The organism is Streptomyces sporangiiformans, assembly GCF_005768555.2.
Classification (GTDB): Bacteria; Actinomycetota; Actinomycetes; order Streptomycetales; family Streptomycetaceae; genus Streptomyces; species Streptomyces sporangiiformans.
The window spans coordinates 1-55,588 of the sequence record NZ_VCHX02000079.1; the positions used below are offsets into that span (position 1 = coordinate 1).

The 55,588-nt window shown below is 68.5% G+C and carries 51 protein-coding genes and 12 pseudogenes (1 of these 63 cut by a window edge); 26 read left to right on the plus strand and 37 right to left on the minus strand.

Translation table 11 applies throughout. The features are described from left to right. Positions 1-52 precede the first annotated feature (52 nt). Both FGD71_RS48545 and FGD71_RS48550 read left to right on the plus strand, forming a co-directional pair. The gene (locus tag FGD71_RS48545; protein WP_240436458.1) at positions 53-406 is read left to right on the plus strand and encodes an ATP-binding protein; all 354 of its coding nucleotides are present in this window, start codon (positions 53-55) and stop codon (positions 404-406) included. Beyond that, on the plus strand, positions 403-942 hold the full coding sequence (locus tag FGD71_RS48550; RefSeq protein WP_244951208.1) for an ATP-binding protein: 540 nt from the start codon (positions 403-405) through the stop codon (positions 940-942). Before FGD71_RS48545 ends, FGD71_RS48550 begins: the two co-directional genes overlap by 4 nt. Here the strand turns inward: FGD71_RS48550 and FGD71_RS08070 are convergent. Continuing rightward, entirely contained in the window at positions 908-1,174 is a 267-nt protein-coding gene (locus tag FGD71_RS08070) for a YunG family protein (protein ID WP_420878256.1), read from the minus strand. The two genes, FGD71_RS48550 and FGD71_RS08070, sit on opposite strands and share 35 nt — an antisense overlap. 738 nt (positions 1,175-1,912) lie before the next feature. Between FGD71_RS08070 and FGD71_RS08075 the strand changes: the two genes are divergently transcribed. The 4 genes from FGD71_RS08075 (at position 1,913) to FGD71_RS08095 (ending at position 6,247) form a co-directional block, all read left to right on the plus strand. Continuing rightward, positions 1,913-2,335 carry an Hsp20/alpha crystallin family protein gene (locus FGD71_RS08075; RefSeq protein WP_119099771.1) on the plus strand — a complete coding sequence of 141 codons (423 nt, stop codon included), beginning with the start codon at positions 1,913-1,915 and terminating at the stop codon, positions 2,333-2,335. Positions 2,336-2,428: 93 nt separating this feature from the next. Further along, positions 2,429-2,824, plus strand: a complete 396-nt coding sequence (locus tag FGD71_RS08080) for a DUF2267 domain-containing protein (protein ID WP_162931064.1) — start codon at positions 2,429-2,431, stop codon at positions 2,822-2,824. 1,369 nt (positions 2,825-4,193) lie between these two features. Beyond that, positions 4,194-4,907 (plus strand): response regulator transcription factor, encoded by a 714-nt coding sequence (locus FGD71_RS08090; protein WP_119099773.1) that lies wholly within the window; start codon positions 4,194-4,196, stop codon positions 4,905-4,907. Further along, positions 4,907-6,247, plus strand: a complete 1,341-nt coding sequence (locus tag FGD71_RS08095; RefSeq protein ID WP_119099713.1) for a sensor histidine kinase — start codon at positions 4,907-4,909, stop codon at positions 6,245-6,247. Before FGD71_RS08090 ends, FGD71_RS08095 begins: the two co-directional genes overlap by 1 nt. Positions 6,248-6,251: 4 nt before the next feature. Here FGD71_RS08095 and FGD71_RS08100 read toward each other — a convergent pair whose 3' ends face one another. The 13 genes and pseudogenes from FGD71_RS08100 to FGD71_RS08160 form a co-directional block, all read right to left on the minus strand. Beyond that, complete coding sequence (locus tag FGD71_RS08100) at positions 6,252-7,061, minus strand: VTC domain-containing protein (RefSeq protein WP_240436460.1); 810 nt, start codon at positions 7,059-7,061, stop codon at positions 6,252-6,254. Next, positions 7,055-7,975, minus strand: a complete 921-nt coding sequence (locus tag FGD71_RS08105) for a DUF4956 domain-containing protein (protein WP_342354705.1) — start codon at positions 7,973-7,975, stop codon at positions 7,055-7,057. The genes FGD71_RS08100 and FGD71_RS08105 overlap by 7 nt, the downstream gene beginning before the upstream one ends. Before the next feature lie 273 nt (positions 7,976-8,248). Further along, a complete protein-coding gene (locus FGD71_RS08115; protein ID WP_119099714.1) occupies positions 8,249-8,911 on the minus strand; it encodes a protein-L-isoaspartate(D-aspartate) O-methyltransferase in 663 nt (220 codons plus the stop codon). A 23-nt stretch (positions 8,912-8,934) separates the two neighbouring features. Then, on the minus strand, positions 8,935-9,069 hold the full coding sequence (locus FGD71_RS49625; RefSeq protein ID WP_276147123.1) for a hypothetical protein: 135 nt from the start codon (positions 9,067-9,069) through the stop codon (positions 8,935-8,937). Between the two features lie 74 nt (positions 9,070-9,143). Continuing rightward, on the minus strand, positions 9,144-9,716 hold the full coding sequence (locus FGD71_RS08120) for a YceI family protein (protein WP_119099715.1): 573 nt from the start codon (positions 9,714-9,716) through the stop codon (positions 9,144-9,146). Between the two features lie 208 nt (positions 9,717-9,924). Further along, positions 9,925-10,221: a hypothetical protein gene (locus FGD71_RS08125; RefSeq protein ID WP_119099716.1), complete on the minus strand. Its 297-nt coding sequence runs from the start codon at positions 10,219-10,221 to the stop codon at positions 9,925-9,927. 652 nt (positions 10,222-10,873) lie between these two features. Further along, positions 10,874-11,554 (minus strand): aldehyde dehydrogenase family protein, encoded by a 681-nt coding sequence (locus FGD71_RS08135; RefSeq protein ID WP_276147124.1) that lies wholly within the window; start codon positions 11,552-11,554, stop codon positions 10,874-10,876. Next, a pseudogene (locus FGD71_RS49630) lies at positions 11,532-11,830 on the minus strand (aldehyde dehydrogenase family protein); the annotation flags it as partial. The gene FGD71_RS08135 and the pseudogene FGD71_RS49630, both read right to left, overlap by 23 nt. Before the next feature lie 58 nt (positions 11,831-11,888). Further along, positions 11,889-12,236, minus strand: coding sequence for a DoxX family protein (locus FGD71_RS08140; protein ID WP_119099717.1), 348 nt, complete (start codon positions 12,234-12,236; stop codon positions 11,889-11,891). Positions 12,237-12,312: 76 nt separating this feature from the next. After that, a complete protein-coding gene (locus tag FGD71_RS08145) occupies positions 12,313-14,328 on the minus strand; it encodes an acetoacetate--CoA ligase (RefSeq protein WP_119099718.1) in 2,016 nt (671 codons plus the stop codon). A 13-nt stretch (positions 14,329-14,341) separates the two neighbouring features. Then, positions 14,342-15,970 (minus strand): bifunctional 3-(3-hydroxy-phenyl)propionate/3-hydroxycinnamic acid hydroxylase MhpA, encoded by a 1,629-nt coding sequence (mhpA, locus tag FGD71_RS08150; RefSeq protein WP_119099719.1) that lies wholly within the window; start codon positions 15,968-15,970, stop codon positions 14,342-14,344. Positions 15,971-15,989: 19 nt separating this feature from the next. Further along, positions 15,990-16,967 carry a fumarylacetoacetate hydrolase family protein gene (locus FGD71_RS08155; protein WP_119099720.1) on the minus strand — a complete coding sequence of 326 codons (978 nt, stop codon included), beginning with the start codon at positions 16,965-16,967 and terminating at the stop codon, positions 15,990-15,992. After that, positions 16,964-18,109, minus strand: coding sequence for a VOC family protein (locus FGD71_RS08160; RefSeq protein WP_119099776.1), 1,146 nt, complete (start codon positions 18,107-18,109; stop codon positions 16,964-16,966). Before FGD71_RS08160 ends, FGD71_RS08155 begins: the two co-directional genes overlap by 4 nt. Before the next feature lie 136 nt (positions 18,110-18,245). Here FGD71_RS08160 and FGD71_RS08165 point away from each other — a divergent pair, with 136 nt between their 5' ends. Next, on the plus strand, positions 18,246-18,881 hold the full coding sequence (locus FGD71_RS08165) for a TetR/AcrR family transcriptional regulator (protein WP_119099721.1): 636 nt from the start codon (positions 18,246-18,248) through the stop codon (positions 18,879-18,881). Here FGD71_RS08165 and FGD71_RS08170 read toward each other — a convergent pair. From FGD71_RS08170 to FGD71_RS08195, 6 genes are all read right to left on the minus strand, one after another. Next, a complete protein-coding gene (locus FGD71_RS08170) occupies positions 18,857-19,570 on the minus strand; it encodes a hypothetical protein (RefSeq protein WP_119099722.1) in 714 nt (237 codons plus the stop codon). The two genes, FGD71_RS08165 and FGD71_RS08170, sit on opposite strands and share 25 nt — an antisense overlap. 83 nt (positions 19,571-19,653) lie before the next feature. Continuing rightward, positions 19,654-20,364, minus strand: a complete 711-nt coding sequence (locus FGD71_RS08175; protein WP_162931065.1) for a TMEM175 family protein — start codon at positions 20,362-20,364, stop codon at positions 19,654-19,656. Next, the gene (locus FGD71_RS08180) at positions 20,348-21,943 is read right to left on the minus strand and encodes an FAD-dependent monooxygenase (RefSeq protein WP_119099724.1); all 1,596 of its coding nucleotides are present in this window, start codon (positions 21,941-21,943) and stop codon (positions 20,348-20,350) included. The genes FGD71_RS08175 and FGD71_RS08180 overlap by 17 nt, the downstream gene beginning before the upstream one ends. Positions 21,944-21,954: 11 nt before the next feature. Continuing rightward, complete coding sequence (locus tag FGD71_RS08185) at positions 21,955-22,845, minus strand: alpha/beta fold hydrolase (protein WP_240436461.1); 891 nt, start codon at positions 22,843-22,845, stop codon at positions 21,955-21,957. Next, a complete protein-coding gene (locus FGD71_RS08190; RefSeq protein ID WP_119099725.1) occupies positions 22,842-23,651 on the minus strand; it encodes an alpha/beta fold hydrolase in 810 nt (269 codons plus the stop codon). The genes FGD71_RS08185 and FGD71_RS08190 overlap by 4 nt, the downstream gene beginning before the upstream one ends. A gap of 327 nt (positions 23,652-23,978) precedes the next feature. Continuing rightward, positions 23,979-24,611, minus strand: coding sequence for a TetR/AcrR family transcriptional regulator (locus FGD71_RS08195; RefSeq protein ID WP_119099726.1), 633 nt, complete (start codon positions 24,609-24,611; stop codon positions 23,979-23,981). A 637-nt stretch (positions 24,612-25,248) separates the two neighbouring features. On the opposite strand from FGD71_RS08195, the gene FGD71_RS08200 reads away from it, so the two are divergent. Beyond that, complete coding sequence (locus FGD71_RS08200) at positions 25,249-25,860, plus strand: DUF4328 domain-containing protein (protein WP_162931066.1); 612 nt, start codon at positions 25,249-25,251, stop codon at positions 25,858-25,860. 695 nt (positions 25,861-26,555) lie between these two features. On the opposite strand, the pseudogene FGD71_RS08205 reads toward FGD71_RS08200, so the two are convergent. Both FGD71_RS08205 and FGD71_RS08210 read right to left on the minus strand, forming a co-directional pair. Next, positions 26,556-26,917 (minus strand): annotated as a pseudogene (locus FGD71_RS08205) (transposase); the annotation flags it as partial. A gap of 339 nt (positions 26,918-27,256) precedes the next feature. Further along, positions 27,257-28,741, minus strand: a complete 1,485-nt coding sequence (locus FGD71_RS08210; protein WP_420878257.1) for a LysR substrate-binding domain-containing protein — start codon at positions 28,739-28,741, stop codon at positions 27,257-27,259. Positions 28,742-29,231: 490 nt separating this feature from the next. On the opposite strand from FGD71_RS08210, the gene FGD71_RS08220 reads away from it, so the two are divergent. From FGD71_RS08220 to FGD71_RS50085, 7 genes and pseudogenes are all read left to right on the plus strand, one after another. Continuing rightward, positions 29,232-30,482 (plus strand): branched-chain amino acid ABC transporter permease, encoded by a 1,251-nt coding sequence (locus FGD71_RS08220; RefSeq protein ID WP_162931067.1) that lies wholly within the window; start codon positions 29,232-29,234, stop codon positions 30,480-30,482. Positions 30,483-30,486: 4 nt separating this feature from the next. Continuing rightward, positions 30,487-31,467, plus strand: coding sequence for a branched-chain amino acid ABC transporter permease (locus tag FGD71_RS08225; protein ID WP_119099730.1), 981 nt, complete (start codon positions 30,487-30,489; stop codon positions 31,465-31,467). Then, positions 31,457-32,488, plus strand: a complete 1,032-nt coding sequence (locus FGD71_RS08230) for an ABC transporter ATP-binding protein (protein ID WP_205571105.1) — start codon at positions 31,457-31,459, stop codon at positions 32,486-32,488. The genes FGD71_RS08225 and FGD71_RS08230 overlap by 11 nt, the downstream gene beginning before the upstream one ends. Further along, positions 32,485-33,369: an ABC transporter ATP-binding protein gene (locus FGD71_RS08235; protein ID WP_119099731.1), complete on the plus strand. Its 885-nt coding sequence runs from the start codon at positions 32,485-32,487 to the stop codon at positions 33,367-33,369. Before FGD71_RS08230 ends, FGD71_RS08235 begins: the two co-directional genes overlap by 4 nt. 122 nt (positions 33,370-33,491) lie before the next feature. Beyond that, positions 33,492-34,802 carry an ABC transporter substrate-binding protein gene (locus tag FGD71_RS47925; RefSeq protein WP_205571106.1) on the plus strand — a complete coding sequence of 437 codons (1,311 nt, stop codon included), beginning with the start codon at positions 33,492-33,494 and terminating at the stop codon, positions 34,800-34,802. A 95-nt stretch (positions 34,803-34,897) separates the two neighbouring features. Continuing rightward, positions 34,898-36,130: a MalY/PatB family protein gene (locus FGD71_RS08245; RefSeq protein WP_119099732.1), complete on the plus strand. Its 1,233-nt coding sequence runs from the start codon at positions 34,898-34,900 to the stop codon at positions 36,128-36,130. A gap of 65 nt (positions 36,131-36,195) precedes the next feature. Next, positions 36,196-36,326, plus strand: a pseudogene (locus FGD71_RS50085) (site-specific integrase); the annotation flags it as partial. Between the two features lie 33 nt (positions 36,327-36,359). Here the strand turns inward: FGD71_RS50085 and FGD71_RS08250 are convergent. Further along, entirely contained in the window at positions 36,360-37,049 is a 690-nt protein-coding gene (locus FGD71_RS08250) for a cysteine hydrolase family protein (RefSeq protein WP_119099733.1), read from the minus strand. Between the two features lie 55 nt (positions 37,050-37,104). On the opposite strand from FGD71_RS08250, the gene FGD71_RS08255 reads away from it, so the two are divergent. Together FGD71_RS08255 and FGD71_RS08260 are read left to right on the plus strand one after the other, a co-directional pair. Next, positions 37,105-37,617 (plus strand): PadR family transcriptional regulator, encoded by a 513-nt coding sequence (locus FGD71_RS08255; RefSeq protein ID WP_162931068.1) that lies wholly within the window; start codon positions 37,105-37,107, stop codon positions 37,615-37,617. Between the two features lie 67 nt (positions 37,618-37,684). Then, positions 37,685-37,870, plus strand: a pseudogene (locus FGD71_RS08260) (IS630 family transposase); the annotation flags it as partial. Positions 37,871-37,966: 96 nt separating this feature from the next. Here the strand turns inward: FGD71_RS08260 and FGD71_RS08265 are convergent. The 3 genes and pseudogenes from FGD71_RS08265 to FGD71_RS08275 all read right to left on the minus strand — a co-directional run bounded on the left by FGD71_RS08265 (position 37,967) and on the right by FGD71_RS08275 (position 40,759). Further along, positions 37,967-39,145: a DSD1 family PLP-dependent enzyme gene (locus tag FGD71_RS08265; RefSeq protein WP_119099735.1), complete on the minus strand. Its 1,179-nt coding sequence runs from the start codon at positions 39,143-39,145 to the stop codon at positions 37,967-37,969. Continuing rightward, positions 39,142-40,224, minus strand: a pseudogene (locus FGD71_RS08270) (ornithine cyclodeaminase family protein). Before FGD71_RS08270 ends, FGD71_RS08265 begins: the two are co-directional and overlap by 4 nt. Continuing rightward, positions 40,157-40,759, minus strand: a complete 603-nt coding sequence (locus tag FGD71_RS08275; protein WP_119099781.1) for a helix-turn-helix transcriptional regulator — start codon at positions 40,757-40,759, stop codon at positions 40,157-40,159. Before FGD71_RS08275 ends, FGD71_RS08270 begins: the two are co-directional and overlap by 68 nt. A gap of 744 nt (positions 40,760-41,503) precedes the next feature. Between FGD71_RS08275 and FGD71_RS48555 the strand changes: the two are divergent. Continuing rightward, positions 41,504-41,637, plus strand: a pseudogene (locus FGD71_RS48555) (IS5/IS1182 family transposase); the annotation flags it as partial. 13 nt (positions 41,638-41,650) lie between these two features. Here FGD71_RS48555 and FGD71_RS08285 read toward each other — a convergent pair. From FGD71_RS08285 to FGD71_RS08300, 3 genes and pseudogenes are all read right to left on the minus strand, one after another. After that, positions 41,651-42,150: pseudogene (locus FGD71_RS08285) on the minus strand (GNAT family N-acetyltransferase). Positions 42,151-42,543: 393 nt separating this feature from the next. Further along, positions 42,544-42,933, minus strand: coding sequence for a hypothetical protein (locus tag FGD71_RS08290; RefSeq protein WP_119099736.1), 390 nt, complete (start codon positions 42,931-42,933; stop codon positions 42,544-42,546). A 435-nt stretch (positions 42,934-43,368) separates the two neighbouring features. Further along, complete coding sequence (locus FGD71_RS08300) at positions 43,369-44,172, minus strand: EamA family transporter (protein ID WP_420878260.1); 804 nt, start codon at positions 44,170-44,172, stop codon at positions 43,369-43,371. 182 nt (positions 44,173-44,354) lie between these two features. On the opposite strand from FGD71_RS08300, the gene FGD71_RS08305 reads away from it, so the two are divergent. Next, the gene (locus tag FGD71_RS08305) at positions 44,355-45,209 is read left to right on the plus strand and encodes a LysR family transcriptional regulator (protein ID WP_119099738.1); all 855 of its coding nucleotides are present in this window, start codon (positions 44,355-44,357) and stop codon (positions 45,207-45,209) included. 829 nt (positions 45,210-46,038) lie between these two features. Here the strand turns inward: FGD71_RS08305 and FGD71_RS08310 are convergent. The 6 genes and pseudogenes from FGD71_RS08310 to FGD71_RS50385 all read right to left on the minus strand — a co-directional run bounded on the left by FGD71_RS08310 (position 46,039) and on the right by FGD71_RS50385 (position 49,066). Next, complete coding sequence (locus FGD71_RS08310) at positions 46,039-46,362, minus strand: hypothetical protein (protein WP_119099739.1); 324 nt, start codon at positions 46,360-46,362, stop codon at positions 46,039-46,041. Between the two features lie 15 nt (positions 46,363-46,377). Next, positions 46,378-46,714 (minus strand): annotated as a pseudogene (locus FGD71_RS08315) (ATP-binding protein); the annotation flags it as partial. A 49-nt stretch (positions 46,715-46,763) separates the two neighbouring features. Next, positions 46,764-47,597: a MerR family transcriptional regulator gene (locus FGD71_RS08320; protein WP_119099740.1), complete on the minus strand. Its 834-nt coding sequence runs from the start codon at positions 47,595-47,597 to the stop codon at positions 46,764-46,766. Between the two features lie 313 nt (positions 47,598-47,910). Continuing rightward, a pseudogene (locus tag FGD71_RS48560) lies at positions 47,911-48,303 on the minus strand (alpha/beta fold hydrolase); the annotation flags it as partial. Between the two features lie 138 nt (positions 48,304-48,441). Further along, positions 48,442-48,643: pseudogene (locus FGD71_RS08330) on the minus strand (transposase); the annotation flags it as partial. A 222-nt stretch (positions 48,644-48,865) separates the two neighbouring features. Then, the gene (locus tag FGD71_RS50385) at positions 48,866-49,066 is read right to left on the minus strand and encodes a phage terminase small subunit (protein WP_478130114.1); all 201 of its coding nucleotides are present in this window, start codon (positions 49,064-49,066) and stop codon (positions 48,866-48,868) included. 126 nt (positions 49,067-49,192) lie between these two features. Between FGD71_RS50385 and FGD71_RS08335 the strand changes: the two genes are divergently transcribed. Continuing rightward, a complete protein-coding gene (locus FGD71_RS08335; protein WP_119099741.1) occupies positions 49,193-50,047 on the plus strand; it encodes an alpha/beta fold hydrolase in 855 nt (284 codons plus the stop codon). A gap of 171 nt (positions 50,048-50,218) precedes the next feature. Here the strand turns inward: FGD71_RS08335 and FGD71_RS50090 are convergent. Then, positions 50,219-50,380: pseudogene (locus FGD71_RS50090) on the minus strand (transposase); the annotation flags it as partial. Positions 50,381-50,573: 193 nt separating this feature from the next. Between FGD71_RS50090 and FGD71_RS08350 the strand changes: the two are divergent. Both FGD71_RS08350 and FGD71_RS08355 read left to right on the plus strand, forming a co-directional pair. Beyond that, positions 50,574-50,966 (plus strand): SgcJ/EcaC family oxidoreductase, encoded by a 393-nt coding sequence (locus tag FGD71_RS08350; protein WP_119099782.1) that lies wholly within the window; start codon positions 50,574-50,576, stop codon positions 50,964-50,966. 318 nt (positions 50,967-51,284) lie between these two features. Next, positions 51,285-51,953, plus strand: a complete 669-nt coding sequence (locus FGD71_RS08355) for a hypothetical protein (protein ID WP_140935845.1) — start codon at positions 51,285-51,287, stop codon at positions 51,951-51,953. Between the two features lie 291 nt (positions 51,954-52,244). Here the strand turns inward: FGD71_RS08355 and FGD71_RS08365 are convergent, their stop codons facing one another. Then, entirely contained in the window at positions 52,245-53,003 is a 759-nt protein-coding gene (locus tag FGD71_RS08365) for a VOC family protein (protein ID WP_119099743.1), read from the minus strand. Here FGD71_RS08365 and FGD71_RS48570 point away from each other — a divergent pair. The 4 genes and pseudogenes from FGD71_RS48570 to FGD71_RS08375 form a co-directional block, all read left to right on the plus strand. Continuing rightward, positions 53,002-53,190, plus strand: a pseudogene (locus FGD71_RS48570) (nucleotidyltransferase domain-containing protein); the annotation flags it as partial. The gene FGD71_RS08365 and the pseudogene FGD71_RS48570 overlap by 2 nt on opposite strands. 3 nt (positions 53,191-53,193) lie before the next feature. Continuing rightward, positions 53,194-53,403: a hypothetical protein gene (locus tag FGD71_RS48575; RefSeq protein ID WP_240436467.1), complete on the plus strand. Its 210-nt coding sequence runs from the start codon at positions 53,194-53,196 to the stop codon at positions 53,401-53,403. Between the two features lie 438 nt (positions 53,404-53,841). Then, the gene (locus tag FGD71_RS47305) at positions 53,842-54,015 is read left to right on the plus strand and encodes a hypothetical protein (protein WP_162931070.1); all 174 of its coding nucleotides are present in this window, start codon (positions 53,842-53,844) and stop codon (positions 54,013-54,015) included. 555 nt (positions 54,016-54,570) lie between these two features. After that, positions 54,571-55,588 carry the 5' portion of a serine/threonine-protein kinase gene (locus FGD71_RS08375; protein WP_240436462.1) on the plus strand. The gene runs 278 nt beyond the window's last position, so only the first 1,018 of its 1,296 coding nucleotides appear in the window; the start codon lies at positions 54,571-54,573; its stop codon lies off the right edge, out of view.

Genomic DNA, 55,588 nt, shown 5'->3' on the forward strand with positions numbered 1-55,588 from the left:
GCGAAGCGGCCCGGGACCGGAGCCTCACCCACCCGCACAGAGAAGGAAGTTGATGACGACCGCACCCGTGATGGACCCCGCCGAAGTCGTTCTCGCACCCGCTCCGAGCCCGCTTCCTCCACCGCCGCTGGCTCCGCCGATCCCCGCCGAACTCGATGCCGTCCTGCGGCGGATGCGGTTCCCCTATCTCCGGGCCGTCGCCCCCGACGTCCTCGCGACCGCCAGGTCACAACGCTGGGACTCGGCCGAGGTGGTCAGGATCCTGCTGGAAGCGGAGATCAAGGGCCGCGACGAGGCGACCCGCCGCAACCACCGCAAGATGGCCCAGCTGCCGTCCGGGAAGACTTTCGAGTCGTGGCGGGAGGCCGACTCCTCGATCCCCGCGCCGACCCAGCAGGCCTGGTGACGCTGGAGTGGATCTCCCGGGCGGAGAACTTGGCGGTCGCGGGACCAAGCGGTACTGGAAAAAGTCACCTGGCGGAAGCGTTGGCGAACAAGGCGATCGACCAGGGCATGAAGGTCGCCTGGTTCACCCTGGAATCGCTGACCGCCCACCTCGGGCGGGCCACCGTCGACAACACGGTCTCCAAGGCCGTCGCGAAGATCACCAGGTGCGACCTCATCGTCGTCGACGACAACGGCATGCTGCCCAGCGGGCAAGCCGCCGCAGAGGCGTTCTACCGCGTCATCGACGCCGCCTACGAACGCCGGTCCGTGATCGTGACCTCGAACCTCCATCCGTCAGGATTCGATTCGATCATGCGTAAGACACTGGCCACCGCCGCCGTCGACCGGCTCCTGCACCACGCTCACATCGTCCTGACCGAAGGGTCCTCGCTGCGGCTGACCCAGGTCACCAGCGGTCAGGGCGTCGTTCCCTCGCCCCGGCCGGCTGACCCCTGGCTCCTCAGACGGGCTCCGGAAGCGGACCAAGGTGTTTGATCACACGCTCACGCAGCAGGAGGTACTCCTCCCAGCGGCGGGGCAGCGGGCCCGGCGGCCGCGTGGCGACACGAGCAGCCGTGACGGTCTGCCCGCGCTGGAACTGTTCGAGTGTCTGGTCGAGTTCCACACCGCTGGGCAGCCGGTTCCACCAGTGGAAACCGTGCTGGGTCCCGTCAAGGTGCACCTCGCCGACCATGAGGTCACCGCCGAAGACGTCGTTGACGATCAAGGCGGTGATGTCGCAGTGCCCCCAGGCCGGGTTGTCCGGCTGCCAGCCGGCTGGTCATCAGGCGAGCAGGTGTCGGCGGCCCAGCCGGCACGCAGGGCCTTGTCGAGATCAAGAAGGTTCCAAGGGGTCATGCCGCCAGCATCGCAGCCACCACTGACATCACAGACGGCCCAGGCGCACGGCCCAGGCGCACGGCCCGGCCGTCCCGGCCATGCACGGATACAGCCGAACGGAGGACGAATAGTCATACCGGACAGGGAGATTAACTGTCCGTCGGCAGGGACCTGGAATGACCGCTCACTCGGACGGGCTGATGTCCGTGGACAACGAGTCCGATCGGATCTTCGCCTTCATCACTCCGCGCATGGGTCAACGGGAGCACTGCCGTACCCGACGCTGGTGCAGATCACCACATCTGCTCGTTACTCAGCGCGACGTGATCGCTTGCAGCGAGAACTCGCCAACTCTGATGAACAACCGCCAAGAGGCTTGAACGGTCACAACGAGCACCAGTCACCTCAACCCCAGGATAATGGCCCGGTTAGCACTGTTGTTCGATTACGCCTCGCTGTGCGACCGGGCGGGCGGTCTGATCCCCGGCAGCGGCCGCCCGGCCATCCCGCTCCGTGCAGGCCAACCCTTGAATTGAGTCGGGTCTTGTCAATTTTGATGATGGCGAGGTATATAGGTGTTGTCGTCTCATGCGCATCCTGTCTTCGGGAGAGGAGCTGACCGATGATGCTCATGCGAACCGACCCCTTCCGGGAGCTGGACCGGCTCACCCAGCAGCTGCTGGGGACCGCTGCGAGGCCGACGGCCATGCCGTTGGACGCCTTCCGTACTGGTGACACCTTCGTCGTCGAGCTGGACCTGCCGGGCGTGGAACCCGAGAGCATCGACCTGGACGTCGAACGCAACGTGCTGACCGTCAAGGCCGAACGCCGCCCGAGCGCCGACGAGAACGCCGAGGTCGTGATCGCGGAACGGCCCACCGGGTTCTTCAGCCGCCAGCTCTTCCTCGGGGAGACCCTGGACACCGAACGTATCGATGCCTCCTACGAGGCCGGTGTGCTGCGGCTGCGCATCCCGGTCGCCGAGCAGGCCAAGCCCCGCAAGATCGCCATCAGCGGCGGCGACTCGCGCAAGCAGATCAGCGGCTGAGCCCGCGACATGAGGCGGGCGGGAGCCCGGGCCGGCGGCTCCCGCCCCGTACCCGTCCCCGCTGGGCGGCGGCCGTCCACTCGGGAGGACGTCATGCGTATGCACTGGGGCGCGTTCATCGCCGCGGTCCAAGAACGTGGCGAATACCCCTCACAGGAAGAGGCGGAACGATCCTCTCGCATCGTTCTCGCCTTGCTGGGCGCTCATCTGGTGGGCGAGGTGCGCGCCGAACTGGCAGCCCGGCTCCCCGAAACGCTGGCGCTGGTTCTCCTCAATCCCCTCCAGGCGCACGAACCTCTCCCGCCGGAGCGGTTCATCCGGGCGACCGCGGCCTGGATCGAAGGCGCCACGGAGAAGACCGCGACGTGGGACGTCAGCGCCGTGCTCAGCGTCGTGGCCGACGTCGCGGGCGAGGACCTGACCGATCGGCTCCTGCTCCAGCTCCCGCCCGGCTATGACCTGCTCTTCGGCCGCCCGCAGCCGAGCTGAACACTGACCGGCGGGGTTGGACACGGCACCTGCAGGACACCCTCCAAGTCGTAGTGCATCCGACCGGGCCCGGCAGCGGCCGGATGACCGTGGCCGGAGACATCGATGTGGTCTGCGCCCCGGACGTGCGCGAATCCCTGCGGACCGCCCTGTCGACTTCGCCTCGCGCCACACTCTTGCCCCAGAGAACTCCTGCCCTCGGCAGGACCGCCGTGCCGTGGTGGCGGGCTCCGGTTGCTCGGCACTCGGACGGACACGAGCAGGCAGTACTCCCGGATTCCTGCGCTATTGGGGGCGGTTGTGGCAGGTGAGCGCGGCGGGATCACCACTTGGTGCGTCACCACCGGCCACCTTCAATGGGTCAATGCCGGCTGTGAAACGGGAACGCGGGGGCGCACCAGCGATGAGGCCACAGTCCTCCTGATCGAGTGGCGCGGGGGCGCCGCCGATTACCTCACCGCCCTGGAATGAGGGCCCCGGGCCCCTATCCACCGTCTCGCCCAGGGCGGCAAGCGCTCCTGCGTCCAGTTGCGCATCTTCGCCTGGGATGGGCTCGATGCCGCCACGCGCGTGATGACACCGCGCGGCTCCACGGTCTCTTTTCGCGACGGCGAGCACGGGGGCACACCGTACGGTTCAGTCGTCCCCGTCGGCCATCCGCTGGGCCCGGGCCCCGGCGGGAGTGCAGGTGATGTCGTACGCCAGGTCGTCCGCGTCGTCGGCGCCGGGCTCCGCCTCCAGCCGGGCCACCGGGGCGGGGCCGCGTTCCACGTCCTCGTCGAAGGCATATCCGTCGGCGGGGCTCCAGGAGACGAGGTACACGCTCCCGTCGGGACGGCACTCGACGGTGGCGGTACCGCCGGTGAAGCGGACGGTCTCCCGGTCGAGGGCCGGGGACGGGCGCGGCGAGGACGGGCGGCTCGGTGTGGGGGTGGGGGCAGGGCTCGAGGGGGACGGGGGATGCGGTGTGGTCGTCCCGTAGCGTGAGNGTGGTCGTCCCGTAGCGTGAGGGCGCGCTCCCCGCCAGTGCGCGCCGTACCGCCGCGTCGTCCAGGGCGCGGCCGTGCTCGGGCGTGCCCGCGTCGGCGCTCGCGAGCTGCCACGCGCCCAGTCCGCCCGCGCCCGTGCCGACGGCGACCCAGGCCGCGGTCACCAGGGCGCTGCGCCACTTCACGGGACGACCACCTCTCCTCGACGACGTCAGGGGCTCGTACGCGTCTGTCCCGCACCGACGTGCGGAAGACACCGCAGGACCCTGCCGCACCTTTCCCTAAAGCCGGGTTAAGACACCTGCAAGGATGCCCTCCTGAGGTCCCGTCTGTTCACCTGGATTACATCCCGGGTCCACCATCTGGCTACCGTGTCCGTCATGGCCCACCTACTGGTCGTCGAGGACGATCCCGCGCTGCGCGGCGCCCTGGTGCGCGCTCTGCGGGACAAGGGACACGCGGTCGCGACGGCGCCCAGCGGGATGGCGGGACTCGACGCGGCCGTGAACAGTCCGCCGCACCTGGTCGTCCTGGACCTGGCACTGCCGGACGTGGACGGCGGGCAGGTGCTGCGGATGCTGCGGGCGGTCAGTGACGTCCCGGTGATCGTGGCGACCGCACGGGACGAGGAGCCGGAGATGGTCGCGCTGCTGGAGGGCGGCGCCGACGACTACATCGTGAAGCCGTTCGGGGCGGCCCAGCTCGACGCGCGGATCAAGGCGGTGCTGCGGCGGCTGGGCCCGGCCGAACCCGAGGAGCCGCTACGGGTGGGCGGGCTCGTCGTGGACCCGGCGGCCCGCGAGGTCGCCTTGGACGGCCGGGCCCTCGACCTCACCCCCCGGGAGTTCGACCTGCTCGCCCACCTGGCCCGCCGCGCCGGCCAGGTCGTCTCCCGTCGCGAGCTCCTCGCCGAGGTCTGGCAGCAGCCGCTGGGTGGCGCCGACAAGACCGTCGACGTCCATCTGTCGTGGCTGCGGCGGAAGTTGGGGGAGACAGCCCAGGCCCCGCGCTATCTGCACACGGTCCGCACCGTGGGGGTGAAGCTGATGGTGCCCATGCCCGACGGAGAGACCGGCGACGCGGGAGAGCCGTAGTGCGGCGCCGGCTGCTCCTGCTGACCGGGGCCACGACCGCCCTCGTCCTGGCCGCCCTGCTGGTGCCCCTCACACTGCTCACCCGGACACACGCCGCCGACCGGGCCACCGCGGAGGCGACCGCGCGGGCACAGTGGGTGGCGTCCGCTGTGGGCCCCGTACTGGCGGACGGTGCGCGTGGGGCGGCGGCAGCCGAACAAACCGTGCGGAGCGCCAACGGCGCCGGTCTTCCCCGGACCTCGCTGATCCTCGCCGGCGGCGCCGTCGTCGGCGCCCCCGCGCAGGTCACGGACGCGGTCCGGCTCGCGCGTACAGGGCGGGCGTTCACCTATGAGCTGTCCGACGGCGGACGGGTCGTGCTGGTCCCGGTACACGGCGCCCCGGACGGCACGGCGGTGGTGCAAGTGGCCCTGAGCTCCGGGCAGTTGCGCGACGGAGTCCTGGCGTCCTGGCTGGTACTGGCCGGGATAGGCGCGGGCCTCGTCCTCCTGGGACTCGTGCTCGCCGACCGGCTGGGCGCGCGGCTGGTAAGCGCGACGCGCTCCCTGGCCAAGACGGCGGACCGGCTGGCCGCAGGCGACCTGACCGCCCGCGCAGAACCGGCCGGACCACCGGAACTGCGCCTGATCGGGGACCAGCTGAACCGACTCGCCACCCGCATCGACGAACTCCTCGCGGCGGAACGCGAGAACGCCGCCGATCTCGCCCACCGCCTCCGCACCCCCGTCGCCGCACTCCGGCTGGACGCCGAAACCCTGCGTGACCCCGCCGAGGCCGAACGGATCACGACGGGCGTGGCCGCACTGGAGCAGGGCGTCGACGAGGTCATCCGCCGGGCCCGGCGCCCCCTGCGGGAGACCGAGCCCTCCTGCGACCTGTCGACCGTCGCTCGCGAACGGACCGCGTTCTGGCTGCCGTTGGCCGAGGACCAGGACCGTGCCGTCGAGATCGACACCCCGCCCGGCCCCCTTCATGTTCCCGTCCCGACCGACGAACTGGCCGCCGTACTGGATGCGTTGATCGGCAACGTGCTCGACCACACCCCCCAGGGCACGGGCTTCCGCGTCACGGTCCGGACGGCGGGTGGCCCCGCGGAGCTCCTGGTGGAGGACGAGGGCCCTGGCTTCACCCACGGCGGCGGCCCCCATCCCACCGTGCGCGGCACCAGCGGCGCGGGTTCCACCGGCCTCGGCCTGGACATCGCCCGCCGTACGGCGGAGGAGGCGGGCGGCACGTTCACGGCGGAGAGCGCACCGGGGGCAAGGGTGACGCTCGCGTTCCCGAAGGCCGCGGGCCGACCGCCCGCTCCTGCGTCCGACGGCCGTCGGACGACCACCTGACCGCTTACGGGAACACCGTCCGCACCGCCCGCGCCCACGCGTTCGCCCCCAGCTCCGGACGTACGGCCGCCAGTCCCGCGCTGTACTTGGTGAAGCCGGCCGGCCGCACCCCGTACCCGTGCAGCATCCGGTCCGCCTGCGTCAGGTGTCCCCGTGTCTTCGTCTCGACGAGCACGAGCCCACCGTCCGCGACGGCTCGCCCGCCCCGCGCCTCGTCCCGCACGACCAGCCCTGCGTCACACGTCACCCGCTGTCCCTCGGCGACGAACGTGACGCGCCGGTAGTCCGTGCGCAGGGAGGGCACGAGACCGTACGGGACGTCGAGCGTGCCGTACGACTCCCGCAGCACTCGGGCCAGGAACCGGAGCCGCGTCGCGTCGAGCGGCCGGTCGCCCCCGGCCATCCGCTGCCGGTGCTTCACCGTCTCGCCTCGCCCACTCTTGAGCTTGACCTCGAACTGCCGCTCCCCGCTGTCCTCGTACACCCGCTCCCTGATCCGGAACCGGCGCCGGCGCCCCTGCCGGTGGTCGTGAAAGGTGCGCAGCTCCGGGGTGTCGTAGTAGGTGGAGCGGTACCGGAAGCAGCGCAGACCGTCGATGGCGAGGACACGGAAGGCGGGGCGGCCGCCGGGCCGGCGTGGATCGGTCAGCCGGGCCGCGAAGTCCTCGAAGACGGATACCGGTACGACGTAGCTGTTGTCATGGCGTGCCAGTAACTCGGCACGGGAGTTCAGCTCGGCCAGCGACATCGGGTGCGCGGCGACCGCGGCCCGCTCGACGGCGCCCAGGGCCTCGGGAGGCATACCGCTCACCATGCGGCCGGCTCCTTCGGCGTGGTGCGCGGCGTGGGCGAGCCGGATGCGCCGCGGGGCCGGGACACCAGAGACGTACGGACTGTACGAGCCGCCTGCACCCCGTGGGCTGCCCGGTACCGTACCTCCACCACGGTCAGGTCCCGCACATAGTCCACCTCGCGCACCGTCCACCCGTACGGTTCCCCGAGCCGTCGGCGCAACTCCGCACGGAGGGCTTCTTCGTCCTCATGCACAACGTCCAGCGTGACGACCGTGCGCCGCTCACGCGCGTACAGGCGCGGGTGATCGGCCGCGTACAGAACGAGCAGGAGCACCCCCGCGAGAGATGTGGCGATGCCGAGGCCCAGCCCGGGGAGCCCGCACAGCAGCCCCAGGACCAGGGTCGTGAAGTAGTACGCCACCTCCTGGTGCCGCACCGAGTCCGAGCGCAGCCGGACGATCGACAGGACTCCGAACAGCCCGAACCCCAGCGCCAACCCACCGTCTTCGCCGACACGACCGAGCGCGGCAACGACCGCGAACAGCGCGACGTTGAGCGCGAGATAGGCGGGCACGAGCTCGCGCCTGTGATGCCGGCGGTGGAAGACACCGCACGTCAGCAAGGTCACCGCGACCAGATCGAGCCCGAGGTGGGCGGCCATCACTCCAAGATTTCCTGTGCTGTCCATGGCCACGACGTTAGGGAGCAAGAGGTTAAACGGACCGCTGCCGGGGGTTAAAGCAGCGGCGCCCCGGACAGCGAACAGCGCCTGCGCCGACAGGTACGGCGACTCAAGGAGCTCCGGGCCGCCGACGCGGAGGAGATCGCCCAGCTCAAGGCCGACATCGAAGCCCTCGTCCGCGCCCTGCACCAGGCGACAACAGAGAATCAGCTCCTGCGCCGGCAGTTGGTGGAGCGCACATCTGCGCTCCACGCACTGCCCATCCACCTTCGGCCGCCCGACACCGTGGCGCGCAGCGATGCCGGGCGTGACATCAACCCATGGGAGCGCCCGTCAGCGCGAGCTCGAATGTCCGCTGGGGCCACCCTGCACATGCCCCTGGAGGCGGTGGGGCGCTGGGCTGAAGAACACATCGCCGAAGTCCTCGCGGCGCGCGAGGCCTACGACGCCCGCCGCTGATTCCCCGCTCTTGTGCCTGTTTCTGTACGTCGTCCACGGCGGCTTGACGCGCTGTTGCGAGGCCCCTCAAGGAGGATTCTTATCGCCGTGCGGGAAGCCGTACCGTCCCTGCAACTGAACGAAGCGGGCCGCGGTGAGAACCCACCGCTGCTCCAGCCCCGATGCGGTACGAAGGAAGCAGACGACCTGTTCGTGTCCGCCCGGCCCGATCGGCTGTACCAGGCGGCCGGACGGCCGCACCTGCGCGATCAGCGGTGCGGGTACCTCCGGGAACGCGGCCGAGACGATGACCGCGTCGTACGGAGCGCGGTCCGGCACACCGCCGCTGCCGTCGCCGACTCGCAGTTCTACGTTTCGTACCCGCTGCCGTGCGAGATTGTCGCGCGCCTGCCGGGCGATGTCCGGCCTCATCTCGATGCTGACCACGTCGTCGGCCAGCCGAGCGAGCAGGGCGGTCTGGAAGCCCAGGCCGGTCCCGATCTCGAGGACGTGCTCGCGCCCTTCCAGGCCGAGGCTCTCGATCATCATGGCGGACAGCGACGGCTGCGTGGTGACCTGGCCCTGCCCGATCGCAACCGGCACGTCCCGGTAGGCCATGGCCGACTGACTGGCCGGGACGAATTCCGCCCGGGGCGTCGTCCGCACGGCCTCGAGCAGCCGCTCGTCCTTGATCCCGGCGGCTCTGAGGGCCTGCACGAGATCCGCGGGCTCCTTGGACACGGCGCTCATGGGCGGGTCACCACACCGCCAGGCTAGGCGGTCGCGTACGCCCGATACATGCCGGTCTGCTCCGACAGGCGGACCGCCGAACCGAAGACGCGAACCGCACCTGTCGCGCCGTTCAAGGCGTGAGGCGCGGAGAGCAGGTCGGCGGCGGCCTGCCGCACGATTGGGCCATCGAGTGGTTCACGATGCCCGGCGCCGGCTGCGGCGTTGCCCGAACCGGGCCCGCCCGCGGCGGCTACTCGGGCCGGTCTGCTCGTTCGAGCCTGGCCACCTCAAACTCCACCCGGACATCGTCGGCCAGCCGCAACGCGCCCAAGAACGCGGTGTAGGGCTTGATTCCCCAGGTGGTTTGCGTGACGGTCGCCCAGCCGCGCAGGAGACGGTCACCATTCCACTTCCCGTGCACCGTCACCGGGTGGGTCCGGCCTTTGATGGTGAGGTCCCCGGTGATCTCGAAGGACTGGGGCGTTCCCGTGATCTTGGTGGACCGGAAGGTGATCGTGGGGTGCTCTGCGGTGTGCAGCAGGGCTGTGTCTCCCAGTGTCCGCTTGATCTCCGCCCGGTCGGCATCAGTGAGCGGCTTCAGTCCGCCCGTTCCTTCCCGGACCTCCAGCGAGCCTGTCTCGACCGTCACCCGCACCGACGACCTGTCCGGGTCGTCGGCGGCCACCACCGCCTCCCCGGACCATCGGGCGGCCTCGATCGTGAGGTCGTGCCCCGCCCTGCGGCCCAGCCCGGCACGGCCGGTCTTGATCAAGAGGCGGCCAGTCGACGGTCCGAGCCGGTATGTTCCGTCTGTGAGCGTCACGGCGCCGAGGGTACGGGGCGGACGCGCCCGCGTCGTCGAGGCAGGCCGTTCGGCGTGTCCCCTGGTAGGTGCAGAACCGCCCGGTCACTGGTCAGACGGCCGGAATTACCCGATGGCCGTGACCTCCATGTCGTGTCCGAGCGCCCCACCGTCACGCTGATGGGGGCGTGGGCTTTTTGATCCGACGGCATCCGCTTCTGCCTCTGTGCTACCGCTGTGGCACGGAGAGTTCGCGGCCGAAGTAAAAGCCTTCCCGCTCCTCGACCACGTACGGGGCCATGTGCGCGCGTCGCTGCGTTTCCGGCTCGGAGTTGCGCCAGGAGTCGCATGCCTCCTTGGAGTCCCAGAACGACACCCCGGTGATCTCCTGACCGTCCTCGGACCAGTACGCAAAGGCGCGGCGCAGTCCCTGGGGGTAGGGGTCCGGACGCCATTCCCTCTCGAACTCTTCCAAGGTGCCCGGCCGGAGGCGACGCGTCGTCACCCAGACGAAGTGCTCCTCCATCGCAGCCTCCTCCCAAAGCCGATGCGGCTTACCGACTACTTTCAGACCACCGTAGGCCCGAAGCACCGCTTCCGCCTGCGCGGCGATCGACGAACCGCGCCGAGCATCCCCGGCGCGGTTCCGGGCTGCGGCTCCCTGGTGCCCTGGTGTCATCGGTGTGTGCGGGGCGGGTTCTCGCCGGGCCGCGTTGAGCAAGACGTAGGCGTACCGTCGCTCGCAGCTCCACCAGGAGGGCCTCCAGCCAGGCCACCGCGGTCTCCAGGTCCCGCAGCACCCGTCGAGATCGGGAACGGGCCGGCATGCCGGGGGAGCGGTCGGCAATCGATAACGCCGGGCGCAGGGGCTGAATCTACGGAACCGTGCTCGTCGACATCGAGACACGGCGGCCTGTGGGCCTACTGCCGGACCGTGAGGCCGACACGCTGACGGCCTGACTGGCGAGGCGGTAGGAGCCGGTGCCGGTTTCGATGATCGTGCCGTTGAAGGTGAGTGAAGGTGAGGCGGTCGAGATGGCCACGTACAGTCTCAGATCTGTGTCCCGCACAGGCCATAACTGGAGTTAACGCAGGTTTCCCCAAACGCGCGGCGGCTGGTTCGGCGCAGGTGCGCATCCTGCGCGGGGCGATCCCACGAGGGCGCGAGATTTTCGCAATTACGGGCGGATTCCGCGAGCGGAACCAGGAACTTGCTCGTTCATGCGTGAATCCGGAAGGCGCTGCTCAGGCGATCCATCCCTCACCGTGTCGGTGACGGTCCAACCCCACAGCTGAGAACTCGTCCTCTCCGGCGCTCGCCACGACGCCCAGACGTCGAAGTGCCTGCGAGATGGCGCGTGGCCCACGGCCTGCGCCGTGACCCAGCGCGTGTCGGTGAAGGCCTCGGCGCCCGCCGCGATGGACTGGTCGTTGACGTGGACGATGCCGGTACGCAGACGGCTCGCGACCTTCAGGCCCTTCGCCAGATTCTCGGTGATGGCGCCCGCGGTCAGCCCGTAGTGAGTGTCGTTGGCGAGCGCGAGGGCCTGGTCGGCGCTGTCGATCACGTGGGCCACGGTCGCCGGACCGAAGATCTCGTCGTAGTAGACCTTCATCTCCTTGGTGACCCCGGTGAGGACGACCGGGCGGATCAGCGTGCCCGGCTCCTCGATGTCGCCGGTGCCCGCGGCCAGTTCGGCACCCTGGGAGACCGGGTCCGCGACGAGTGCCGAGGCCCGGCGGGCGGCGGCCGCGTTCACGACCGGGCCGACCCGCCGTGCCAGGGTCGCTCTGATCGCCGTACGGCAGTGCCTGGACGCGGGCGGCGAACTTGGCCGTGAATTCGTCGGCGACCGCACGGTGGACGATGACCCGGTCCACGCACCTGCAGATCTGCCCCGCGTTCATGAAGGAGCCGAAGACCGCGGCGTCCACCGCGTAGTCGACGTCCGCGTCCTTGCGGCGCGGCCGACCTCCGTGGAACCGGTGAAGTCGACCATCCGCACCCGGGGGTCGGCTGTCAGCGCGGAGACCACCTCGGCGGCGTCGGCGCGGTCTTTGGTGACGACGTTGAGCACGCCCGCGGGCAGTCCGGCCTCGTGCAGTACGTCCGAGATCAGCAGACCGCAGGCGATCGGTGCGTCCTCGCTGGATGGTCGTGCGGGTGGGCATCAGGAAGGCTTCCGGATGGGGTCACGCGGTGAGAAGGGCAACGAGATAGCCGGCGACCAGGAGGGCGCACACGACCGCAGGGGCGAATCCACGTGCCCTGTCCCCGTTGCGCAGGTGCGTGATCACGGCACCGGCCATCAGCAGCAGCAACCCGGCACCGGCCAGAGCGCCCAGCAGCGGCACGGCCAGGCCGAGGGCCACACCGGCGGCACCCGCCACCTCGAGAACTCCGATGACGCGATATGCCGAGACGGAGAAGCCCGACTGCGCGGCCAACTCCCGCATCGGTGCCACAGCGAGGATCTTGGGCACCCCGAAGGCCACGAAGAGCAACGCGACAAGACAGGCCAGGGCGACGGAAAGGGTCATGGGTTTCCTTGGGGTGAATCAGATGTCGAGGGCTCCGCCTGGTGGCGGGCGTACGGCGTTGGGGCCGGAGGGGACGTCATGCGCTGCTTCGCGCGTCCCGGCGTTCGGTGCCCAGGCGAGCGAAGTAGGCGATCAGGTCGGGTTCGTCGACGGCGGCAGGGTCGACGACCTGATCGGGACAGGCACCCTGGAGCAGGCGTTTGACCGGGACCTCGAGCTTCTTGCCCGTGAGGGTGTGGGGGATGGCAGGCACGTCGAGGATCTCGTCGGGGACGTGGCGGGGTGAGGCGCCGGTGCGGATGGCGTGGCGGATCTTGTCGCGCAGGGAGTCGTCCAGGGTGACTCCGGCCGCCGGGACGACGAACAGGGGCATCCAATAGCCGCCGCCCGGTTCCTCGGCGCCGATGACCAGGGCTTCGGTGATCTCTGGGAGGCGTTCGACGACGTCGTGGATGTCTGCGCTGCCCAGGCGTACACCGTTGCGGTTGAGGGTGGAGTCGGAGCGGCCGTGCACGATCAACGAGCCGTGTGAGGTGAGAGTGACCCAGTCGCCGTGCTGCCAAACGCCGGGATAGGTGGCGAAGTAGGCGTCACGGTAGCGGCTGCCGTCGGGGTCGTTCCAGAAGTACAGCGGCATGGAAGGCATGGGGCGGGTGACGACCAACTCGCCGACCTGGTCGACCACCGGGTAGCCCTCGGCGTCGTAAGCGGACAGGGCGACCCCCAGATGAGGAGCGGACAGCTCGCCCGCCCAAACGGGCGTGGTGGGGGCGCTGCCGGCGAAGCCGGAGACGACGTCCGTGCCGCCGGTGATGGAGGCCAACTGGACGTTGTCGCCCACGTGGTCGCGGACCCAGGGGTGGGCCGAGGCGGGCAGCGTGGAGCCGGTGCAGCCGATGACGCGGATCGACGACAGGTCGTGGACGGACGGGTCGATGCCGAACTTGGCCATACCGAGCAGGTATTGAGGGCTGGTGCCGAAGAGTGTGACGCGGTGGCGGGCAGCCAGTTCCCACATGACGTCCGGGCGCGCCAACGGGGCCGGGCTGCCGTCATAGGTACAGGTGGTGGCGCCTGTCAGGAGGGTGGAGGCGACCAGGTTCCACATCATCCAGTGGGTGGTGGTGTACCAGAGGAGGCGGTCGCCGGGGCCCAGTTCGGAGTGGAGGCCTAGGGTCTTCAAGTGCTCCAGCAGCACGCCCCCGTGGCCGTGGACGATGCCCTTGGGCAGGCCGGTGGTGCCGGAGGAGAAGACGACCCACAGGGGATGGTCGAACGGCACGGGCGTGCAAGCGAGTTGCTCGGTGCGTGTGACCGCGTCCTCCCAAGCAAGCGTCAGACCCGGGTACTCGCCCTGAGGCCAGGACAGGCCCACGTTGTCCACCAGCACGGTGGCCTCGAGGGTGGGCAGCGACCGTGCGAGATTCAGCGCGGCGTCGCGGCGATCGTGGGTCGTGCCGTTGAAGAGGTAGCCGTCCCCGGCGATCAGCACCGTGGGCTCCAACTGGCCGAAGCGGTCCGCGGCGGCCTGCGGAGCGTAGTCCTGGCCACACACCGACCAGACGGCGCCGAGGCTCGCGGCGGCGAGGAAGGCGACGATCGCGTGAGGGGTGTTGGGCAGGTAGCCCACGACCCGGTCGCCCTGGCCGACGCCCAGGTCGCGCAGGGTGGCGGCGACGGAGGCGACCTGGGCGCGCAGTTGCTCGCCGGACACCTCGTAGCCGGCTCCGGTCTCGTCCAGCGCGATGACGGCCGCCTCGTCCAAGCGCAGGTGGCGCAGGGCGTGGTGGGTGTAGTTGAGGGTGGCGCCGGGGAACCAGCGGGCGCCAGGCATCTTCTCCTCTTCCAGCACCTGCTCGTACGGCGTGGCCGCGTCGACGTCGAAGTACTCCCACACCGCGCTCCAGAACCCTTCGAGGTCGGTGACGGACCAGCGGTGCAGGGCGGTGTAGTCGGTGTAGTCGCAGGCGTCTTCGACGGAGCGGTGCCGTGCGAGCCGGCGGCCGAAGTCCGCGATACGGCTGTGCGCGGCCGTCTCCGGGTCGGGGGACCAGAAGGGTACCGGGGTTGGTGCGGGACTCGTGGTGGTCATCGAGCGGTGCTCCTCAACAGGGTGGCGGTGCCGGGATGGGGGTCCCCCTGCTCGAGCGAAGCCGAGAGCTCGGGGGAGTCGCCGTGCACAGAAGGGGCGCCCAGGTTGCGACGTCGGTGAAGCCGCCGCGGCCGGTGGGCACGGTGTCCAGGACGATGCGGTCGGGGCGTACGAGTACGGCGGCGGCCCGGCCGTCGTGCAGCCAGGCGGCGAGGGTGCCGTCGTCGCCGGCCTCGTCCACGGGGACGATCCGGGCGCCGAGCCCCTCGGCGACGGCCCGCGTCGACGGCGTCAGGGGTTCGGCGGTCAGCACGGCGAAGGAGTCCCCGAGTACGTCGTCGAGGCGGGTGCGCCGGCCGTCGGCGATCACCCAGGGCTGGGGGCAGCAGGTGCCTGAGAGGCGGCCGCGCCGTATGAGCGGGCCGGAGGTCAGGGTGGGGCTGATGCCACGGCCGGCCAGGCCCGTCACACCCGGGATGCGGCACGCGGCACCCAGCAGGGTCCGGCGGATCGCGGCGGCGCGGTCCTGGCCGCCGGTCATGGCCCAGCCCGTCGCGACGGCGAGGCGGATCACATGGCGCGCGTGGGGCTTGCGTTCGCTCTCGTAGGTGTCCAAGAGCCGTTCGTCAGCGCCCTGTTGGAGGACGCGGGTGAGTTTCCACGTGAGATTGTGCGCGTCGCGTATGCCTGAGCACAGGCCCTGCCCGATGAAGGGCGGGGTGAGGTGGGCGGCGTCGCCGAGCAGGAACACCCGGCCCCGGCGCCACTGGTCGGCGACGCGGGCCCGGAAGGTGTAGCGGGCCTGCCGGATCACCTCGAAGTCGTCGGCGCCCGAGAGCGACACCCACGGGGCCACCAACTCCCGCAGCCGCTCCCGCCCGTGCGTACCGTCGAGGCTCTCCCCGTCGCGGAGCCGGAACTCCCAGCGGTAGCGGTCCTCGCCTATGCGCATGAACGTCGCGGGCCGGGCGGGGTCGCAGACCTGGTCGACGCCTTCCCAGCACCGCACGTGGGCGCGGGTGCGGACGTCGATGACGGTCCAGTGCTCCTCGAAGCACAGGTCCTCCCATCCGGCGCCGATGGCGTCGCGAGTGAGGCTGCCCGCGCCGTCACAGCCCAGCACGGCGTCGGCCCACAGGTGGGTCTCACCGCCGTCCCCACGGACGGTCACGCGCACCGGGCCGTCGCCGTCCTGGTCGACGGCGGTCACCTCCACACCACCGCGCAGCTCGCACTCCGGACGCCTGGCCAGGGTGTCTCGCAGCAGGCGCTCCAGCTGCGGCTGGTCGAACATGCTGGTCTGCGGAAAGCCGTGGTGCCCGTGCGGGGAGCGCCGGAACTCGGCCATCACCCGGTGCCGGGCGTCCAGCAGACGCAGCCCGCCCGCCGGCCGTGCGACGGCGGAGAACTCCCCGTCGATACCTGCGGCCTGGAAGATCCGCCGGACTTCGTCGTCCATGGCGACCGCGCGCGGCAGAGGGTAGACGTCTCGGTGGCGCTCGAGGACGACGGTACGGACTCCGCGCCGGGCGAGGAGGAGGGCGGTGGTGACACCCACGGGCCCGGCTCCGATGATGACGACGGGTATGTGCGCCGCCCCGGTCAGGGTGTCCCGTCGGCCGACGGCCTGGTCTGTGGTCATGTGCGGCTCACCTCGTGTGTCAGTTCGCGTCGATCACGGGCGTGCGTTGCTCACCGAGGTTGATCAGCCCGTCGGCAGTCGCGATCGTCGCCGTGATCACGTCGCCCTCGTGGAGGTAGCGCGGATTCCTGGCCTGGCTCTTGAAGAACGCCTTCCACTTGACGGCGGGTGGCAGCAGCGCGCCGAGCTTCTCCACCGGCTTGGGCGGGGCCTTGAGGGCGGTGCCGCCGGGGGTGCCGGTCAGCAGCAGGTCGCCGGGGTCGAGGGTCTGGAAGCGGGCGAGCAGCGTGAGCGCCTGCGCCGGACGGACGACCATGTCGGCGAGGGTGCGGTCCTGACGCAGATCACCGTTGACGGACAACTTCAGCCGCAGATCGAGGAGATGGGCGAAGTCCTCCGGCTCCAGCAGTGCCAGGTACGGCCCCGTCGGCGTGAAGGTCGGATACGACTTGCTCTCGTAGAACTGGGTCTTGGTCAGCTGTACATCACGTGCGCTGACGTCGTTGGTGATCACGAGCCCGGCGACGTACGACGGCAGGCTCTGCTCGGTGACGACGGTGCCCACGGGCAGGGATGCGCCCATGACCAGGCCGAGTTCGACCTCGTAGTCGAGGAACTTCACGTGCGCGGGCCGGACGATACTGTCGGCCGGGCCGCTGACCGAGCCGGACGCCTTGCGGAAGAAGGTGGGCGGGATCTCGCCGGTGAATCCCGAATCGCGGGCGTGACTCCGGTAGTTGACCATCTGGGCGACCACCCGGCAGGGCGTGGTGACCGGGGAGAGCGTGACGAGGTCGGCGACGGGCGTGCCCGGCTCGCCCGACGCGGCGGCCTCGCGTACGGCGTCACGGTCGACGAGTAGCTCCGGGGTGGTGACGGCCTTGGTGTCGACGCGGACGGCTCGGTCGTTCGGGGTCTTTCCCGGTCGAGCGGAGTCGAGACCTTGGGGAAGGACCACCCACCAGCCATCAGCGGTGCGCAGGACGTTGGTACTCATGAGTTCATCGCTTTCAGCAGGCCCAGGAGCCGGGCAGGGTCGAGTTCGTTGTCGCCGCGCAGGGCATGCAGCACCTCACGGACTTTGGCGGGAGACGGATTCGCGCCGAGGAAGTCCCGGGTCGCCGGCGGCCCCCATTGCGCAAGGCCGCTCGCCGACATGGGCGACCAGCCGGGTTCGAGGTCGCAGGAGAAGAGGTCGCCGTCGGCGAAGTGCTCCAGCATGAAGCGGTCCGGATCACGCCAGTAGTCGAAGAGCTGGCTGCCCTGGATGTGCCGGCCGATGCCCCAGCTGCGCTGATAGCCGCGCTCGGCCAGGTACTCCCCGCCCGCCGCGATCGCGTCCAGGTCGGTGACCTGGTAGGCGGAGTGGACATAGCCCGTCCCCGGACCCAGATGCATCGCCAGCGTGTGGTGGTCCACCACGACGCTTCCCTGGTCGCAGCGGATGAACGCCATGACCGGGCCGCGCTCGCGCTGACCGTCCAGGAAGTGGAAATCACTGACGATCATGCCGAGGGTGTCCAGGTACCAGTCCAGGGCACGGGCGAACACTCGCGTCTCCAGGACCACATGACCCAGCCGCTGAACGCGCGAAGGCTCACGCGGTGGGCGCTGCGGGACGTTCGTACGACGGTGATCCGTGCCGGAGTTGAGAAGAAGCGGCCGCTGTTCGGGCAGCGCGGGCAGCTCCTCGGCATGGTGCACGATCCGCACCGGGACGCCTGAGGGGTCGAGAAGGTCGACCACCTTGCCGCCGCCGGGCGCGTCCACGTCTCGCACGGCGGAGCCGGTCGCACGGGCCAGCCGGTCCAAGTCGGCCCGTTCTGCGGCGCGGAACGTCGGGCCGATGAAACGGGACGTACGGCCACGCCGGATCACCATGCAGGGCGAGCCGGCGAACGTACCCCGCAGCCACAGCGCGCGCTCACCGCGGGCGGCGATCCCGAAACCGAAGTCACGCGCGAAGACCTCCGCGCGGTCGAGGTCGGGCTTTTCGAACTCCAGCCAGGCCAGGTCAGCCACCTTGATCAGCGGATTGCGGGAGCGCCCGGGGTGTTCGCCGAGAAGGGCGCCCTGCTCGCTGTGGATGTCCTGGTGGGCTGTTCTGACGTCGGTCTCGTCGACGTGCGTCTGGGACACGGTGCCCTCCAAGCAACATTGCCGTAATGATGAGATCATCAGCTCTGATAGACCCATCGTCAAGGGGTTGGCCTGCATCAAATGATGGTTCCATCAGAATTGCGGTCGTCATCGTCGCCGTTGTTAGACTCACCGCATGCCGACCTCAGCCCCGCCCAGCAACCGCTTCGAACGACGCCGCGCCGAGACCCGGCAGGCACTGGTCCGCGCGGCCCGGCAGATCCTGGCCGAGACGGGAGACACGAGCGCGAGCATCCAGGCGATCGCGGAGCGCGCGGACGTAGGTTTCGGCACCTTTTACAACCACTTCGAGTCGAAGGCGGAACTGTTCGACGCGGCGGTGGTGGACGCGCTCGAGGAGTTCGGCCAGGCCATCGACGAGCGTCTGCAGGGAACCGACGACCCCGCCGCGCTCGTCGCGGCGGGCGTGAGGCTCAGCCTGCGCATGGTCGACTCCCACCCGGAGCTCATGCAGGTACTGCGCCACCGGGGACTCGGCCACGTCCACTCCGACCGGGGGCTGGCGCCCCGAGCCCTGCGCGACCTGGAACGCGGTGTCGCCGCCGGCCGCTTCGTCGCCGTCGACCCGACCGTCGCCCTGTCCGCGCTGGGCGGGTCCCTGCTGTCCCTGGTGGAGCTGAGGTTCGCCCGCCCCGAACTCGACGCCGACGAGGCTGCCGCCAACCTGGCGGAGATCGTTCTGCGCATGCTGGGGGTTCCCCCGGACGACGCCCGCGATGTCGCCCGTCACCCCCTGCCCGATCTGGCCTGACCGGGTCCGGTTCGGCGGGGTTGCTCGGGAAGGGGGCAGGGGCCGGGATTCGGCGGCCGTGGGTGTAGTTCTCCTCCGTCTCCTCCGTGGTGTCCGCTCCTTCTGTGGCCGAGGACCGCGATGCCGAGGAAGGCGCCAAATTCCACAGGAAGTCGGTGTACGGGCCCGCTGCCGGCCGACGGGGAAGAACTGCTCAACAAGGCTTTCGAAGAGCCCTGCACCTGACCGAACTCGCGGGCCATGGCGGCCGACAGGTCGTCGACGATCCCGAGCATGAGCTCCGCGGCACGCCGTATTTCGGCGAATCGCCGCTCACCGCCCAGCGGCCGTTCGCAGACGTCCCACAGCTCACCGTTCGCGAAGGCATGGCCGATGTGGATCGCGCGCAGCGTGTGTTCTACGCCCACACCGCGACTCACGACCTCGGCCGGCCCCAGGAGCACCTCGGCCACTTCGGCAACGACGAAGTCCTGTTCGTCGTGGAGGGCAGCGACCGCCCCGAGCGCCACTGCCTCACACTCCTTGTGCAGCTCCTGCACGACCTCGTCGACGGTCAAGTAGGGCACCTCCTCGGCGATGTGCCTTCGCGCCAAGGCCTGGCCAAGCTCGACAGCCCAGCCGCACGGGCCGACTCCGACGTGCGTCACGAGCTCCGCCGCCTTGGCCTGCGGCAGGACCGCATGAGTCACCGCGTCCCGCTCGCGTGGCTTGAGTTCTCGGATCCATCCGCCGTGCTGTTCGGGGCTCCTTCTCGCGGGGCGCCGTTCATATCTCACTGTGGTCCTCGCCGCCCGCCCGGCCGGCGCGCGCCGGCTGAGCGACGCGTACGGTCTCCTGACCGCTCGCGCACCGGCTCCGCCCCGGGGCGCGTCGCCCAACGGGCGGCCAGCGCGGTGAGCGTGAAGACCACCGCCCAGCCGTACTTCGCGCCACTCAGGCTGACGAAGGCGATCGGGATCGACAGCAGGAAGGCGACTGTCGGGAAGGTCAGGAACAGTTGGAAGCGCCGCATGATCTCGGGTGCCGACCCCGGCCGCAGCAGGCCCCGGACCCGGCAGTGACGCACCATGTTGATCAAGGCCAGTCCGGTACCCCCGACCACGGCGGCGTAGAGGACGGCACTGATCTGGTAGGGGCTGTCCTCCAGGAGGACCTTCGTCGCGAAGGGGACCAGGGCGATCCCCAGCAGCCAGGTGAAGTTCAACCACAGCAGCCGAGGGCTGAAAGCGCCGATGCGGCCGAACAGCCACTTGTGCGACGCCCACAGCGCGGCGATGACCGCGAAGCTCAGCAGGAACATCACATAGTCCGGGAGATGCTCCCGGAATGCCCCCCACACCTCGGCGTCGCTCCTGCCGTGGGGCACCGGCAACTCCAGCGCCAGCAAGGTCAGGGCGATCGCGACGACCGCGTCGCTGAAGAAGACCAGCCGCTCGTTGGTGGCTTTCTCACGGCCGTCGACCGTCTCACTCACCTCGGGCACGTCTGCTCCCTGGTCGGCATGGTGCGTCCCGCCCGACCCGGGAGCGCTCTGCGGCGCGGGGATACTGTCCTGGATCACTCGGTGTGAACGCCTTGGCCGCGGCGGTGAAGGCGGTTGTCCAGTCGGACGTGATGATGCTTGCGATGTATCCGTCCGGCCGGACGAGGATGAGCGTGTCGCCGGTGATGCCGTAGACGCTGTTGAGCCGGCCGGTGGTGTCGGCGAGGACGCCGTCGTCGTCGATGTGGCCTCCGGTGCGGACGGCGTAGCGGCGCAGTTCGGCGCCATCGGCCGGCCAGATCAGCTTGGGCAGCGCCTCGGCGGCGTCGGCGCCGAAAGCCAGGAGCGTGAAGTGCGGCCCCTGGTAGACATCGAACAGGCGTCGGACATCGTGCGCGGAGCACGGCGCGTCCGGCGCCCGGTCGCCCGCGTGCAGTGTCTTGGTGGCGGGGGAGTGGACGGGGGCGAGCGGACCGGCGTGGTAGGAGAGATCGAGTTGGCGTTCCTCGTCTCCGCGCTTGAGTCCGGAGACACGGTGGTTGCTGAGGTCTGCGTACAGGTCACTGGACTTGCCGAGAACGCGTGCGGCGATCGGCTGCCGCTCGGCTTCGTAGCTGTCGAGGAGGCTGTCCGGTGCGCCGGCGATGACCTGGGCGAGTTTCCAGCCGAGGTTGTAGGCGTCCTGCACGCCGGTGTTGAGTCCTTGCGCGCCGGCCGGAGTGTGCACGTGGGCGGCGTCACCGGCCAGAAAGACCCGGCCCGCGCGGTAGTGCTCGACGAGCCGGACGTTGGGCCGGAACACCGAGGTCCAGGTGATGTCGCGCAGCCGCAGGCCGGTCAGCTTGTGGAACCGGGCGGCCAGCGCGGCTTCGTCGAGGTCCGGTGCGTCGTCCGGCTTCAGCCGGATCATCACCTGGAACTGGTCGGAATGCGGCAGGGGGCACGCTCCCGCGGAGGCGCGGGGCCAGATGTGCCACCGGTCCCGGGACAGTCCGTCGATCGTGCCGTCGATGATGAGCGTGCGGTCGGATGCGTCGGTCTCCCCGGCGAAGCCGAGTCCGGTGGCCTTGCGGACGGCGCTGGCGCCCCCGTCGGCGCCGACGAGGTACTTGCTGCGCACCTTCTCGCCCGAGGCGAGCGTCGCCGTGACGCCGGCGGCGTCCTGTTCGAAGTCCTCCAGTGCGGTGTCGTACTCGATGGGCAGTCCCAGGCGGTCGAGCAGGCGGTGCAGGATGGCGTCGGTACGGTGCTGCGGCAGCAGCAGGATGTTCGGGTACGGCACGTCCGGGGTCGGCCGGTTGCGCTGCTGCATTTTCCACGGCGCGGTGACCGGTCCGAGGTGAATGCCCGCGAGCGGGTAGGGGCCGCCCTCCGCGTGTGCCTCGCGCAGCACGCCGAGGTCCTCGAAGACCTCCTGTGTGCGTGGCTGCACGCCTTTGGCGCGGGAGCCCTTGAAGGCGTGTGGTGCCTTGTCGATCAGGCGGACGCTTAGGCCGCGCCGCAGCAGGTCGGCCGCCAGGGTGGAGCCCGTTGGGCCGGCTCCGGCAACGAGTACGTCGATGTCGTGGTGTTCGGTCATGGCGAGGGGCCTCAGTTGATCTTTTCGAAGAAGGTGGCGAGCAGCCGTGCCGTGCCGTGAGGATCCTCGAACGGGACCATGTGCCCGCAGTGGTCGAGCACGTGCAAGTCGTCCGGCGGGAAGAGGTCCCGGACGGTGTCGAGCTGCTCTATGGGGGTGACCTGGTCGTGTTTGCCCCACAGCAACAGCTTGGGTACGGGCAGTCGGCCGGCCCGTCGATAGAGGTCGTGCTGTCCGATGAGCGGGAAATCCCTGAGCGTTGACAGCAAGGCGTAGATCGAGCCGTGGAACCGGTAGGGCTCGCCGACGAGGCGGCGGAGCCGATCCGTGTCCTCGCCCGTCCGAACGTTGTGGCCCAGATGGCTGCTGAGGAAGCGGTGGCCGAAAAGTCTGCCCAGGAGCCGGGCGAGCGGATCGACAGCCAGTAGGCGGGTGAGGGGCTGGTTCTGCTCTGCCAAGCCGGCCGGACCGATGAGAGTCAGCGACAACGGCGTCGGGATGCCGGCCTGGGTGGCGAAGGCCATGGCGATGAGTCCACCCATGGACGTTCCGACCACGTGGACTCGCTCGCGGGGAGCGACCGCGTCGAGGAGCTCGCTCAGCTGGCGGAGGAACAGGGCCTGGTCGTAGGGACCTTCGACGCGATCCGACCACCCGCGGCCGTAAGCGCTGTAGGCCAGGGTACGCAGGCCATGGGCGTGCAGGTCGGCGGCGATCGCGTCCCAGTAGCCGAGCGGGATCGTGTTCCCGGGGGTCAGCAGCACGAGGGGACCGGTGTCGGGTCCGGCGAGCTGGTAGTGGGTCATTCCGTCGGACAGCGGGACGAAGGAGCCTTGGGCCGCCGCCCGTGCGGTCTCGTCCAGGATTCGGTCTTCGCCTTTTGCGACGTAGGTGCCGCTCACGACTGGCCTCCGAGGAATTCGAGCATGGCGCCGGCCACGCGGGTTGGAGCTTCCTCCGGCATCAAGTGGCCGATCCCGGGGAGGACGATGTCCTGGCTGCCCGGGATGTCCCTGGCGAAGTGCTGGCCGTCGATGCCGTCGCCGCGCAGGACCAGAGTGGGCACGCGCAGCCGGCGGAGTTCAGGCGTCCGGTCGGCCTGGTCGGTCCTGGCGAGGTCGATGAAGGCGGCACGGTTCCCCGGCCGGCTCATCATGGCGTGCATCCGGTCGACCATGGCTTCCGGCACGGTGAAGTCGGGCCCCACCATGCCGCGCACGTTCCGGGCGACCATGCCCCGCGAGCCCGCACGGCGCAGCAGCGGGCGGGTGAGCGGGTTGCGGGCGAGGCGCATCGCGACGGGGAGCGACTTGCCGACATACCCCGTCGAGTTCATGAGCACCAGGCGCCGTACCCGCTCGGGGTGGGTGAGCGCGAAGTTCCAGGCGATGTTCCCGCCGAGCGAGTTTCCGGCGACCATGCAGGTGTCCACGGACTGCCCGTCGAGGAAACGGGCGACGAAGGCGACGTACGACTCGATGCGGTAGTCCCGGTCGGGCCGGGGCCCGGTCAGTCCGAACCCCGGCAGGTCCAGCCGGATCACCTCGTAGGCCGGGCGAAGCCGCGCCGCGACCTCGTCGAAGGTGTCCAAAGACGAGCCGGAGCCGTGCAGGAGCAGCACCGCCGGCCCTCGCCCCTCCCGCACGAAGCGCACGCGCATCCCGTCGACCGACGTGAATGACGATCCCTCCGTGAGGCTGTTCTTCATCTCGCCTCCCCAGTTATTGGCTACGACGTAGCCGTATTATTTCGGCTACAGAGTAGCCATTTTTGCGGGAGAGAGGCAAGCCAAGTGACTACGCGGGACCGGCGAGGGCGGCTGCGCGCGAGATCGCTCGAGCCGGGGCGGTGGCGTGTCGGCCAGGTGTCTCGACCGCACCGTCCTGCTTGCCCAGGCGCGCGACCGAAGGGTCTATAGCGCGACCGAAGGGTCTATAGGTGGATGCCGGCGTCGAATCCCGTGTCGGCCAGCGTCCTTGGCCGCGCGTAGGCGAGTGATCTGCCGGAGTCAGCGTCCGCTGGACTCTCCAGGCACCTAAGAGTCTTTGCGTCTAGCCTGTTCCAGACCATCGACGAGCAAGTCCAGGCCGAACCGGAACTCCTCGTGCAGTGGTACGGAGGTCAGCTCGTCGGCTGCGGCCGTCGTGGCCGGATAGGTGGCGGGGTCCAGGGAGTGGTAATAGTCCCGCAGCTGCACCTGGTCCTCGGGGCGTGGTGTTCCGGGGCCGTGCTGCTGGATGGCGAAGCCGATCACGTAGTGGCCGATGGCGGTGAAGGTGCGGGCGGCCAGGCCGACCGAGAACCCGTGGCTCAGGAGCAGTGTGATGAGCCGTTCCCTGGCGCGGAGTCCGTTGGGGCCGACGGGAACCTGGGCCGCCAGCAAGGGCACCGCATGAGGGTGTCGGCGCAGGGTGTCGTAGAAAGTCTCCGCGGCGGCGGCCACGGCTTCCCGCCAGGACAGGCTGTCCAACTCCTCGGGCGGGATTCCGACCTCGCCCAGGATTCTGTCGGCCACGAGGGCGAGGAGTTCGTCCTTGCCGTTGAAGTGGCGGTAGAGCGTTGCCGTGCCCGAGTCCAGGGCGTCGGCGAGCATGCGCAGGGTCAGTGCCTGGATCCCGACTTCGTCGATGAGCTTCAGGGCGGTGTCGATGATCCGGCCTACGTCCATCGGGGGGCGTCCGCGCCGGTACGCAGGGGCCGGTTTCCGGCTCGCCCACCAGGCAGGACTGCCCGGCGCCGCCGGAGTCTCCGAAGCCATGAAGCGGTCATCCTTTCAGCGGCCGATCTCCGCATGCGTGCGTCGAGAAAAGGGTATTTTTCGGCTCCAGAGTATCCGTTAACGACCCCCGGCTCGGTCTCCAAGAGCCCGGGCCGTTGCCTACGGGCCGGATCTCGACCAGGCGATGGAGCCTGTATCTCCAAGTCTTTCGTCAGTTTGCTCGGCCTCAAGGTTGTCGGGCCCCTGCCCTCGTCCGGTGAACCCAGCGCGGGGACGGCAGCGTGACCGACGGACGTGCCCTGCGGCGCGCTACGTGCAGCGGGCAGAAGTGAGGAAGCCGGCCGCGGCCAAAGACATGCCTCCGGCGGGGGCGCTCAGGCTCCGAGATGGAGGGGGCGCCGTTCGCGAGTGCCGGCAGACGGGATGGGAGCTGGGGAGGGTGGTGGGGAGGGCCGTGACTTCCGCTCGCCTGAATAGCTAAGATCCCTTGCGACCTGCGGAAAGTCCGCACAAGCGGGCCTCCCGGAGGTACGGAATGTGTGGAAAAGCGGCGTCGCCGGGCGGGCTCGCCCGGTGGACGTGCGGAATGCTCGCCTGCTTCGCGTTGGTGACTGTGGCGACCGAGGTAGCAGGCTGGCACAGGTACCAGGTGCTACTGGCACTAGCGCTGAAGCGGTCGGATGAAGGCGAGGCGTTGGTCAGAGCCGACATGTGGTTCGGGAATCTGACTGGGTGGTGGCAGGCGACGTTCCTCGCGACCATGCTGCTGTTCATCCTCTGGCTCGACAGCATGCGTTCACTCGCGGACACGGTTTGGCCCCAAGGGCAGCGCCGCCACCGTGCTTGGGTGCTCTTCGGCTGGCTGGTTCCACTGGGACAGCTGTTCATACCGAAGATGTTCATCAACGACCTGTGGGCTGCCGCCCAGCCAGCGATGCGACGCCGTCGCGGCAACCCTCTGCTCACCATTTGGTGGCTCACCGTACTCGCCGCAGGCGCCTGGGCCACGGACGGCTACTCGGCTCTGAAGCAGGCTGCCACAGCGGGCGAGGCCCGCCAGGCGCTGCGGCATGTGATGCTCAGCGACGGTCTGCGCATCGGAGCCGCCGCGCTAACCATCGCCGTCGTCTGGCGGCTGAGCGGCTTGCTGCACCACGCGAAGGACAGCGAAGCCTCGGCGGATGCGCACAGTAGCTAGGCGCGTGCCCCTTGCGTGCCCGAACGAGCGGGAAACCGCGGGGAACAGCGGTCGCTCACGGACACCGGCAACGGCGAAGGCCCCCGACTGACTTGGCTGGTCAGGGGCCGTTCATCTGCGGTGGGTGTGGGTTTTGAACCCACGGTGACATAGCTGCCACGACGGTTTTCAAGATCGTCTGCAGTTCCGAAGATGTGCCAGAGTTGCCATCCAGCGGCCTCCGCCCCGTAATCATGGGCACAAGACAGCCCGCTCGTACCACTCTGCCGGGAAGCGATCGCGGTACGAACGGGCCCTAGACGCCTTGGAGGCATCAGTCATGAGTCTGGCCCCATCCCCGCATGCTGTGTCGAACCCCATGGTTCCGCTCTGGGTAATCACCGTGATCATCGTCGTCGTGGCGTTGCCCTCCACCAACACCGCCTTTGACGCCTGGGCGAATGCAGTCGCTGTCTCATCAGCTCTCGTTGGCGGCAGGTCGTTTCAACTCAAGCCGCTCTCGCTCTGTCTTGCTGACCGGTGGCACCCTGTACAGCAGCGAAGCGCGGCAACCGCCGTGACCACAGCCGCCCAGTAACCACGCCAACGAAATGGCCCGAGCCGACTCCGCCTGACATCTACGGCTGACATCAACGACAGCCGGACATCAGCGGAACAGTACGGGCCTAAGGGTTGTCCCGTAAATGATCTTCGAGTTGTCTCGAGGCGTTGTGTTCCTCTTTCCAGGCCGAGAGTTCGGCCTGGCCGCGCTCGCGACGGTGGGGGATGACCAGGCCGGTGCCCCGGTAGCCGCCGTCCGCGATCACAGTCGTCTTGCCGACGGTGTCCTTCGCACCGGAGACAGCTCCCATGCCTTGCGGTCGTTGCGATTTCCGGGCAGCAGCCGGCCGACGGCGACGATCAGCCGGGTGTCGGCGTCGATGACGACCTGGTGGTTGGTCGAGTAGCGGTAGTTCTTCGACTGCTCAGCGACGGTGTGGTCACGGGTGGAGATGAGGGTGCCGTCCACGATCAGCACGGCGCCCTTACGGAACCGCTTACGGGGCTGCAGCGCGAGTGTCGCCCTCGGTGATGCTCGTAGGCCCGAAGCACCGCTTCCGCCTGCGCGGCGATCGACGAACCGCCGTACTTCGCCCTGCCGAAGGGGGCGAAGACACGCACCGTCGACATGCCCTCCTCCGTGGCCGAAGAATTGAAGCATCACGTCGAAATGTTCCCGCCGGTGGAGGTAGCGGATGCGCGCACCTCCTTGACCAGAGGGTTGGCATCGCCTTGACTGCTACAGCCCCGTTTCAACACCCGTCTCCATGACTGGCTCAACGCACCCCGATCGCGTGAGTCATGAACCACCGTCATCCTGAGGCCCCGTCAACGGCACCGTGATAGTCCTCGGGCGTCAACTCCGGGTCAGATCCCGTGCACTGCGGCTGATTCGGTCGAGCGCGACGCGGGCAGCAACGACGGCCGGGTGGTCGTGGCTGCCAGTGCGGGTAGCGATGAGGACGCGCCGAGCGTTCGGCGGCGTCAGCTCGGTAAGTGTCACTGTAGGAGCGTGGACGCCCCAGGCAAGTTTGGGTAGGAATCCGACCGCCTGCCCGGCTTCGATCAATCGCACATGGAAGGTGAGGTCGGTCGACTGGTAGCGAACGTGGGGTTCAAAGCCGGCTTGGCGGCAGACAGCGCTGGCCCAGCGCCTGGCGGCATTGCCCTCGGGTTCCATGACCCAAGGCAGGTGTGCGAGAGCTGCGAGTTGCGGCGGCTCGCCGTCCGGTGGGGTGGCTAGAAGTAGAGGATCCTCGAGGAGAAGCTGAGTGTGCAGGCCGCTCAGCGCCGACGGCGGCTCTCCCGGGTACTCCTCGGCGATGACCAGGTCGAATTCGTGCGCGACAAGCGCCCGCAGCGGTGTGCGTTCGTTCTCCTGATGCACGTGGACGCGAAGCTGCGGATGCTCGCGCTGAAGCAGCTCTACGGCAGGCAGGACCAGAGTCTTAGCCGCAGTCTGAAAGGTTGCAATCCGCAGGTCCCCCTCGAGCACAGTCTTAGCCCGGGCGATATCGGCCTCAGCCTGCTCGAGCCGGTCCAAGATCACCTCGATATGCCCGACCAGCATCTCCGCCGCGGGCGTCAGACGGACCCGGCGTCCCATAGGTTCCAGGAGCGGGACGCCCACCTCGGTCTCCAGCTGCGAAAGCTGCGAAGAGATGGTCGAAGGACTGTACGAGAGGGCCGAAGCCACAGCTGCAAGGGTGCCGCGGTGCTTGAGTTCGCGCAGCAACCGAAGCCGGTGAAGGTCGTACATCACGCACCAATCGCCGCCCGTGACCACCGATTCGTCGCTTGAGATAACCAATCGTACGCGAAAACATGTGCTGCCCCGCATTGAGGCACCGCGAGACTGCCTCGTCCTGCGGTATGTCCAACGAGCACGTGGGTCGTGGTCAACCTTCGTTTGAGCAGGTCGGGTGAAGGGTGAAGACGCTTGGACGAGGCTGGTGACGCGGGGGGTATTGCGCGCAGTTGACTTCCTGCTGGCTTGCGGAGAGCCGCTCCCAGCGGCCGCGGCAGGGCAGCCGTACGGTGCCTCCGGCGCCTTGGCGGTGCCCTTGCGGCGTCGCCGGTTGACGCCCCACGTCCAGTCGTCGCCCACGGAGGAGTAGCCGTGGAAGTAGGCGACGCCGTGGGTGCGGTGGTAGGTCGCCGGCAGGCCGTCGGGCTGGCTCTGCTTCGCCCAGCACGAGTCGGCGGTGGGCCGGATCCCAAGGGGCCCGAATTCGTCGTAGGCGAACCGGTGGATCACATCGCGCACGGTGTCCTCGTCGGCCTGCACCAGCTGGGCGATTACCGGAACACGGTCCCCGCCCGCCGGGACCGGCAGCATCATCGCGCGCCGGTGACGCACCGAACTCGTGCTGCCGGCGCGCGATCTGGTGCAGCTTCTGCCCCTCCTGGGACAGGCTCAGCCACCGCGCCCCCACCGGTCGGACGTCACCGCACATCCAACCGCCACGACCAACCACCAACCCGGCGAACCTACGCGGTCACAGCACTGGATGGTTTCTGCCCAGTGATTGGTCGAAAATACCGATGAGTGCGCATCGATAACGACGACTGGACCGGACAATGGGGGGCGCATAGCATTCCAGAACCGCGAGAATCGGCCACCCCGAGATGTGCGGTACGGCCGACGCAGCCCGCGGCTCATTGGTATCGGTCGTCGGTCTCCCCACGCTGTCGTCGCTGCCTGCTGGCCCCCTGCCGCAGGCCGATCAGATATCCCGCCACGCGATTTCGGAGAGGCCATGACACCACCCCGTGCACGTTGGCGCGTACGCCGCCATCCTGCTTGCCTGTCACTACTGCGGGGATCGGTCATGCTCGTGATCGCCCTGCTCGCCGTCGTGGCAGTGGGCGCTCCGACGTACGCGGCCGGTGATCGGACCGTGCAGGGAACGTTGCGCAACTCTGCAGACAACAACGCGCCGGTCGCTGGGGTGAAGATCAGTGCCCAGACCAGTACAGGGAAGACCTACACGGGCGTTAGCAACGACCAAGGCCGGTTCGTGATCACTGTGCCCGGCAGCGACTCGGGCACCTTGACCGTCACATTGGACACCAAAACGCTTCCCGATGCTGTGCAGATCCGCGACGGAGCGTCGAACACCTTGCGGCCAACGGGCAGCTTGAGCACGATCACCGTCAACTTCCCCCTCGGTCCCGATACCCGTCAAGTGTCGACAGCGTGGGACCAGGTCCCCCAACTGCTCTACAACGGCCTGCTGTTCGGCCTGGTGCTGTCATTGGGGGCTCTTGGCCTGTCCATGGTGTTCGGCACGACGGGACTGTCGAACTTCTCCCACGGCGAACTGGTGACCTTCGGGGCATTCGCCACCTATCTCGGCAACCGGGTCGTAGGGCTGCCGATCGTCGTGGCGGTGGCGGTGGCGGTAGTGCTGTCGGCACTGTTCGGCTACCTGAACGACAAGGGTTTGTGGGGTCCACTCAGACGCCGCGGAACGGGACTGATCGCCATGATGATCGTCTCGATCGGTCTGCAGTTCCTTCTCCGGAACTTCTACCAGTACTTCACAGGTGGCCGCGCCTTGACCTACCGCGAATACGTCACGCCCGCCGGCCGAGACGCCTTCGGCTTGTTCACCTATACCAATCGAGATGTTGTCGTCATCTCGATCAGTCTGCTTGCGCTCGTCGCGGTCACTCTTGCTTTGCAGTTCACCCGGCTCGGTCGCGCCACGCGCGCGGTGTCGGACAATCCGGCCCTGGCCTCTGCGACGGGGATCAACGTCGGTCGTGTCATAGCCACGGTGTGGATCGTGGGCACCGCGCTGGCGGGACTGAGCGGGGCGTTCCTGGGATTCTCCCAATCGGTGACCTACCAACTGGGAGCGCAGGTACTGCTGTTGGTCTTCGCCGCTACCTGCGTCGGAGGTCTGGGATCAGTGTGGGGCGCGATGATCGGCTCGATCATCATCGGGCTGTTCGTGGAGACCTCAACCTTGGTCATCCCATCGGAACTCAAGTTCGCGGGCGCGATGGTTCTGCTGGTGCTGGTCCTGCTCGTCCGACCACAAGGCCTGCTCGGCCGCGCCGAGAGGATCGGGTGAGGACATGGACATCATCGGCGCCCTCACGGGGGCACTGCACGACGGTTTCGGCTATCTGGCCGTCTCGTTCTGCTTGGCTGCGATCGGTTTGAACATTCAGTTCGGCTACGCCGGGCTGGTCAACTTCGGTCAGGCCGCCTTCTTGTCGGTAGGCGGTTACGTCATGGGCGCGGCGATCGCCACAAGCGGGGTTCCCACCGTCCTCGCGATTCTGCTCGCGATCGCCTTCACCGTGGCGTTGGCGTTGATATTGGGTATCCCGACCCTGCGTCTTAGGGCGGATTACCTGGCGATCGTCACCATCGCGGCGGCAGAGATCCTACGACTTGTGTTCGGGACGTCGTTCCGGACGTACTTTCACGGCAAGGACGGTGTGACCGGCTTTACCGCCGGGTTCCGAAGCCTCAACCCGCTGCCGAACTACGACGGCTTCTTCCTGACCTACAGCCGGGAGGAGCTGTGGACAGTCATGGTCGGCTGGGGTTTGGTCATCATGATCAGTCTGCTCACCTGGGCCCTGATGCGATCACCGTGGGGAAGGGTTCTTCGGGGCATCCGTGAAGACGAGGACGCGATGCGGTCTCTGGGCAAGAACGTCTACGGCTACAAGATCCAGGCCCTCATCCTCGGTGGAGTGGTGGGATGCGTCGGAGGCTTCGTGGGCGCGTTCGGGGCCGCTTCGGTCCAGGCCGACACGTTCAACCTGGACTTCACCTTCATCGCCTTGACCATGCTCATCCTGGGTGGCGCCGCTCGGGTCCTTGGTCCGGTCGTCGGCGCGGTGATGTTCTGGGCGATCCTGTCGTTCCTCGGATCGGTCTTGACTCAGTTGGCGAGCTACCCGGTCGTGGCCCAGTTCATGAACGCCGACCAAGCGTCAACCATCCGGCTGATGTTGGTCGGATTGGTGCTGATGCTGCTGATGATCTACCGGCCGCAAGGCATCTTCGGTGATCGAAGGGAGATCGCGCTCGATGCCCACTGACAACTTCCCCAATGACCACCTCTCCTCGGGCGCCGCACGCAAGGACGTCTCCGCTGCCGGTGATACGTCCCAGCCAAGGGTTCCCGACCCCGGCGCCGGGGAGAACAAATCGATGCACGAGTGCCGGACTGCCTTGCAGTTGGTGCCGCATGAGGCTGGCGCTGCCAAACCCGACCCCATTGTGGTCGTGAACGGAATCCGCCGCACCTTCGGCGGCCTCACCGCGGTCGACGTGGAACATCTCGAAATCCAACGTGGGGTCATCACCGCCTTGATCGGACCCAACGGTGCGGGCAAGACCACGTTCTTCAACCTGCTCACCGGCTTCGATCAACCCGATGCCGGTTCCTGGTCCTTCGACGGGGCACCGCTCAAAGGCAAGGCAGCCTACAAAGTGGCACGCCTCGGCATGGTCCGGACCTTCCAGCTGACCAGAGTGCTCTCGAAACTGACGGTACTGGAGAACATGCGGATGGGCGCCACAGGTCAGCGTGGCGAACGCCTGTGGGCCGCCGCGCTCCCCGCCCTGTGGCGGGCGCAGGAACGAGACATCACCGACCGGGCCAGAGACCTGCTGAAGCGGTTCAAGCTCGACGCCAAGGAGGCAGACTTCGCCGGGTCCCTGTCAGGCGGCCAGAGAAAGCTGCTCGAGATGGCGCGAGCGCTCATGGTCGAACCGAAGCTGGTCATGCTCGACGAACCCATGGCCGGCGTCAACCCAGCGCTGAAGCAGTCCCTGCTCGGGCATGTGAAGTCGCTGCGGGATCAGGGAATGAGCGTCCTGTTCGTCGAACACGACATGGACATGGTGCGAGAGATCTCCGACTGGGTGGTCGTCATGGCCCAGGGCAAGGTAATCGCCGAGGGACCCCCCACATCCATCATGTCCGACGAACGTGTCATCGATGCCTACCTCGGAGCTCGCCACGACACCGACATCAGCGAGCTCGAACGCGTAATCCAGGTCGAGCACACGCACGACCACGCCGAGCAGAGGGCCGACCGGGAGGTCCCGAGATGACTTCTGCCCATCACGGCCCATCGGACTCCCAGGTCACCGATCAGGGCGAGATCGTGGCTGAAACCGACCCCAACGCCCCAAAGATCGACGAGGCAGCTCGGACAAGGCATCTGCAGGCGGCCGAGGGCGCAACCCTTCGCGCCGACAATCTGATCGCCGGGTACCTCCCCGGAGTCAACATCTTGAATGGCGCCGATCTGTACTGCCAACCCGGCGAGTTGGTCGGCATCATCGGACCCAACGGCGCCGGCAAGTCGACACTGCTCAAAGCACTCTTCGGGCTGGTCAAGATCACCACCGGGACGGTTCGCTTGCGGGGCGAGGAGGTCACGAACCAGCGCGCCGACGCACTGGTATCCCAAGGGATCGGCTTCGTACCGCAAACCAACAACATTTTCCCCTCGCTCACCATCGAGGAAAACCTGCAGATGGGGTGCTACCAGAACCCCAAGAAGTTCGCCCCCCGGTTCGCGTTCGTGACCGAGCTGTTCCCTGCGCTGGGCCGGCGCCGCAAGCAACGGGCCGGACAATTGTCAGGCGGTGAGCGGCAGATGGTGGCTATGGGCCGGGCTCTGATGATGGAACCCTCCGTGTTGTTGCTCGACGAACCCTCAGCGGGCCTGTCCCCGGCGATGCAGGACGAGGTGTTTGTCCAGACCCGAGCCATCAACCGCACCGGTGTGTCGGTCGTCATGGTCGAGCAGAACGCACGCCGCTGCCTGCAGATCTGCGACCGCGGATACGTCCTCGACCAAGGACGCAATGCCCACACCGGGTCCGGACAGTCGCTGGCCCGTGACCCCAGGGTGATCGAGCTGTATCTCGGCACCTTGGCCAAGGCCGCCCAGGCAGACAGCACACCTGCCGACAGGCGGAACTAGGACCCCGACCACACATCTTCGCCGGTCGAATTCTCCCCTCGCGTCCACTCCTGACACCCGCCACGGCACGGTCGTGCACCACACCAAGAGCGCAACAGTCATCACCCACACCTGGAGGTCCCATGTCGCTCCCGCGACGCATCATATGTATCGCCGTTTCGGCCTCCGCCGCGCTGGCAACCGCCGCTTGCGGCTCCAACAGCAGTCCCACCCAAGCCGGCAGCGAGCCGCCGGCCAAAGCGGGCACCCAGCTCTACTTCGTAGACGGCAACACGGCCGACTATTCCAGTGATTTCGAGCCGGGCACTCTCAACGGTGTGCGCGCCACCCTGCCCGGCGGCAAGATCGGCGACGAGTTCCGGCAGAGGATCCTCAAGATCAACAGCAAGGTGAAGGACTTCACCTACGCTCCGGAGGCCTACGACGCCACGATCCTCTCTGCCCTGGCTGCGGTCGCCGCCAAGAAGGACTCCGGCAAGGCGATCGCCGAGAAGGAGATCGGCATCACCAGGGACGGGACAAAATGCACCAGCTTCAAGCAGTGCGCCGACCTACTCGCCGACGGAACGGACATCGACTACGACGGTGCCTCTGGCCCGATCGAGATGAACTCGACAGGAAGCCCGTCCGCGGCGACCGTCGGCATCTACCAATTCGGGCAGGACAACAACTACAAGAATGTCCGCTACATCAACGGCACCACCCCGGACCAAGCCAACATCCGAGCCGACCAGAAGGTCAGCGGCCCCATCCCCAAGGGGGACGGCACCCTAACGTTTGGCACCCTGCTCCCTGCCACCGGGGACAGCTCCTTCCTCGGCGCCCCGCAGTTCGCCGGCGTGGACCTCGCCATTGATGAAATCAACAAGGCCGGGGGCGTGCTGGGCAAAGATGTGAAGCAGTTGAAGGGCGACTCCGGTGACGGGTCGCCGAACATCGCGCCATCCGAGACCGACAAACTGCTCCGCGGTGGCGCCGACGTCATCATCGGCGCCGCTTCCTCGTCGGTGTCGCTGTCGGTCATCGACAAGATCACCGGTGCTGGCGTCGTCCAGATATCGGCCGGAAACACCTCGACCGCATTCGACACCTACCCCGACCACGGCATGTACTTCCGCACGGCCCCCTCCGACGTCCTGCAGGGGCAGGTGATGGCCCAGACCATCAGCGAGGACGGTCACAGCAACATCGCGATCCTCGCCCGACAGGACGCCTACGGAGAGGCATTGGCGAAGAACGTCCGCTCCTTCTACGAGGAGTCCGGCGGCAAAGTCGTCTCCTACGTCCTCTACGACGCGACCGCAGCCAACTACACGGCCGAGGTGGAGAAGGTGAAGGCCCAGCACCCGGACGCCATCGTGCTGATCTCGTTCGACGAGGCCAAAAAGATCGTCCCGGAACTCATCAAAGCCGGTATCGGCCAGAACGGCTGAGCCCGTACCTGGCCGGTGGTCGTGGCTCCGGATCCGCCCCGCGGCCACGACCACCCGGACTGCCGTATCGCCCGTGGAGTGGAGAAGGGTTTCGCATGACCACCAGGCCAACAAAAGCCATGCCTACCGCCACCGCAGAGCACGGTGCCGACCCCGATTTTGACACGGTGTACGACCGCGCCGCTTTCGGGTCAGCGAAATGGGCAAACCAGTGGGACGAATTTTCACCGCGTGTCCGGGGCGAGGATCTGCTGTCGCTATGGACGGCCGACATGGACTTCCGGGCACCGACGACCGTCATCGACCGCCTGCGCGCCGCTGCGGACCACGGTATCTACGGTTACACCCTGCGGGACCCGGAACACTTCCGGATCGTGCAGAACTGGTTCACCGTCAGACACGGCTGGACACCACCGGTGGAAACGCTCCTCCCGGCCCCCGCGATCATGTCCTCGGTCGCAGCGATCTTGCGCACCTTCACCGCCCCCGGAGACGGGGTGATCGTCCAATCACCGGTCTACTCGCCGAACTTCGAGGCCATTACCGGTAACCACCGGCGGCTGCTCGTGAACCGACTACGGCTCATCGACAACCGCTACGAGTTCGACCTCGACAACCTGGCCGAGCTGGCCGCATCCGGCGCAAAGGTGCTCTTGCTCTGCAACCCCCACAATCCCTCGGGCCGGAGCTGGACGGCCGACGAGTTGCTCGCCGTGAACGACATCTGTGCGCGCCACGACCTCCTGGTGATTTCCGACGAGATTCACTGCGACATCCGACTGAACGGTCGGCCCCACGTGGCCTACGCCTCGATCAGCAGCGACGCCGCCCGCCGAGCATTCATCTGCACTGCCCCCACGAAGACCTTCAACCTTGCCGGCCTGCCATCGGCCACACTCTCGGTTGCCGATCCATCCCTGCGCTCGGAACTGCTGAACGCCATGCGGGCATCGTTCATGATCAACGCGCACTACTTCGGTCGTCTCGCCTTAGAGACTGCCTACACCACGGGTGGTCCGTGGCTCGACCGGCTGACCGACTATCTCAAGGGCAACGTGGCCTTCGTGCACGAGTTCGTCCAAGAGCGGCTGCCCGAGATCACGCCGATGCCGCCGGACGCATCGTTCCTGGTCTGGTTGGAGGCTCGTGAGCTTGACGCTCGTGTGGGCGGGCTGCACCAGTTCCTTGTCGACCGGGCGGCTGTCAATCTCTACGACGGCCGGGTCTACGGCCCCGGAGGAGAGGGGTACGTCCGACTCAACGTCGGCTGCCCCCGGAAAGTGCTGACTGAGGCGCTCGAACGCATCGATCGTGCGCTGTCACGATAGCGCTCCTCGACCTCACCGCCACGAGTGACTGCCCGAATCGGGACCAGCGGTGGCGGGGGAGGGCGCCGGACTCCGAGACCCCCGACCGCTCGAAGATGGCCATCGACCGGCTGATCGCCCGCCGCAACGTCCACCTTCGGGAGAAGACGTTGTGGCGGATGCTCTACGAACGGTCGCACGGTCGGAGGAGATCCTCTCCTCGGCGTCAACAGGAACTAGTTGTGCCGCATCAGGCAACGTTCGCCCCGTCCCCATCATCTGGCGCGTGTGTGGCTGTGGTCAGTCGGTTCGTGATCTCTTCGGCGGTCAGCACGAGCGCGAATCCCTTGCGTAGGACGGCGAGTTCTGGTTCCTGCCGGGACTCGTCGTCAGTGGCCGTGACGTCGGATCCGACCACGACCTTGTACCCGCGTTCATATGCCTGCCGGGCGGTGGTGCCGCAGCAGTAGTTGGTGAGCGTTCCCGTGACGATGACCGTGTCGCGGGCGAGGTTACGCAGCATCGTGTCGAGCGGGGTGTCGTAGAACGCACCGTAGGAGGGCTTGCGGATCAGCGCCTCGTCGGGGCGGTGGCCCATCGGGGCCCAGACCTCGGCGGGGCCCGGCCGGCGCCAGTCGGTGTCGGCGTGCGGGAGGAACCGCAGGGCGTGTGGCCGGTCCAGTCCGAGATGCGTGTCGTCGAAAATGGTCCAGATCACCGGGACGGAGGCACCCCGGCATACCTCGACCAACTGCCGCAGCCGGGGCGCCATCCGGGTCGCCGCGGGCACCCAGTAGGGGCTCCATCTGGGCCGGACGAATTCGTCCTGCATGTCGATGACCAGCAGCGCCGTCCGCTCAGGTCGTACATCGAACGATGCCCGGCCGTGCTCGTAGGCGTCCCGTGCCTGAGCAGTCACCCACTCCTCGGTATACGTCATCTCCGCCTCCTGTATCGATTCGAGGTACCTCGTTTCGATGTGCGAGAGTAGCAGCATGCTCGAACTCGCGATCTTGGGATTCCTGGCCGAGGGGCCGCTGCACGGTTATCAACTGCGCCACCGGATAGCGCACTTGTCGGGTCATGCGCGGCCGATCAGTGATGGCAGCCTCTATCCGGCGATCAACCGGCTGGTCAATGCCGGGCTGCTGGAGCGGCGGACCGAACCGGGCGTCTCGGCCGCCCAGCGGCACACTCTGAGCTTGACCGACGTTGGCCGCTGCGATCTACTGCGGCGGCTCCGGGATGCCGACGGCCTGGACATCAGCGACAGCACCCGGTATTTCACGGTCCTGGCCTTCCTTTCCCAGCTTCCCGACACCGCTGACCAGCACGCGGTACTGCGGCGGCGGCTGGGATTCCTGGAACAGCCCGCGAGCTTCTTCCACGATGGTGACCGCCCACTGGGCGCCGAGGACACCGGCGACCCCTACCGCCGCGGCATGCTCATCGTCGCCCGCGCTACCAGCCGCGCGGAACGGTCCTGGCTGCGGGAGGTCCTGGCCTGACGCCGCGTCGGCAGACCCCTCGCCCGTCCACAGCCCGGACACTCGCCGTTCCCGTGAGACTGTGCTGATGGCAGAGCGGGTACGCGTTCGCGAGATCGATGGCGACGAGGGGCAGCGCCTGCCGCGGATCATCCGTAGGGGCACCGGTTCGGTGGTGACCTGGCGGCGGGCACAGATGGCGCTGTTATCCGCGCAGAGTATGCCCGTGGCAAAGATCGCCGAGGTGACGTTCACCAGCCCAGACCGGGTCCGGATCCACCCCAAGATCGCCGTCAAGTACGTGCACCCGGACAAGGGCCTGCCCCGCATTCGCTGACCGGGCGGCCGGCCCCCTCGTCACGTCGGTTGGTCACCAGCCGGTGACGCGTTCCCAGATGGTTTGAATCGCCGGTGCGGTGTTCGTGGTCCGGGCGCCGTCGATGACGTGGTAGCCGTGGTGCTGAGCGGCGGTGGCGCAGGCGTGATTGGGCAGGATGCGCAGGCGAGTGCCGACGGGCAGGTCGGGCAGGTGGGCGCTGTCCCGGGCGGTGAGGGTGCCGTGTTCCTGGCTTGCGCCCGTCATGACCAGGCCCGGGATGAGGTTGCCGTCCAGGTCGGTGACCAGGCCGTAGCCCTGGTCCTGCGCCTGGACGGCCGTGCCGCGGTCGCGGGACATGGCCATCCAGCCGCCGTCGGTGATGATCCACCCGTACTCGCGGCGGTGGCCGATGACGGTGACGACGACCGACAGGGCGAGGTCCTCGATGCGGCAGACGCCGAGGCCGGCCATCACCAGGTCGAAGAAGACGTAGTTCCCCGCGCGCAGTTCGGTGACGCCGGTGAGGTCCTCGGCTGCGTGGGCGGTGGGGGTGGAGCCGACGCTGACGGTGGCCACGGGCAGGCCGGCCGCGCGCAGCCGTTCGGCCGCGGCGACGGCGATGTCGCGTTCGTTCTTCGCCGCCAGGCACTGTTCCTCGACGGTGTAGGCGAAGTACGACTCGCCCGCGTGGGCCAGCACACCGTCCAGACAGCCGGCGTCGTACAGGATGCGGCCGATCTCAGGGAGCGTGGGGGCATCGGGCTTGAGGCCGCCGCGGTGGCCGTCGCAGTCGATCTCGATCTGAGTGGGGATGGGAAGGCCGGCCCGGCGGGAGGCTTCGGCGACGAACTCCGCCTGCTCGGCGCTGTCCAGCAGGATGCGCAGGGTGACACCGCGGCGCAGCAGCGCGAGGACGCGCGGGAGTTTGTGGGGGTCGATGCCGACGGCGTAGGTGATGTCGGTGTAGCCGCCGTCGGCGAACGCCTCGGCCTCGGCAAGGGTGGAGACAGTGACCGGGCAGGGTGTGTCGTCGTGCAGGAGGCCGGCGACGTCGAGGCTCTTGGCCGTCTTCACGTGGGGGCGCAGGGCCACCCCGAGCCGGTCGGCCCTGGCTGCCAGTCGTTCGATGTTGCGCCGGCTCTTGTGGACGTCGACGACGGCGAACGGGGTGTCGGGGTCGGCCAGAGTCCGGGCGGCGCTCGGGCTGGCGGCGTTTGCGGGGATGTTCACGGGGAGATGTCCATCTTCTTCAGAAGGGCCAGGCCCAAATACAGGTCCTGCAATCCGATTCCGGAGCTGTCGAAGACCGTGATGTCGTTGTCGTCGATGCGTCCCGCGGCGTGGTGGGTGAGAAGCTCGCCGAGCGGGGTCAGGACCGTCCCCGCAGGGGCGTGCTGGCTTTCGCCCATGCGGCGAGCCTGCTCGGGCAGGTCGCAGAAGACGCGGGCGCGGCTGAACAGTTCGGGCGGGAGTTCCCGCTTGCCGGGGACGTCCGCGCCCATGCAGGAGATGTCCGTACCGGGCCGGACCCACGCGGCCTCGAACAGTGGTGGGGTGTCGGCCGTGGCGGTGGTGGCGGTGACGATCACATCGGCCCGGGCGCAGGCTTCTTCGGCGCCGACGCGACGGGCGTCGTGTCCTTCTGCGGCCAGTGCCGCGGTCATCTGCTCGGCACGCTCGGCGGTGCGTCCCACAACCAGGACCTCGCCGATGGGCCGGATGCGGCTGACGGCCCCCACCTCTTAGGCCGCCTGGTGTCCGGTGCCGAAGACCGCCAGCGTGGTGGTGTCGGCACGGGTCAGCAGGTCGACGGCGAGGGCGTCGGCCGCAGCGGTGCGGTAGGCGTTCGCGGTGCCGACCTCCAGGACGGCCGCGATCCTGCCGATCGTCTGGTCGAAGAGCAGCAGGGTGGAGTGATGGCGCGGCAGCCCGTGCTCCGCGTTGCCCGGCCAGTAGGTACCGATCTTCACCCCGGCGTGCGTCGCGGACGCCGACGGCTTGAGGGTGAACCGGTTGCGCGGGTCGGACCCGTGCACGGCCAGACTGGGAAAGGCCGTGCCGTCCACCGTCGCGGCGAAGGCGGCACGGGCCGCTTCAAGGGCCAGGTCCTCGTCCACGAGCGCTGCGGTCTGCTCTTCAGTGATGTGCAGCAGGCGGCGCGCAGCCGGTGGCCGGCCGGAGCCGGACGAGGGAGCGGGAACGGGGTCGGTGGTCGATCCGGCGGCGGTCACGAGCGGCCCTTCACTTCGTGTAGTTGTAGACGGTCGCCCGGGACACGCCAAGCAGGTCCGCGATGGTCTGCGCGGCATCGCGCGAGTCGAAGTAGCCGTCCTGGTGCAGCTGCCGTACGAGTGCCTTCTTGTCCTCCCTGCTCAGCGACCGGGGGGTCGCGGCGCGCTCCACGGCCAGTTCCTCCACTGCCTGGCGCAGCTCGCGCGCGTTGCGGTCCCGCAGGGTTTCCAGGGCCTGCTCGCGGTGCTCGGTCTCCGTGGCCACGAGGTTCGACAACGCGAGCGTCACCGGTGACAGCACCGAGACGTCGAGGTTCAGGCAGAGCGCCGCGATGTACTCGCCGGCGGCATTCTTGATCCCGATGGACGTGCTCTTGGCCGGGCGGCCGTCGGGGAACTGGTTGGGGTAGTTCTGGATGACGCTGGGGTAGCCGGGATCCTCAATGCGGGCCAGGCCCAGCTCTGTGACGGAGTCCCCGACCTTGCGGCCGGAGAGGTTGTTCTCGATCGCCCGGATCGCATGCTGCGGATCCCGCAGGTCGTGCAGAACCACCTCGCACAGGCCCGGGAACATGCGACCCAGCGCAACAGCGATCTTCTCGGCCTCACGGATGAGGTGCTCATCCGCCTCGGCCTGGGCCGCGGCACCGACGCCCTCGTGTTCGTCCCTCTCCGCACCATCAACGACGCGTTCCACGGGGCCCCTTTCCGAACCTGGATTAGATCTGCATTCCATCTTTAGACAATGAGCCTAAGGAGTCTTCCCGGTGGTTGTCCAGCGGGCCAATCAGCTGGCGAGGGGCCCCGGACGCGGGCGTGGCGATATCGCCAGCCAGATCGCCATCACCGCGACCAGCGCATGACTGTGGTTCGGCCCTCGTGTCACAGCGGCATGTCGTACGCGGCAGGTGTCAGGGCCGTCGGTTCGAGCAGGGATCCCGTGTCGTGCCGGCGCGCCGGGCCGCCGCCGACAGCGGAGCCTGGCACGCCCGTCGGCCCGGGGATCTCAGGGCGGCAGGTGGACCAAACTGCCACCCCGGTTACTTGCTCGGGCCCTCGGAGCTGAGGTCGCCGCCCAGAACGCTGGCGCCCCGGCCGCCGAAGGGGGAGTGGAAGCCGAGGCCGTAGCCGTTGGCACCGATGGGTGGTGCCGGTGTGCATACAGCGGGCGATGGCCCGTCGCCACCGCCACCGCCACTGCCTCGCGGGCGCCCGCGGCGAAGGCGTCCAGTGGTGCGCGGTGGTCGTGCTGCGCCGGTTCGTCCACATGAAACGCGGTCACTCCCAGCCGGACGTAACGCTCGGACGTGAGCCAGAGCCGGCCGAGGACCCGCCGGGTGTTGTGGCCGTTGGCGGGAAGCGCAACACCGTTGAACTCGCGGTGAACAGACTCAGACACTTCAGAGCCGTCGCCACCCGCTTTGGCAAGCGCGGCCATGTCTTCCTTGTTGCCGCGACCGCAGCCGCCCTCGTCTCTGGCTCCGTGCGTGATCGACCGGCCGCCTCAGTAGCCGTGGACGTGGACGTGGACGTGGACGTGCAAGTGCATGTCGTGTCGGCCGTCGTCATGCAAGGCGGCGCTGCGCTTGGTGCCTTCCAGGAGGTAACCGCATTTTGCGGCGACCCCGCACGAGGCTTCGTTCCGTGTCGAGTGGTCCAGCTCCAGACGGTGGAAGCCGATCTCGCCCACGGCCCAGGCACTCAGCGCCGTGAGGGCTTGGGAGGCCACGCCAATGCCGCGAGCCGACGGAAGCACCCAGTAGGCGACGTTGGCGATGCCGTCGTCAAAGTCCAGGCCACGCAAGGCGATTCGGCCAAGCACCTCGCCGCTGTTGCCGGTGATCGCCCAGTGTCCGCGTCCTGGTAAGCGAAAAGGAACACTGGCGCGTCGCCCCGTTCCCAAGCGCGCAGGAGCAAGCCCTGAGCCGTGGGGAGCACCGGTTGAGGAGCGGCTGCGAGTGAGCCGGAGGTAATGACGGGCGGCGTCGACAGAGCGCGGGTCATTGGGCATGATCGCCCGACGGTGGCCAACACACGTCAAGGTCACCGGCACGGCCGAGAAATGCCCTGTGTATCAGCCTCAGGGCAGCGTGGGGGTGAGCGGACAGCCTGCGTGCCGTGGGCGCGGGCCGACGGTGCGGGAACTGCTGAGACAAGGGCAGGCCACCGCGCAAGTCTCCCTGGTGAACGGGCAGTTCAACCGGAGGAGTGCACGATGGGCCCGTGGTGATGGAGGCGTGCGTGCACGGGGTCTCCCGGGGTCTCCACCACTCGGTCGATGACCTGGTCAAAGCCCTGGACACCGACGAAAGCGGACGTGGTGCGACAGTGCGGAAGTGCTGAGGCTTGCACCGTGGCAGCAGCCGCCAGTCGCCGTCTGACATACAGGAACACTGTTCACCGGCGCCAGGGGTCGGGGACCTGGTCCTGGGGTTCTGGCGGGTCGGTCCGGTTCTGCTGCGGCCATGCGGTGTCCAGGATCAGCTCCGCCATCCGGAACACCAGCTGGAACCGTGGCTGATCCGACCGGCCGTAGAGGCAGACGTAGTACGACGAGCCGTCGGCGTACCGGAAGACTTCGCGCCGTAGGATCTTGCGGATCGCGAACTCCGGCTCCTCGGTGCACGCCGCCTTGTACAAGGCGGCCTCCGCCTGCTCCCTTGTGCCGTGGAGTCTGGCGAGAGTCCGTGTCGCATTCTCGGTGTCGACTGTCTCCACGGTGATCATCCACAAAGCCATACCCGTCCCCCGATAGGCGCATGTGACGGCGAGCGCGCACGTCGTCATGGGGGAATCATGGGCCGGGAGCGGGCATCTGTACAGGACTGTCTGACGGGGTCCCGGTCCCTGCCCGCACCCGTCCCCTTCACGCGTCTCCTCCTCACACCCCTACGGCCTGACCGGCGCGATGTTCGCCCAGGACCGGGCCGCCGTCGAGCAGGCCGGCGCGGCGCTGCGCTACACGGCCGGCAACTTCTACGTCACGACAAGCCCCCGGCCCGGTCGTCGGCCAACAGCCCTTCGGCAGCGCCCGCGCCTGCGGGACCAACGACCAAGGCCGGCACGGTGTGGAACCTCATCCGGTTGGCCAGCCCGCGGACGACGAAGGAGAACCACCTGCCCGCCACCGACAACCGTTATCCGCACCTGGACGCCTGAGGGGCCTGCGCATGGGCAACACACCCATGTCATGCGCGAGGTGCGTCGCCCTGTGGCCTGTCCTCAGCCGCGCCGCGTGAGGATGCTGAGCGAGTTGGCGGCGACGATGGCGCCGACGCTTGCCCACTCCGTCCAGCCCAGGTTCTGGCCGAGGATGATCCAGCCTGCCAGGGCGGCGAGGACGGGGTTGACGCTCATGAAGAGCCCGAACGCCTGGGCCGGTACGCGCCGCAGCGTGAACAGGTCGGCGAGGTACGGCACTGCCGAGGAGAGCACACCGGCGGCGACGGCGTAGCCGACGGCCCCCACGGTCGGCGGCTGCCGGAGGACGAGGACGATGCCGACCGGCAGGAACATCAGAGCGGAGGCCGCGGCAGCGGCCGCCGAGCCCTGGGCCCCCGGGATGCGGCGGCCGACGGTGCGGTTGAGCAGGATGTACGAGGCCCAGCATGCGGCGGCGAGCAGGCCCAGACCCATGCCGACGTAGTCGGCGGAGGACTGCGGTCGCATCAGTGTGATGACGCCCGCCGCGGCGATCACCGCACAGCAGGCGTCCACGCGGCGGCGCGCGGCGGTCAGGGCGATGGCCAGCGGGCCGAGGAATTCCAGGGTCACCGCCAGCCCGAGGCCGATGCGGTCGATGGCTGTGTAGAGGGACAGGTTCATCGTCCCGAAGACCAGCGCCAGCAGCAGTACCGGCCACCACTGCCGCGCGGTGAAGCTCCGCAGCTTGGGCCGGCCGACGGCGAGCAGCACGAGCGCGGCGACGTACTGGCGGACAGCGACGACGCCGACCGGCCCGAGGACCGGGAAGGCGAGGGAGCCGATCGCGGCGCCGGTCTGGTTGGACACGCCGCTGCCGACCATCGTGGCCACACCGGCGAGACGTCCCTGGGTAGGGCGCGGGTCCGGTAGCGGTGCCGGGCGTGCGGGAGTTGCGGGACGGACGGGGACTGGGGCAGGTGCGGGTGCGGCTCGCATGTCTTGATCGTGGGCCGGGCGGGTCCTTGCGCAAAATGCGTACCGCATTCGATCTATACGCTGGGGTTATGGATGTGGAGCTACGGCAGTTGCGCTGTCTCGTCGCGATCGTCGACGAGGGCGGCTTCACCGACGCGGCCATCGCGCTCGGTGTCTCCCAGGCTGCCGTGTCACGGACGCTGGCCTCGCTCGAACGCGCCCTGGGCGTACGCCTGTTGCGGCGCACCTCCCGTGAGGTGAAGCCGACCGCGATGGGACTGCGGGTGGTGGCGCAGGCCCGGCGGGTGCTCGGTGAGGTGTCCGACCTGGTCCAGGAGGCCACCTCCGGCCACACTCGTCTACGGGTCGGCTACGCATGGTCGGCGCTCGGCCGCCACACGCCCGCCTTCCAGCGCCGCTGGGCCCAGGCCCACCCCGAGACGGACCTGCACCTGGTCCGCGTCAACTCCGCGACCGCCGGCCTGGCGGAAGGAACCTGCGACCTTGCGGTCGTGCGCAGGCCACTGGACGATCGCCGATTCGACTCCGCCATCGTCGGGCTGGAGCGGCGGCTCTGCGCACTCGCCACCGACGACACCCTGGCGAGGCGCCGCTCGATCCGGCTCGACGACATCGGCGGACGCACCCTGCTGGTCGACCGACGCACCGGCACCACGACCACCGACCTGTGGCCGCCGGACGCCCGCCCGGTCACCGAGGAGACGCACGACGTCGACGACTGGCTCAACGTGATCTCCACCGGCCGCGGCATCGGCGTGACGGCGGAGTCCACCGCCCACCAGTACCCGCGACCCGGCATCGCCTACCGGCCGGTGCGTGACGCCGAGCCCATCGCCGTACGTCTCGCGTGGTGGCGGGGCGACGCGCACCCCGCCACCCAGGCGGCAATCGAACTGCTCACCACCCTCTACCGCAACGGCTGACCGGCCCTACGCGAGCACCACCAGCCCGCGCCCGAACCGGCGCCGCCGCGCCGGGCCGCCGCCGTGGCCGCCGGTGCAGTGGCTGTCACGGAACCCGCCCAACCCTGCGCCTGAACGGACCGGTTGACCTAAGGTCTCTGCATAACCGCAGGCGTACGCTCAAGTCAACGGTGTTTCCTGGCTCCTTCCTGCGCCCGGCCGCAGGGCGTGCGGGCGCAGGACCTCAAGAATCCGCTGGTGGTCCGGCGCCGGCACCTCCGCGTCCAACCCCGTCCCGCGCGCCGCGGTACCACCGAACCTGGCACCGCCGGACACTGCCCGCAACAGCCTCGCCGCTCATCGGCGCTGGCACGGAGACGACCTCGGCCGCCGTCTCCCGAGCGATCAGCGGCCGTTGCAGCAGCCTCTCCACCTCCGTCGGCTCCACTGTCGTCGCGTGCTTGAGGAGCCGGACCGCGAGCCGATAGGCCTCCTCCCGCAGGGGGCCCGCCGCTCCCGCGCGGTCGCATCCCTGTCGTCGGCCGGCCTCAGCACCGACGCCACCACGCACCCACGCACTCGTCCCGGGCTTGGTGGCGGCCTGCAAGGTGTCCTCGTGGCCCGCTTCGTCGGCGAGGCGAACTGCGGTTTTGGGCAGCGCTTTGTGCTCACAAGGCGCGGAAATGTCGACGAGAGACAGCAACGCTGCCGGTTCCGGTGCCGTGATGGCGGCCGGCCGTCGGGCCGCGTCAAGGTCGCGAAGGGCGCGTCCTCGCCCACTGCTCCCAGGTGTTGGGGGAATGCTTGGTGATCCTCGTGCGTCGATGCCGAGCAGCCGACCTGCTGATGTTCATGGCGGCGGCCAGACGTTGCAGGCTTCCGCCGGCAGCGGTGTAGGCGCGGAGCACACCGTCCCGGACACCCTGGAGGCGGGGCGGGAGCCGGTCAAGGCCGCGCAGAGCCGCAATCCAGTCGCCAGGAGCGGGGCCGGTGTGCCGGGGTCGCGGGAGTTGCGCCCGGTGCGGAGCATGCCCATGGCCCACAGATAGCTGTCGAAGATCTCGGCCATGAGGGTGGCGTCCTGGCCCATGGCCTCGGTCTCCAGGGCAGTCAGGGTGATGGTGATCTCTAAACCACCGCTTTGATCGTCGCCGGATCGGCAGGAAACAGTCATCAGCCCCCCAGGGCACTATGGATGATGTGAACCGTGCCCCATTGTCCTGGTTCGTGTGTCAGCCCGCGGTGTTCTGTTCCTCCCGGTCCTGGCGGTGGCGAGCCGGTAGGACTCGGTGCCAGTTTCGATGATGCTGCCGCCGAAACGTGAGCCGGTCCACGATGGCCGCGTAAAGCCGCGGGTCAGTGAATGCCCTGGTCCGTCCTCCAAAGGAGTCATTGGAGGCAATGGTGACGCTGTTCTTTTCTTCCAACTCGGTCAGAACCTGGAACGGCAAGTCCGCGCCGTGACGGTCCACTTCGATGTATCCGGGCCCGTCGATCGCGAGGGGATCGACGCCGTCGTGGCGGGCGGCCTGTCGAAGAGTACTGGGAGCCCACCGAGCAGGCCCCTGCCCGCCGTCACCGCTCACGCCGGGAACGCTGCACCGCAGTGTCTTCCCGCCCCGTTCCGGCCGCACCCCGTGCGGGGTCCACGCGCTCGAGCTTGGTCCAGCCGGTCCAGCCTCGCTTCTTCAGCAGCTCGATCAGCTGACGCGCCGGCGGCACTGTGTCGAACGCCAGTGTGTCCATCAACTTGACGAGCGGTGGCTCGATGTCGGCGTCATCGACGTAGTCCTCGCCCTGTTCGTCGGCCAACTGCGTGATGTACGCGGCCAGTTTGTCGGCGAGCTCGACCAGCCGTGGGTCGTCGTCGGTGCGGTCGAGTGCCTGGCTCAGGGTGAGATTGAAGCCGATGAGCTCCGGGTCGGCGATCTGCTCCCGCTTGCGTGCCATCCACTCCGGGACTCGCTCGGGTGAGTGCGCGGCCAGCGGGATCCAGCCGTCCCGTTCGACCTGGACGATCCGCTCGTCAACCCCGAGCGCCCGCAGCCGGTCGAGATACTCGACCACCTCCTGAGGCAGTGCCAGGTTGTCCCCGGCGGTGAGGCGGGCGATCCGCTCACGGTGCCGTTGCCGCTCCCGGATCTCCGCCCGCAGACGCTTGTCGATGTCTGCGACCGCCGCGGCGAACTCCTCCTCGTCGGCCTGGAGCAGCTCCCGTACGCGCGCCAGCGGGACCCCGGCCTCGGCGAGGGTTCGGATCTTGATCAGCTCGACCACGGCGCCGGCGTCGTACCTCCGATAGCCGGAGTGGTCCCGCTCCGGCTCCGGCAGCAGCCCCTTGGCGTGATAGTGCCGCACTGCGCGCACGGTCACTCCGGCGTACGACGCCAGCTCGCCGATGGTCAGCATCGGACCAGTCTCCTAGAAGCTGTTCAAGACGTCGGCCTGTCGGCTGGGTGGTGTGCGCTCCGGATGATCTCCGCGATTTCGGGGGCGTGGGTGAAGACCAGCCGGTGGTCGGTGTCGAGATGATCATGTCGATCGGGCGGTCGATCTTCCGGTACCGGTCGAGGATTCCGGACCGAACCACATCGATCTCGAGGTTCAGGTCGTGGATGTCCTGTGCGGTGAGCACCACCTGACACGCAGTGTTCCTGGCCCGCTCGATCTCTTGCCGCGCCACCAACTCCTCCGCCATTGCGCGGAATTCCGCCAGGTCAGCGTCGGTGATGAACGGTTCTGGCAACGGGTTCGCCCCGTCGATGAGAACAAGCCCGGCGACGGTGTCAGGACACTCGGAGGCATAGTGCACGACCAGGTCCGCGCCCAGCGAGTAGCCCACAAGCACGGGCGCCGAGGGCAGGTCGAGCTCCGCCAGCACGGCGACGAGATCGCTCAGAAACGCGTCGAAGGAGTACCGGTCGGTGGCCGAGGCGAGGCCATGGCCCCTGAGGTCGAAGGTCACCACGTCGTGGTCGCGGCGGAGGAGCCCGGTCAGCTCGTGCAGGTCGGCCTGTGTCGAGTTCAGTCCAGGACACAGGACCAGCGGTCGTCCCCGGCCGCCGCGGGATACCGGGATCCTGACGCCGTCGTGGTGGACCGTGAAGTGCCGCATCGTCCTGTCGCCTCTCTCGATCCCATCACCGTCGTCGGTCGGCGTGTCGGTGATCGTCCGTTGATGAGGTCTCTGATCGGCTCCGGCGGCTCCCTCGTGGTCGCCGTATGACTTGCGTGGTCCGGCGACCTCGATCGCATTGTCGGTCTTCCCGGAGGTGCCGGTGTACTGCCGCTGCACCCCGGCCGAACGGACGCCCTTCTTGATGAACCCCGTCTCATCCACGATCAACACGCAGTCCTCGGCGCCAAGATGCTCCAGCAACCAAGCCGCGGATCTCGTCCCGCACCGCGTCCGCATCCCAACCGGCCTGGTTCAGCACGCGCTGCACGCCGTCCGGCCGATCCAGGCATGCAGCGCGTCGAGTCCTGCCGCCCAGCGATGTACCACATCAGCCGTGACGTCCCCACCCATGACCAGCTCCATGACGGTGACGTCCGGCCGCTGCTGACGGCCTGACCTCGGGGTGGAGCGGGAAATACCATGACGGCCTGGAACAACTGGGCGGATCACCGGTCGGAGTTGAGATTCCGGCTCATCGCTTGCGCGACCTAGAACGCCGTCATCCAACCCGACGCCTCGTGGAACCGCGCCTGTCCGGACTTGCGTAGCACCGATACCAGCGCTTGGCGACCGGATGCCACGCGGTATCAGCCCTGGGGGCCGTCGTAGAGCGACCAGTGGGTGTCTTGACCAACTTCGGGCCGTCCGACTTCTTCGGACGCCGCCTCCGATCTCTTCTCTTCGGTGCCGGTCCCGGCATCGCCCATCACCTCCTCCAGCATCCGCACGCTCGTGCTCAAGTCGCACCGCAAGTGCGCACTCCCCGTTCGACGGAGATCTTTGATCCGGTGCTCGAGATGCTGTGTGCCCCCTACAGTGAAGCCCAATGACACTCCTACATACTCATGACTATGGGGGCGATGGCCCGCAACTGGTTCTACTGCACGGTTACGCACGGTCGCTCACCGACTGGGACGCCTCGGCCGCCCTGCTCACCGCCGGGCACCGGGTCCTCGCCGTCGACCTTCCCGGGCACGGCCGCTCTCCCGGTATCTCCTCCTGGACCATCCCCAACGTGGTGCGGCACATCGCGGACACGCTCGACGCGCATGGCGTGCCGGAGGCCGTTGTGGTGGGCCATTCCCTCGGCGGACTGGTCGCGGTCGACTACGCCCGGGCGAACCCGGGCCGTGCCCGTGCCGCCGTGAATCTCGATGGCTTCTGGTGGGGACGCGAGTACCCCGGCGCTGAACGGGTGAGTGAAGGGCTGCTGGCGTCGGCCGGGGCCATCGCGCCACCCGAGTACGTCGAGGAGCAGGTCATCGTCTCCGCCCGGTTCGGGATTCCCGCCGACCGTGCGGAGGCCGCTGCCCGCGCGGCCGTACGCCCGTTGCCCGACGGCAAGTGGCAGACGCTGCCGCAACGGGCGGAGGCGCTGGAGATCGTCGACGAACTCCACAGGCTCGGCGCGCTCGGTGTCACCACATGGCTGGACGGGGTCGACTGCCCGCTGCTGCTGGTACAGGCCGGCCGACGGCTACCGCCTGCGCCTGGCATGGAGTGGTTCGACGAATTCAGCGCCCGGTTCGCGCAAGGGGTCTCCGAGGAGCTGGCCGCGGTCTCCCGCACCCGGCCGACGATCAGCGTCAACCGGATCGACGCCACCCATCTCATGAACATGGAGACTCCCGAAGCGGCGGCGACGCTGGTCGCCGGGTTCGTTGGAGGACTGCCCGGCTAAAGAATCCGGCACGCCTCACGAACCCCACTTCGCCGTTCTCCCGCCGCTCGAATGCGGACTCGAAGAAGCCCCGTTGACCTGCTTGCGCGGATCAACGGGGCTGTCTGCCATGAGTCGCTGTCTGTGGACGGGGGTTCGCGGACCTTGGAACCTCCACAGAATGTGAGCTGCTGTCTGCGCGAAGATGGTGCGGATGGTCGCGGCGGCCATCTCCGCCGAACCCTTTTCGACCACCGCAAACACGTCGCGGACGAAGTGAACGGGGCACCTTCGCCGGGTCGACCCCAGGAAGACAGTCCGGGTTGCGGCGACCAGTCCGCTGTGGCTGTCGGCAGGACACGGTTCTCACCCCTGGCTGGGCCTTCACCATGGACGGCTCTCCCTTGCGGCTGGCCGGCAGGAAGGCTGTCGACGCCGTCACGGCGGGCGTCCCGCCGAGCTGGGCAAGGTCTCCTTCGTTCCCCTCTCTGCCGAAAACGTCGGTGGCCTTGACCTCAAGCTTGCTTGAGGTCACAGAGTGAACTGCATGAACACCGAAACCGCAGACATCAAGGCCATCGAACAGATCGTGGCCACCGTCGAACGCACCCAGCGCGCCAAAGACGCCGAGGGATTCCTGGCGCTCTTCCACCCCGACGCCCTATGGACAACTGGCCACGGCAAGGTCCTGATTGGGTTCGACGCAATCGCTGAGTTCACCCGTGCCGTGCTGCCCAACGCCAGCTGGGACGGCGAGGTCACCTACGAGGCAATCCACCTGCAGTTCTTGCGGCCCGACGTGGCGGCCGTCAAGGTTCGGCAGGTCTACCACTCGGCAGAGGGCGACACAGAGGGCGCCCCGCTCTACGTCATGACCAAGCAGGATGACGGAACCTGGCTGCTGCACGCCTGCCAGAACACCGAAGTCCGGGCCGATTAGGACTCCTCAGGGCAATCAGTTGCGGAGCCAGATCACGAGGGCTGCAGCAGTGACAGAGGTCGCGAAGAGCTGAGTGCCGGCCTCTGTCGCGACTGTGTGAAGACAAGCACGAAGAATTGCCTGCTGCTCGCGGTCGACATGTCGCCGTGGCTGCGACTCTGACGCGCCGTGCTCGGGGGATCGGCTGCTGTGCCCGGTCTACGGCATGCGAAGAGCGCGTCCCAGTTCACTCAGGGCCGGCCCAGGTCCCCGGAGTGCGGGTGCCCTGCCCTCACTTGGCATAGTTGACCACGCCAAAGTGGCAGGGAAGGAAGGGTCATGGACGAGGAACCGGAGCGCTACCGGGTCGAGTTCGCGAGTGGTACTGCCGCCTCGGTGGCGCAGCGGCGCTCCTTCCGCGACCACGAGCGCAACGATATAGAGCCCGACCTGCCTGGCTGGCCCCCTGGACAGGCCTTCGCGGTACGGGGGTTCTACGGCAAGCTCGGCCGACACGTCCGTACTGTAGTCACCGGGCTTTTGATGTTGCCGCTGTACATCATCGCCAGCGCCCTCGGCAGTCCCGCGTCGCCCGACAAGCGGGGGAAGTTGGAGGAGCGTGAGAACGAGGTCGACGACTTCCCCGTCATGTGGGCGGGCGTGGGCGAGACGGCTCGTACGCTGCCCTGGCAGCTCGATCCCTCCCGGCGGTCCTGGCGCATGGTGACCGAGATCGAACTGGCCGAGTCTGAGGGGCTCGTGCGCATTACGTCGTACGAGGACACGGCGCGGGGCAGTCGGTTCGTCGCTTGGGGCGGTGGTGAGAAGGTTCCGGGATCCGATGCCGTCCTCTGGTCGTTGCCTCGGAAGGAAATCGCCGGCGTGGAGGTCAAGCGATTCAGCATGGCCGAGTCCGACTTCAAGATCTCCTTCCGGGATGGGTCTTGGGCCCGGCTGACGACGACTTCGTCGGACGGTGCGCGGAGGATCGCGGCTCTCCTCTCTTAGGTCGTTTTCACTCGGCCCCCGGCCGCCCGGGCACCAAGAACCGGCAACCCGCACCCCGCTACGAACTCGGCAAGACCGTCGCACGCGCCGAGACCCTCGCAGAACTTCACGTGTCCCGAAGACAAAGATCAAGCTGACGGCGTCGCCTGCCCCGAGGGCGAGTTCGGAAGAGCGAGCTGATCTCGCCCCCGACACGGGGGCTCTCGCCGCCCGAATCGACAGAGATGCCGCAGCCCAACCCACCCGGGGCCATGGCGCATGAGCACACAAGGCCCACGTGTCGGGGTGTCATTAAGGCGCCGCGTCAGGACGGGGGGCGAGGACGCAGAACTCGTGGCCCTCCGGGTCGGCCAGGCACGTCCACGGGACGTCGCCCTGGCCGAGGTCGAGGTCGGTGGCGCCGAGGGCCCGCAGCCGGGCCACCTCCGCTGCTTTGTCGTCACCGGGGTACGGCAGCAGGTCAATATGGACGCGGTCTGGCACGGTCTTCACGCCGGGCGTGCGGAGGAACTCAAGATACGGGCCGACACCCTTGGCGGAGCGCAACACCGCATGTTCGTCAGTCACCTCGTGCAGGGTCCAGTCCATCGCCTCACCCCAGAACCGGGCCATGGCCCGCGGATCCGCGCAGTCGACCACCACCGCGGCGATCGGCCCGGTGTCCCGGTAGATCTCCCGAGGCTCCAGCACGCAGAACTCGTTGCCTTCGAGGTCGGCGAGGACCGTCCACGGCACGTCGCCCTGGCCCACGTCGGCTGGCGTCGCACCTAGAGCCCGGAGGTGTTCGACCAACTCCGCCTGATGGGCCGCAGAGGTGGTGGCGAGATCGAGGTGCACACGGTTCTTTGTTGTTGTCTTGGGTTCCGGGACGGTAACGACGTCGACGCAGACGGCGGCCGGGTCCGGCCAAACGAATCCACCGACGGGTTCAACGTTGGTCACGCCGGGTCCCTCACTCGAGACACCCCAGCCGAGCGCCTCCGCCCAGAACCGGCCGACCGCCGAGTCCTCAAGAGCTTTTATGTTCACCTGAACAGGTCGCAGTGCCATGCCGGCGATCCTATGCGCCCGCTCTGCAACGACATCTGCAGGTACCGTCGCCAAACAGGGATCAACTGCTCACTCGCCAGACGAAGTTGGCACGGTGCTGGGCGGATCCGCTGCAGGGGGCCAATCCACTCCGAGCAGCGACTTCGACATCACGGTCCTCCTTCCTGATCACGCGACGAGACGTCGGGAGGTGCTTCGTCACGATGAGCGTCTGGCCGAAGTCTTCCTCAGCAGCCGCGCAGACCTGCGGACGGCCTTCGCAGAGGCCCGCGTCACGCGACGGGCAACGGCTCTCTTCCTCTTCGCCGAATCCATCGTTCTCTACGACCCGGACACCATGTCGAGGTACTTCGCCGGGAAGATGCCGTCCTCGGCCAGAGGCTACTCGACGGACATCTAGCCCTCGCCAGGCACGCTGGCCCCACGCCGCTGATGGCCTCAGTCAACCAGGAGCTGGACCCGACAGGCGGCCCCTTCCGCGAGGGTTATGTCGAGCGCCACCGGGTCTTCCGGATGGCCTGCGCCCGTCCAGTCGAAGCCGCGTCGGGCAGGCAGGTGACGGGGGATGCACCTGCCTGCCCGACGCGGGCATACCCGCTCACGGGGGGGAGCGGATACGACGGGGCCCTGGGCCCACTCCCTAAAGCGCAGCGCCGAGCCGCAGTGTCACACCCCCTACCGCCTGCCGTTTTGCCGGTCGGTGCAGGTGTGTGCGCGGCGCTGGGGCACGATGGCCTGCCGGTGCCGGTGCCGGTGCCGGTGGACTCGCCCGTGGCTCACGGTCATGGCTGGAAGGTCGCCTACAGTGTGGCCCCCTCTGATGGGGCAGGTGTGGGGGTTGGGTAGGGGTGAGGCGTTGCGGGCGGACCGGTACAGCCTGATCGAACCGATCGGGAGCGGCGGGACGGGGCAGGTCTGGCGGGCCTGGGGCACCGCTATGGGTCGCCAGGTGGCGGTCAAGCTGCTGGCAGCGGCGGGCGATGCCCCGGTGGTGGCGCAGTACTTCGCGTAGCAGGCACAGGCTGCGGCCCTGCTGGCGACCTTGATCCGCTCCTTGCGGCGCACGAGACCGTTGGTCCCAGGTGGGCCGGACGAGGCGAACCGGCTGGTGGGGGAGGAGGGTGGAGCAACCGCGGCCTGCAGGGGGCTGCCCGTGGGCGCGGTGTCCACACGCGTTCAACGCGCACTCGCCGGAGCCTGGTTCGCGCCGTCGCGTGGGCCCGCCCTCGCCGTCGGCCGACGGCGAGGGTGTGACATCTGCGGCGACCGGTGCGCTGTAACGGGTGGGCCGTGAGAGCGGCCCGTGAGAGCGGCTTTCCCTCTTGGGCGGGTCCTCGCGCAGTGAGTAGCAGCGTTCATCCCCCGGGCGTCTGCCTGCCCGGTGTGCCGTCAGCGGATCCGCGGCGTCTGCCCGGCGGGCGCCGAATCAGCCCCGGTGTTGGGGCGGTCGGTGCCGGGTGCGGGGACCTCTGTACGCTGGGCACCCTTCGGTGCAATCGCGTCATACCGCATGATTTCGGGTGCATGGTGCGATGTGATGTCTTCGGGGGAAAGGTGCTTTGTGGACGTGCTCGTGGCGGATCGGTACAAGCTCAGCGAACTGCTGGGGCGTGGCGCGAGGGGTGAGGTCTGGCGCGCCACGGATCAGGTCCTCAACCGGCCGGTCGCCGTGAAACTCCTGCACACCGACTGCTCGGAGCACGTGGCGGCCACCGACGCCGAACGCTTCCACCTGGAGGCTCAGACGGCCGCCTGCCTCAACCACCCCCACGTGGTCGGGGTCTACGACTTCGGTTCCCACGACGGCCGGCTCTACCTGGTCATGGAGCTCGTCGACGGCTGGACCCTGGCCCATGAACGGTCCCTACGCGGCGCCCTGGCCCCGCAGGAAGCCGCCGCCATCGCGTCGCAGATGGCGGCAGGCCTGGCCGCCGCGCACCGCCAGGGGGTGATCCACCGGGACATCAAGCCCGCCAACGTGATGCTGACTGCCGACCGCATCGCGAAGATCACTGATTTCGGGATCGCCCGCTTCGCCCACGATGCCGCCAGCACCCTGACCGCCACCGGCAAGATCGTCGGCTCCGCCGACTACCTGGCCCCCGAGCGCGCCCTCAGCCGCCCCTCGCAGCCCGCCTCGGACGTGTACTCGCTCGGCTGTGTGCTGTACGAACTGCTCACTGGCCACCCGCCCTTCACCGGCGCGTCCAGCCTGTCCGTAGTCCAGCAGCACGTCGACGCAACCCCGGTTCCGCCCACCCAGCTGCGCGGCGAGATACCGACGCCGCTCGCCGACTATGTGCAGCGCCTGATGGCCAAGGACCCGGCGCGACGCCCCACCGCCGACCAGGCGGCCGCCTGGCTGTCCGGCCCGGCGGAACCGCTCGGTCAGCCGACGCCGCATCAGGTGCCCCTGACCGGCCCGCGGCTGCCGCCTCCGCCGGCGGACCTGCAACGGACGGAAGGCCTCCCGGCAGTGGCGCGCACACGTGCCGCCCGGCGCCACGGCATGTCCCCCAAAGTCCTGCTCACGATCGGCGGGGTCATCGCTTTCGGAATCGTGGCAGCCATCGGCACGGCAATGA

Excerpts from the sequence above, each read along its gene's own strand:
- FGD71_RS08075 (WP_119099771.1), top strand. The coding sequence starts at position 1,913 with ATGCTCATGCGAACCGACCCCTTCCGGGAGCTGGACCGGCTCACCCAG.
- FGD71_RS08350 (WP_119099782.1), top strand. The coding sequence starts at position 50,574 with ATGAACACCGAAACCGCAGACATCAAGGCCATCGAACAGATCGTGGCC.
- FGD71_RS08115 (WP_119099714.1), bottom strand. The coding sequence starts at position 8,911 with ATGAGCGCCGTGTCCAAGGAGCCCGCGGATCTCGTGCAGGCCCTCAGA.
- FGD71_RS08235 (WP_119099731.1), top strand. The coding sequence starts at position 32,485 with ATGACTTCTGCCCATCACGGCCCATCGGACTCCCAGGTCACCGATCAG.
- FGD71_RS08355 (WP_140935845.1), top strand. The coding sequence starts at position 51,285 with ATGGACGAGGAACCGGAGCGCTACCGGGTCGAGTTCGCGAGTGGTACT.
- FGD71_RS08155 (WP_119099720.1), bottom strand. The coding sequence starts at position 16,967 with ATGAGTACCAACGTCCTGCGCACCGCTGATGGCTGGTGGGTGGTCCTT.
- FGD71_RS08165 (WP_119099721.1), top strand. The coding sequence starts at position 18,246 with ATGCCGACCTCAGCCCCGCCCAGCAACCGCTTCGAACGACGCCGCGCC.
- FGD71_RS08225 (WP_119099730.1), top strand. The coding sequence starts at position 30,487 with ATGGACATCATCGGCGCCCTCACGGGGGCACTGCACGACGGTTTCGGC.
- FGD71_RS08245 (WP_119099732.1), top strand. The coding sequence starts at position 34,898 with ATGACCACCAGGCCAACAAAAGCCATGCCTACCGCCACCGCAGAGCAC.
- FGD71_RS47925 (WP_205571106.1), top strand. The coding sequence starts at position 33,492 with ATGTCGCTCCCGCGACGCATCATATGTATCGCCGTTTCGGCCTCCGCC.
- FGD71_RS08310 (WP_119099739.1), bottom strand. The coding sequence starts at position 46,362 with ATGACTGTTTCCTGCCGATCCGGCGACGATCAAAGCGGTGGTTTAGAG.
- FGD71_RS08250 (WP_119099733.1), bottom strand. The coding sequence starts at position 37,049 with ATGACGTATACCGAGGAGTGGGTGACTGCTCAGGCACGGGACGCCTAC.
- FGD71_RS48545 (WP_240436458.1), top strand. The coding sequence starts at position 53 with ATGACGACCGCACCCGTGATGGACCCCGCCGAAGTCGTTCTCGCACCC.
- FGD71_RS08220 (WP_162931067.1), top strand. The coding sequence starts at position 29,232 with ATGCTCGTGATCGCCCTGCTCGCCGTCGTGGCAGTGGGCGCTCCGACG.
- FGD71_RS08100 (WP_240436460.1), bottom strand. The coding sequence starts at position 7,061 with ATGGTGAGCGGTATGCCTCCCGAGGCCCTGGGCGCCGTCGAGCGGGCC.
- FGD71_RS08200 (WP_162931066.1), top strand. The coding sequence starts at position 25,249 with ATGCTCGCCTGCTTCGCGTTGGTGACTGTGGCGACCGAGGTAGCAGGC.
- FGD71_RS08090 (WP_119099773.1), top strand. The coding sequence starts at position 4,194 with ATGGCCCACCTACTGGTCGTCGAGGACGATCCCGCGCTGCGCGGCGCC.
- FGD71_RS08300 (WP_420878260.1), bottom strand. The coding sequence starts at position 44,172 with ATGGTCGGCAGCGGCGTGTCCAACCAGACCGGCGCCGCGATCGGCTCC.
- FGD71_RS08125 (WP_119099716.1), bottom strand. The coding sequence starts at position 10,221 with ATGGAGGAGCACTTCGTCTGGGTGACGACGCGTCGCCTCCGGCCGGGC.
- FGD71_RS50385 (WP_478130114.1), bottom strand. The coding sequence starts at position 49,066 with ATGCCGGGACCGGCACCGAAGAGAAGAGATCGGAGGCGGCGTCCGAAG.
- mhpA (WP_119099719.1), bottom strand. The coding sequence starts at position 15,970 with ATGACCACAGACCAGGCCGTCGGCCGACGGGACACCCTGACCGGGGCG.
- FGD71_RS08255 (WP_162931068.1), top strand. The coding sequence starts at position 37,105 with ATGCTCGAACTCGCGATCTTGGGATTCCTGGCCGAGGGGCCGCTGCAC.
- FGD71_RS08180 (WP_119099724.1), bottom strand. The coding sequence starts at position 21,943 with ATGACCGAACACCACGACATCGACGTACTCGTTGCCGGAGCCGGCCCA.
- FGD71_RS08145 (WP_119099718.1), bottom strand. The coding sequence starts at position 14,328 with ATGACCACCACGAGTCCCGCACCAACCCCGGTACCCTTCTGGTCCCCC.
- FGD71_RS08290 (WP_119099736.1), bottom strand. The coding sequence starts at position 42,933 with ATGACGACGTGCGCGCTCGCCGTCACATGCGCCTATCGGGGGACGGGT.
- FGD71_RS08195 (WP_119099726.1), bottom strand. The coding sequence starts at position 24,611 with ATGGACGTAGGCCGGATCATCGACACCGCCCTGAAGCTCATCGACGAA.
- FGD71_RS08080 (WP_162931064.1), top strand. The coding sequence starts at position 2,429 with ATGCGTATGCACTGGGGCGCGTTCATCGCCGCGGTCCAAGAACGTGGC.
- FGD71_RS08365 (WP_119099743.1), bottom strand. The coding sequence starts at position 53,003 with ATGGCACTGCGACCTGTTCAGGTGAACATAAAAGCTCTTGAGGACTCG.
- FGD71_RS08305 (WP_119099738.1), top strand. The coding sequence starts at position 44,355 with ATGGATGTGGAGCTACGGCAGTTGCGCTGTCTCGTCGCGATCGTCGAC.
- FGD71_RS08190 (WP_119099725.1), bottom strand. The coding sequence starts at position 23,651 with ATGAAGAACAGCCTCACGGAGGGATCGTCATTCACGTCGGTCGACGGG.
- FGD71_RS08335 (WP_119099741.1), top strand. The coding sequence starts at position 49,193 with ATGACACTCCTACATACTCATGACTATGGGGGCGATGGCCCGCAACTG.
- FGD71_RS08210 (WP_420878257.1), bottom strand. The coding sequence starts at position 28,741 with ATGATGCTGCCGGTCCCGGCGGGCGGGGACCGTGTTCCGGTAATCGCC.
- FGD71_RS08320 (WP_119099740.1), bottom strand. The coding sequence starts at position 47,597 with ATGCTGACCATCGGCGAGCTGGCGTCGTACGCCGGAGTGACCGTGCGC.
- FGD71_RS08140 (WP_119099717.1), bottom strand. The coding sequence starts at position 12,236 with ATGACCCTTTCCGTCGCCCTGGCCTGTCTTGTCGCGTTGCTCTTCGTG.
- FGD71_RS08230 (WP_205571105.1), top strand. The coding sequence starts at position 31,457 with ATGCCCACTGACAACTTCCCCAATGACCACCTCTCCTCGGGCGCCGCA.